At 34.8% G+C, this 57,671-nt stretch carries 48 protein-coding genes and 1 riboswitch (1 of these 49 running past the window's edge); of the genes, 39 read left to right on the forward strand and 9 right to left on the reverse strand.

Annotated features, from left to right (window positions below; genetic code table 11):
* Positions 1–1,630: 1,630 nt before the first annotated feature.
* Positions 1,631–1,927: a hypothetical protein gene (locus tag HHT355_RS04560; RefSeq protein WP_103202248.1), complete on the forward strand. Its 297-nt coding sequence runs from the start codon at positions 1,631–1,633 to the stop codon at positions 1,925–1,927.
* Positions 1,928–2,090: 163 nt separating this feature from the next.
* Positions 2,091–2,435, forward strand: coding sequence for a phenylpyruvate tautomerase MIF-related protein (locus tag HHT355_RS04565; RefSeq protein WP_103202249.1), 345 nt, complete (start codon positions 2,091–2,093; stop codon positions 2,433–2,435).
* A 276-nt stretch (positions 2,436–2,711) separates the two neighbouring features.
* Here the strand turns inward: HHT355_RS04565 and HHT355_RS04570 are convergent, their stop codons facing one another.
* Complete coding sequence (locus HHT355_RS04570; RefSeq protein ID WP_103202250.1) at positions 2,712–3,026, reverse strand: hypothetical protein; 315 nt, start codon at positions 3,024–3,026, stop codon at positions 2,712–2,714.
* A 179-nt stretch (positions 3,027–3,205) separates the two neighbouring features.
* On the opposite strand from HHT355_RS04570, the gene HHT355_RS04575 reads away from it, so the two are divergent.
* The 16 genes from HHT355_RS04575 to HHT355_RS04650 all read left to right on the forward strand — a co-directional run bounded on the left by HHT355_RS04575 (position 3,206) and on the right by HHT355_RS04650 (position 25,416).
* Entirely contained in the window at positions 3,206–5,383 is a 2,178-nt protein-coding gene (locus HHT355_RS04575; protein ID WP_103202251.1) for a sugar nucleotide-binding protein, read from the forward strand.
* A gap of 233 nt (positions 5,384–5,616) precedes the next feature.
* Positions 5,617–6,525: a hypothetical protein gene (locus tag HHT355_RS04580; RefSeq protein ID WP_103202252.1), complete on the forward strand. Its 909-nt coding sequence runs from the start codon at positions 5,617–5,619 to the stop codon at positions 6,523–6,525.
* 26 nt (positions 6,526–6,551) lie between these two features.
* Entirely contained in the window at positions 6,552–8,441 is a 1,890-nt protein-coding gene (locus HHT355_RS04585) for a DUF2194 domain-containing protein (protein ID WP_103202253.1), read from the forward strand.
* Positions 8,438–9,892, forward strand: coding sequence for a GT4 family glycosyltransferase PelF (gene pelF / locus HHT355_RS04590; RefSeq protein ID WP_103202254.1), 1,455 nt, complete (start codon positions 8,438–8,440; stop codon positions 9,890–9,892). The genes HHT355_RS04585 and pelF overlap by 4 nt, the downstream gene beginning before the upstream one ends.
* Before the next feature lie 25 nt (positions 9,893–9,917).
* Positions 9,918–11,384 carry an exopolysaccharide Pel transporter PelG gene (pelG, locus tag HHT355_RS04595; protein WP_103202255.1) on the forward strand — a complete coding sequence of 489 codons (1,467 nt, stop codon included), beginning with the start codon at positions 9,918–9,920 and terminating at the stop codon, positions 11,382–11,384.
* A gap of 33 nt (positions 11,385–11,417) precedes the next feature.
* The gene (locus HHT355_RS04600) at positions 11,418–11,822 is read left to right on the forward strand and encodes a DUF2304 domain-containing protein (RefSeq protein WP_103202256.1); all 405 of its coding nucleotides are present in this window, start codon (positions 11,418–11,420) and stop codon (positions 11,820–11,822) included.
* The gene (locus HHT355_RS04605; protein ID WP_103202257.1) at positions 11,819–13,030 is read left to right on the forward strand and encodes a glycosyltransferase; all 1,212 of its coding nucleotides are present in this window, start codon (positions 11,819–11,821) and stop codon (positions 13,028–13,030) included. Before HHT355_RS04600 ends, HHT355_RS04605 begins: the two co-directional genes overlap by 4 nt.
* A gap of 17 nt (positions 13,031–13,047) precedes the next feature.
* A complete protein-coding gene (locus tag HHT355_RS04610; protein WP_103202258.1) occupies positions 13,048–13,797 on the forward strand; it encodes a glycosyltransferase family 2 protein in 750 nt (249 codons plus the stop codon).
* Positions 13,798–13,814: 17 nt separating this feature from the next.
* Positions 13,815–15,176: a DUF4832 domain-containing protein gene (locus HHT355_RS04615; RefSeq protein ID WP_103202259.1), complete on the forward strand. Its 1,362-nt coding sequence runs from the start codon at positions 13,815–13,817 to the stop codon at positions 15,174–15,176.
* Between the two features lie 89 nt (positions 15,177–15,265).
* Positions 15,266–17,182: a leucine-rich repeat protein gene (locus HHT355_RS04620; protein ID WP_158245889.1), complete on the forward strand. Its 1,917-nt coding sequence runs from the start codon at positions 15,266–15,268 to the stop codon at positions 17,180–17,182.
* Between the two features lie 178 nt (positions 17,183–17,360).
* Positions 17,361–18,800, forward strand: coding sequence for a flippase (locus HHT355_RS04625; protein ID WP_103202261.1), 1,440 nt, complete (start codon positions 17,361–17,363; stop codon positions 18,798–18,800).
* A 121-nt stretch (positions 18,801–18,921) separates the two neighbouring features.
* Positions 18,922–21,273 carry a hypothetical protein gene (locus HHT355_RS04630; protein ID WP_103202262.1) on the forward strand — a complete coding sequence of 784 codons (2,352 nt, stop codon included), beginning with the start codon at positions 18,922–18,924 and terminating at the stop codon, positions 21,271–21,273.
* 35 nt (positions 21,274–21,308) lie between these two features.
* Positions 21,309–22,433 carry a glycosyltransferase family 8 protein gene (locus tag HHT355_RS04635; protein ID WP_103202263.1) on the forward strand — a complete coding sequence of 375 codons (1,125 nt, stop codon included), beginning with the start codon at positions 21,309–21,311 and terminating at the stop codon, positions 22,431–22,433.
* 61 nt (positions 22,434–22,494) lie between these two features.
* Positions 22,495–23,322 (forward strand): alpha/beta fold hydrolase, encoded by an 828-nt coding sequence (locus tag HHT355_RS04640; RefSeq protein ID WP_103202264.1) that lies wholly within the window; start codon positions 22,495–22,497, stop codon positions 23,320–23,322.
* A gap of 152 nt (positions 23,323–23,474) precedes the next feature.
* Positions 23,475–23,582, forward strand: a riboswitch (NiCo riboswitch).
* Positions 23,583–23,835: 253 nt separating this feature from the next.
* Complete coding sequence (locus HHT355_RS04645; RefSeq protein WP_242967546.1) at positions 23,836–24,684, forward strand: cation diffusion facilitator family transporter; 849 nt, start codon at positions 23,836–23,838, stop codon at positions 24,682–24,684.
* A gap of 207 nt (positions 24,685–24,891) precedes the next feature.
* The gene (locus tag HHT355_RS04650; protein WP_103202265.1) at positions 24,892–25,416 is read left to right on the forward strand and encodes a hypothetical protein; all 525 of its coding nucleotides are present in this window, start codon (positions 24,892–24,894) and stop codon (positions 25,414–25,416) included.
* A 154-nt stretch (positions 25,417–25,570) separates the two neighbouring features.
* On the opposite strand, the gene HHT355_RS04655 is transcribed toward HHT355_RS04650, so the two are convergent.
* Positions 25,571–26,761: an IS256 family transposase gene (locus HHT355_RS04655; RefSeq protein WP_103202154.1), complete on the reverse strand. Its 1,191-nt coding sequence runs from the start codon at positions 26,759–26,761 to the stop codon at positions 25,571–25,573.
* Between the two features lie 331 nt (positions 26,762–27,092).
* Between HHT355_RS04655 and HHT355_RS04660 the strand changes: the two genes are divergently transcribed.
* From HHT355_RS04660 to HHT355_RS04715, 12 genes are all read left to right on the forward strand, one after another.
* Positions 27,093–28,277 carry an MFS transporter gene (locus tag HHT355_RS04660; RefSeq protein WP_103202266.1) on the forward strand — a complete coding sequence of 395 codons (1,185 nt, stop codon included), beginning with the start codon at positions 27,093–27,095 and terminating at the stop codon, positions 28,275–28,277.
* A gap of 26 nt (positions 28,278–28,303) precedes the next feature.
* The gene (zupT, locus tag HHT355_RS04665; protein ID WP_103202267.1) at positions 28,304–29,110 is read left to right on the forward strand and encodes a zinc transporter ZupT; all 807 of its coding nucleotides are present in this window, start codon (positions 28,304–28,306) and stop codon (positions 29,108–29,110) included.
* 663 nt (positions 29,111–29,773) lie between these two features.
* A complete protein-coding gene (locus tag HHT355_RS04670; RefSeq protein WP_103202268.1) occupies positions 29,774–31,576 on the forward strand; it encodes a DUF2207 domain-containing protein in 1,803 nt (600 codons plus the stop codon).
* A gap of 144 nt (positions 31,577–31,720) precedes the next feature.
* Positions 31,721–33,013, forward strand: coding sequence for an endo-1,4-beta-xylanase (locus tag HHT355_RS04675; protein ID WP_103202269.1), 1,293 nt, complete (start codon positions 31,721–31,723; stop codon positions 33,011–33,013).
* 281 nt (positions 33,014–33,294) lie between these two features.
* Positions 33,295–34,023, forward strand: a complete 729-nt coding sequence (locus HHT355_RS04680) for a DUF421 domain-containing protein (protein ID WP_103202270.1) — start codon at positions 33,295–33,297, stop codon at positions 34,021–34,023.
* A 10-nt stretch (positions 34,024–34,033) separates the two neighbouring features.
* Positions 34,034–34,399 carry a DUF4363 family protein gene (locus HHT355_RS04685; RefSeq protein ID WP_103202271.1) on the forward strand — a complete coding sequence of 122 codons (366 nt, stop codon included), beginning with the start codon at positions 34,034–34,036 and terminating at the stop codon, positions 34,397–34,399.
* A gap of 153 nt (positions 34,400–34,552) precedes the next feature.
* Positions 34,553–37,291 (forward strand): translation factor GTPase family protein, encoded by a 2,739-nt coding sequence (locus HHT355_RS04690; RefSeq protein WP_103202272.1) that lies wholly within the window; start codon positions 34,553–34,555, stop codon positions 37,289–37,291.
* A gap of 240 nt (positions 37,292–37,531) precedes the next feature.
* Positions 37,532–39,823 carry an ABC transporter permease family protein gene (locus HHT355_RS04695; RefSeq protein ID WP_103202273.1) on the forward strand — a complete coding sequence of 764 codons (2,292 nt, stop codon included), beginning with the start codon at positions 37,532–37,534 and terminating at the stop codon, positions 39,821–39,823.
* A 7-nt stretch (positions 39,824–39,830) separates the two neighbouring features.
* Complete coding sequence (locus HHT355_RS04700; protein WP_103202274.1) at positions 39,831–40,400, forward strand: FtsX-like permease family protein; 570 nt, start codon at positions 39,831–39,833, stop codon at positions 40,398–40,400.
* A gap of 38 nt (positions 40,401–40,438) precedes the next feature.
* Positions 40,439–41,107 (forward strand): ABC transporter ATP-binding protein, encoded by a 669-nt coding sequence (locus tag HHT355_RS04705; protein ID WP_103202275.1) that lies wholly within the window; start codon positions 40,439–40,441, stop codon positions 41,105–41,107.
* Positions 41,108–41,179: 72 nt separating this feature from the next.
* Positions 41,180–41,383, forward strand: coding sequence for a 4Fe-4S binding protein (locus HHT355_RS04710; RefSeq protein ID WP_103202276.1), 204 nt, complete (start codon positions 41,180–41,182; stop codon positions 41,381–41,383).
* Positions 41,380–41,961: a 4Fe-4S binding protein gene (locus HHT355_RS04715; protein ID WP_103202277.1), complete on the forward strand. Its 582-nt coding sequence runs from the start codon at positions 41,380–41,382 to the stop codon at positions 41,959–41,961. The genes HHT355_RS04710 and HHT355_RS04715 overlap by 4 nt, the downstream gene beginning before the upstream one ends.
* 76 nt (positions 41,962–42,037) lie before the next feature.
* Here HHT355_RS04715 and HHT355_RS13600 read toward each other — a convergent pair whose 3' ends face one another.
* From HHT355_RS13600 to HHT355_RS04725, 3 genes are read right to left on the reverse strand one after another with little or no spacing between them, the layout of a single operon-like run.
* The gene (locus tag HHT355_RS13600; RefSeq protein WP_158245890.1) at positions 42,038–42,205 is read right to left on the reverse strand and encodes a hypothetical protein; all 168 of its coding nucleotides are present in this window, start codon (positions 42,203–42,205) and stop codon (positions 42,038–42,040) included.
* A gap of 18 nt (positions 42,206–42,223) precedes the next feature.
* The gene (locus tag HHT355_RS04720) at positions 42,224–43,435 is read right to left on the reverse strand and encodes a hypothetical protein (protein ID WP_103202278.1); all 1,212 of its coding nucleotides are present in this window, start codon (positions 43,433–43,435) and stop codon (positions 42,224–42,226) included.
* Complete coding sequence (locus HHT355_RS04725) at positions 43,410–43,907, reverse strand: RNA polymerase sigma factor (RefSeq protein ID WP_103202279.1); 498 nt, start codon at positions 43,905–43,907, stop codon at positions 43,410–43,412. The genes HHT355_RS04720 and HHT355_RS04725 overlap by 26 nt, the downstream gene beginning before the upstream one ends.
* A 170-nt stretch (positions 43,908–44,077) precedes the next feature.
* On the opposite strand from HHT355_RS04725, the gene HHT355_RS04730 reads away from it, so the two are divergent.
* Both HHT355_RS04730 and tsaA read left to right on the forward strand, forming a co-directional pair.
* Positions 44,078–44,815 carry an MBL fold metallo-hydrolase gene (locus tag HHT355_RS04730; RefSeq protein ID WP_103202280.1) on the forward strand — a complete coding sequence of 246 codons (738 nt, stop codon included), beginning with the start codon at positions 44,078–44,080 and terminating at the stop codon, positions 44,813–44,815.
* A gap of 24 nt (positions 44,816–44,839) precedes the next feature.
* Positions 44,840–45,565, forward strand: a complete 726-nt coding sequence (gene tsaA, locus HHT355_RS04735; RefSeq protein WP_103202281.1) for a tRNA (N6-threonylcarbamoyladenosine(37)-N6)-methyltransferase TrmO — start codon at positions 44,840–44,842, stop codon at positions 45,563–45,565.
* A gap of 306 nt (positions 45,566–45,871) precedes the next feature.
* Here the strand turns inward: tsaA and HHT355_RS04740 are convergent, their stop codons facing one another.
* The gene (locus HHT355_RS04740; RefSeq protein ID WP_103202282.1) at positions 45,872–46,738 is read right to left on the reverse strand and encodes a hypothetical protein; all 867 of its coding nucleotides are present in this window, start codon (positions 46,736–46,738) and stop codon (positions 45,872–45,874) included.
* Between the two features lie 180 nt (positions 46,739–46,918).
* Between HHT355_RS04740 and HHT355_RS04745 the strand changes: the two genes are divergently transcribed.
* The 3 genes from HHT355_RS04745 (at position 46,919) to mntR (ending at position 48,749) form a co-directional block, all read left to right on the forward strand.
* Positions 46,919–47,320: a bacteriohemerythrin gene (locus tag HHT355_RS04745; protein WP_330403365.1), complete on the forward strand. Its 402-nt coding sequence runs from the start codon at positions 46,919–46,921 to the stop codon at positions 47,318–47,320.
* A 162-nt stretch (positions 47,321–47,482) separates the two neighbouring features.
* Positions 47,483–47,881, forward strand: coding sequence for a bacteriohemerythrin (locus tag HHT355_RS04750; protein WP_330403366.1), 399 nt, complete (start codon positions 47,483–47,485; stop codon positions 47,879–47,881).
* 394 nt (positions 47,882–48,275) lie between these two features.
* Positions 48,276–48,749, forward strand: a complete 474-nt coding sequence (gene mntR / locus HHT355_RS04755; RefSeq protein WP_103202283.1) for a transcriptional regulator MntR — start codon at positions 48,276–48,278, stop codon at positions 48,747–48,749.
* Positions 48,750–48,918: 169 nt separating this feature from the next.
* On the opposite strand, the gene HHT355_RS04760 is transcribed toward mntR, so the two are convergent.
* Positions 48,919–49,980: a P-loop domain-containing protein gene (locus HHT355_RS04760; RefSeq protein ID WP_103202284.1), complete on the reverse strand. Its 1,062-nt coding sequence runs from the start codon at positions 49,978–49,980 to the stop codon at positions 48,919–48,921.
* Between the two features lie 254 nt (positions 49,981–50,234).
* Between HHT355_RS04760 and HHT355_RS04765 the strand changes: the two genes are divergently transcribed.
* The 4 genes from HHT355_RS04765 to HHT355_RS04780 all read left to right on the forward strand — a co-directional run bounded on the left by HHT355_RS04765 (position 50,235) and on the right by HHT355_RS04780 (position 55,708).
* The gene (locus tag HHT355_RS04765) at positions 50,235–51,059 is read left to right on the forward strand and encodes an undecaprenyl-diphosphate phosphatase (RefSeq protein WP_103202285.1); all 825 of its coding nucleotides are present in this window, start codon (positions 50,235–50,237) and stop codon (positions 51,057–51,059) included.
* Between the two features lie 155 nt (positions 51,060–51,214).
* Positions 51,215–52,903 carry a GH25 family lysozyme gene (locus HHT355_RS04770; protein WP_103202286.1) on the forward strand — a complete coding sequence of 563 codons (1,689 nt, stop codon included), beginning with the start codon at positions 51,215–51,217 and terminating at the stop codon, positions 52,901–52,903.
* Between the two features lie 84 nt (positions 52,904–52,987).
* Positions 52,988–54,709, forward strand: coding sequence for a dihydroxy-acid dehydratase (gene ilvD / locus HHT355_RS04775; RefSeq protein ID WP_103202287.1), 1,722 nt, complete (start codon positions 52,988–52,990; stop codon positions 54,707–54,709).
* Between the two features lie 105 nt (positions 54,710–54,814).
* Complete coding sequence (locus HHT355_RS04780) at positions 54,815–55,708, forward strand: dihydrodipicolinate synthase family protein (RefSeq protein WP_103202288.1); 894 nt, start codon at positions 54,815–54,817, stop codon at positions 55,706–55,708.
* Between the two features lie 129 nt (positions 55,709–55,837).
* Here the strand turns inward: HHT355_RS04780 and HHT355_RS04785 are convergent, their stop codons facing one another.
* On the reverse strand, positions 55,838–57,028 hold the full coding sequence (locus HHT355_RS04785) for a coenzyme F420-0:L-glutamate ligase (RefSeq protein ID WP_103202289.1): 1,191 nt from the start codon (positions 57,026–57,028) through the stop codon (positions 55,838–55,840).
* A gap of 385 nt (positions 57,029–57,413) precedes the next feature.
* A protein-coding gene (locus HHT355_RS04790; RefSeq protein ID WP_103202290.1) for a glycoside hydrolase family 43 protein crosses the window boundary here: on the reverse strand, positions 57,414–57,671 show its 3' portion. It continues 726 nt past the right edge of the window; 258 of the gene's 984 nt are visible here — the last part of the coding sequence; its start codon lies off the right edge, out of view — the gene reads right to left on this strand; the stop codon is at positions 57,414–57,416.

Here is a 57,671-nt window from a genome sequence, read left to right on the forward strand (position 1 = left end):
GCATTTTAACAGGTGAAAGGGTTAAGGTGTAAGGAATAAGGTTATTATGGTTAAGAAGTATTAGATAAGGTTAGAAGTATTGATTTTAAAGGGATTGAAGACTATATTGAAGATAATATTGATAAAGCAATGGAAAAGTGAAATGAACTCTTATCCCTTAACCCTTGAAACTTTACCCTGTTCATCTTGCACCTTACCCCATTTAGAACCGACTTTATTTTAAAAAATGTTACAAGAAATAAGGTAAAAGTGTTAATAAATGGAATGAAAATATGGAATTTTTGAACCGACTTTATTATATGGAAAGAATTAGGAAAATGGGCATAAGGCGAGAAGGAATAAGGGGTTGAGGGTGTGAGGGCTGGAGCGGAGTTTATTTTAAATATACAGTAGTTGTATAATTTAAATAAAGTTGACTCCATTAAAATAAAGTTCGCTCCATAAAAATAAAGTTCATTCCATAATCCCGTAGTAAATGCAGGATAACCCCTGTTTTGCTGCGGGGTTTGCTTTTTTTACAGGGGAAAGGGCTAAGGTATAAGGACTAAGTTATTAGATTTTTCATTAGAATTTTGATTAGAATTATTTGTTGGTTACAGCCTTAAAACTATTGATTTTAAAGGGATTGAGAGAAGTATTGACTACTGTATTGAAGATAATATTGATATAGCAACTGAAAGGGTGAAATAAAACCTTAACCCTTAACCCATGAAACTTATTCCTATTTTCCTTTCAACATATCCCTATTTGGAACCGACTTTATTTTAAAAATTACTACAAGAATTAAGGAATAAATGTTATTAAATGGAATGAAAATATGGAATTTTTGAACCGACTTTATTATATGGAAAGAATTAGGAAAATGGGCATAAGGCGAGAAGGGATAAGGGTTTGAGGGAAAGTCGTTTGGAGCGGAGTTTATTTTAAATATACAGTAGTGTATAATACAAATAAAGTTGACTCCATGATAATAAAGTTCGCTCTACAAAAATAAGTTCATTCCAAAATCCCGCAGCAGATGAAAGAGAAATCTTCATTTGCTGCGTGGTTTGTTTTTGCAAGGAAAAGGGACTGAAAGGGTTAAGGTATAAGGAATAAGACTGAAAGTATTGATTTTAAAGGGATTGAGAGTTAGTGCTGACAATAATTGTGTGTTAAGATTAGACATAAGGGGACCTTCTTTCTTATGTGGTATTTATTGTGGGCACTTTAAATTCTACGAGAAGTTGGTTCCCTTTTCTAGTATTAACTAAAAAATTATTTTGAAATGGATACAGAGAAAATTGATGTAAGCAAGGTTTCTGCTAAAGAAGCAGCAAAAATAATATTTGGGTACATTAAGAAATTTTAATATCATGCAACAGATATAAAATTTTTTCATTATCTGAGAGATTTTAAGCCTAGCTTTATATTATTAAACTATAATAAATAATTATTTATACGTTTTTTTAAATGTGATATAATTACTTGAGTTTAAATTTTATGGAATATATAATTATAGCTTATGCTGTATAAGGTATTGGCTTATGCATGCATATATTTTGACATGAAGGGTAATTGTTATTTGTTAAATGTAAAGGGGTGACCGGTTACGAAAAAAATATCATTATTATTGGGTGTCATTTTGTTAATGTCGCTATTTTCTTCATGTTCCAATAAAGAGTATGAAAATTTCCAGGAACTTAATAGCGGGTCAAAGTTGCAGAGGGGTAACATAATTTATACTTTTTACAGTGCGCTGCCTAAGGATTCTCTAAGAGGTAAACAAATAGGAATAATTGATGGCGATAAAAAACATAAAGTGTTTGAAGTAAAAGGCTTTTCGTCCGATGAATGGATTATAGAATATTATGATGTAATTATGTCAGTTTATAATTTATACAAAGCAGATACCGTAACCGAAATACCGGACGAATTGAAACAATGAATGTAAAGTTTCAATTATATTATTTACAATACTTATTATCAACCATTGGAATCAATACGGATTTATTATAAATATGATAGTGTATTATATTTAAACCGGCATAAAAATTAGCTATTAAATATCGTAAATCAATATTAGCCATTATATAGGAGGTAGATAAAATATGCCTTTTATCAGTACAAAAACAAATGTAAAATTAACAGATGAAAAATATGATTCTATTAAGAAAAAGCTCGGTAAGGCAATAGAGCTGATACCGGGTAAAAGCGAAAACTGGATTATGCTTTCATTTGAAGATGGCAGCAAAATGTATTTTAAGGGTAAAGATGATAGACCTTTAGCTTTTGTGGAAGTAAAGCTTTTTGGCAAAGCATCAAGAGATGCCTACAATAACCTGACAATAGAAATTACCAATATATTGAATGATGAACTTAACATACCGCCGGACTGCATCTATGTAAAATATGAAGAAGTTTCAAATTGGGGCTGGAACGGCAGCAATTTCTGATATAGTAAAAGCAAAACGAAAATTTATTTGGTCACTGGTGAGATTGTTTAAGATACTGCATAGAATGAAAAAGTCAAAGAAGTTTATGAAATGATATGTCAAATTTCATAAAAATTTTAAAAGAAAGATAACAGTCATTATAGTAAAACAGTGATTATAAATATGTCAGGAATACTCCTAAACCAGGAGTTTCCTGACATATGTTTATATCTTACAAGGGGGATCAATATTTTTTATTTATCATTACTGAAAATATTTATACACAGTTAAATAGTTTTACTCATTGGTTACGGCAGCTTCATTTATTATTGCCTGAAGCTCGGCAAGCTGTTGTTTAAGAACTAAATTTTCTTTTGTTAAATCTTCGTTTTGAATTTTCAGTTCATTGTTTTCTGTTTTAAGTTTTAAAAGTTCTTTTTCATAGGTCTTAAGATTTTCTTCCAGCAAAATAGATTTGGCACTGTCAATGTTATTTTTAATCTGTATTTTTAATCTTGCTATCTCTGCATGAAGGCTTTCATTCTCATCTTTCAGTGAGCCTATTATTTTATCAACTTCAGTTATTTTATAACCAAGCAAAACCCTTTTCATATTATCATTCCCCTATATGTAAATTTATACAATAATAATATGATATAACGATATGAGTGTCAATATTTAACAATTGCAAGATGATTTTACTGTATATTTTGTAACTGGGAAATTATTGAAATAAATAACATATTGTACTATAATATAAAAAAGAAACGGCGGACAGGAGGGATGGGTGTATGAACACCATCCTTATTATAGGAAATTATAATACTTTTACTAATTTATTGTATAAAAAATTCCATACGGAAAAATGGCGCATATATACACTGGTTAACAATAAGAAACTAATTAAGCCCATACAGGTATTTGAACAATATGTATTTGATTATAAAAGCGATACGGTTAAAGAGGTTATAGAAAGCTGTCGGCCTGATGTTATTCTTTTTACCGGTGCTTACGATTCATCTTACAATTGGAATTTAAAAAACGTAAACGACACGGCATTAAGTTTTATTGCAGATTTAAGCAATGTTCTTGTTTCTGCGGCTGCTTTAGGAATAAAGCATTTTGTTTACCTATCCTCTGAAGCGGTTTTTGAAGACGATTATTTAATTGACATTAAAGAAGATATGCCTGCAACTCCCAAAGGCTATAAAGGTATGGCAATCGCCCTGGGAGAAAACATTACTTTATACTTCGGACAAGCCTCTCAGACAGAGACAACTGTGGCACGGCTGGCATATATGTATAAAATTCCTTCCAACAGGGAAGAATGCAGCGACCCCATATCAAAAATGTGTCTGGAAGCTCTGATAAAAGGCCGTTTGCAGGTAAATGCCAAGAAGGAATTTTCATGCCTTTATGTAAAGGACGCTGTCGAAGCCTTATACTTGCTTATAAATGCTGAGGTAAGAAAACATAACCTATATCATATATCTTCACGGGAAGAAATAACGGAAGACAAAATAGCAGGTTTAATTAAGGAAAACTATCCTCATCCGGTTGATATTGTTGATAAAACAATTGGCTTAAAAAAACGGAATTATCTTTCGGATGAAAGGTTTCATACAGAATTTTCATTTGAGGCAAGAAACAGCTTTACCGAAACTGTACCAAAGATTATTACTTATATAGATAAACATAAGAAACACTTTTTATATAAAGATGAAATTTATCAGAAAGAACAGGACAAGAATAGTCTGACCCGGCTCTTTAGAAAGGCAGTTCCTTTTATTGAATGTTTCGTAATTTTTATTCCGGTATTTTTATTAAGCAATGTTATAATCGGAAACCGTAATTTTTCAAGCATTAACTTTTATTTGCTGTATGTACTGCTGTTTGCCGTTGTATACGGTTCGCAGCAGGCTATATTTGCATCTTTGCTAAGTGTTATCGGTCAGGTTTTAAATAGGTTTTTAAACCCGGAAAGTGCTTTTCTTTATACAGATACGGATTTATATATCCAGATTGTTCAGATTTTTATAGTAGGCTTGACGGTTGGCTATTTAAAAGACCGGTACGGTGATCTTAATAAAAAACTTAATGATGAAATAGATTTCCTTAAAGAAAAACTAAATGATATTAAAATTATCAATTCAAGCAATAAAAAAATAAAAGATTATTATACCGACAAGTTAATTGGCAGCAAAGAAAGTATCGGAAGAATATATGACATAACGTCAAAAATACATAAAGCTGAAAAAGGTGAGATTTTATTTGCTGCTCTTGATATTTTGAAAGAGATTATGGAAACAGAAGAAGTTTCTATTTACTTGGTAACAAATAAAGATTATTGCCGCCTGGCATCATCTTCAGGGGCAAAAGCATGCTCTCTTGGAAAATCAATACGTATAAAAGATTATCCCATGATTTTTGATATTTTGAAGATGAGGCAGGTATATATAAACAGGACCCTGGACAGTAACCTGCCAATGATGGCCAGTGCTTTGTTTGATGATAAGCAAAATATGAGAATAGTTATATTCTTATGGGATCTGCCTTATGAGAGGATGACCTTATACAATGCAAATTTGCTGACAGTAGTCGGTGCTTTGGTTTATTCAGCTTTCGTCCAGGGAGCCAATTATATGGATGCTTTGGCATACAAAAGGTTTATGCCCGGCACTACTATTTTACGTGAAGATGCTTTCAATGAAATGGTTGACGTATATAAGAGGGCTAAAGAAAAGGGCTATACGGAATCATGCATATTATATATTCAAAAAGAAGATTTGACTTTAAAAGAAGTTAATGAAAAAATTCGGCCGATGCTTCGTGAAACAGACTATATAGGCTTAAGGGCGGACGGAAATTTGGCAGTGCTTCTTACCAATACCGGTGAAAATGAGTCGGTATATGTAAGAGAGCGTTTACATAAAGCCAATATAAAGACTTACTTAAGTTACAATATCTGACTTAAGTTATAATATCTGACTTAGTTACAATATCTGACTTGAGTAAAAATTATAAAATTTAAGTCATTATCCTTATGTAAATTTACAATTTATAAAAAATGTTTATAAATGTAAATTATTTATATGAAATAAAGAAAAAAATTTTTATTCTAAATCTATTTAGGGGAATTTTGAAGTGATAATTTAGATTTTTTATAAAAACTTAAAAAGTACTTAAATTAGAGGGAAATAAAATGGATACACAAGGGTTTTGGCCTATTTTAATAATATTGATTTTAAATACTTTACTTGCATTTACTTTATTGGTGCTGTCAAATTTCTATGACAGAAAACGCAAGGAAATGATGATGCTGTCCTGGTTTATTATTATCGTTCCTTTGGCGGGAATTATATATTTAACTACCGGAGTTCTTATAAACTATCTTCTTCGCAAAAGAAATGTAGATATGAGTGATGTCAGTTTCAGCCAGGAAAGGGAAAAGCTGATACTGCCTCCGAATCATGAAGCTGAAATGAATTATGTTCCGATACATGATGCTATTGCCGTTTCAGATCCGGCAAGCTTAAGGAAGCTCCTTTTGGATACCATGCTAAGCAATGCCAAAAGAAAGCTGTCAAGTGTGGCGATAGCAATGAACAGCACAGATACAGAATCTTCCCATTACGCAGCAACCATGATTATGGATGCTTTGGCCGAACTTCGCCCCGCAGCCCAGGATATGGTTGAAAGAATGAGAAGGTTTCCGGAAGATGTGGAATTAAATCTTCTTACTTTTGACTTTATATACGAATTTATAGGCTTAAATATTATGTCAGCTATTGAACAGGAAGCATACATATACACCTTGGATGAGGTGGCTGAAAATCTTTTTAATTATAATCTTTGGTATATGACAGCAACTCATTATTTAAAGATGACAGACTTATTTATATCATTAAAGGACTTCAAAATGGCGGATAAATGGTGCAAAAGGGCAGAAAAATACCGGCCTGATATGTTGGACACATATAAGGCTAAGCTCCATCTTTTATTTAGCCGGCAAAATTATAAGGAGTTTCTTAACTGTTTAAATTTATTAAAACAATCAGATATTTTAGTTGATGATGAGATTATGGACTTGTTCAGAGTATATACATGCTGATTTTTTAATAAAGGACGAGATTTAAAATGATATCACGAAGAAATTATTTGGCAATTGTTATGTTAATTATAACAATTTTTATAATGTGTATGATTGTTGGAAGGTCAAATGATTTTATCATAAATAATTTTATAAAGATTAAGGCTTCGGATAAGTTTAACCTCGACAACAGTGCATTATTGACAGCTAAAAAGCTGAATATTGAAAATATTATAAATGATAATGTTAACATTCTAATGAAAAATAAAAAACGAGCAGCCATAATATCCGAAAACGAAAGAGATACTCTGACAGGTTTAATTACAGAATGGTGTGTTTATAACAAATATTTATATAAAATATATACAAATCTGCCTGCAAAAGATGAAATTGACGATTATAGCCTGATTATCTTCGGGGATTTTGATTTTACCAAAAGCGACAAAAAAATTTTATATGAGTTTGCCGATTTGGGAAAGTCCATGATAGTTACCAAGCTTCCGGATTATCAAGCTATAAGACTTGACAAAGATCTTGCAGGCTTTTTTGGTATTGATAAGGTTCTTGCAAATGAGGTAAAGGCAGACGGGATTAAGATATTTTCTCAATTTATGATAAACGGAGAAAGAATATATGAAAAAGGAGACTATTTTGGAAGCGAAGACGATACAAGGATTTATGTGCCTCATTTTAAATTGTCTCCGGGTTATGAAGTATATGCGGTAGGCCTTATTGATGATTATGATGAACTGGGAATGGACCATATTGATTTGCCACCGCTTTTATGGAGAACTAAAACAAGAAATTCATTTGTGTTTGTGGTAGGAAGCGATGTTTTCAGAAGAACGCCGCTAATTGGGATACTGACGGGGTTTATGGCTAATGAAAGCGATGTTTACTTATACCCGGTTATTAATGCACAGACCATATCCCTGGTAGATTTTCCGTATCTTTCCGATGAAAACAATAAGACTTTAATGTCACTTTATACAAGAAGTTCAAAAGATTTGGCCAGGGATATTTTATGGCCAAACATAGTACAGATATTGAAAAATTACGGAGGTTCATATAATTTTTTCGCCGCATCCCAGCTTGATTATTTGGACATTGTGGAACCTAAAACCGAAAACTTAAAATTTTACATAAAAGAAATTCAGAAGCTTGCGGGAAATTTAGGATTATCCTTAAGCCAGGTATCAGATTTGGATATAAAAGATGTCTTGGATATAAATCTTTCATATTACAGTCAAAATCTGACTGACAAAAAGTTTACTTCATTATATTTGGGCTCTTTTAATGAAAATGATTTTTTGAGCAATTCTGATCATGAATTGCTTAAAGATATCACTTTGGTTATGTCCGATTACAATGAAGGTGACAGGCTTTTGGATTTAATTAATGAAGATGTACTGTCAGTAAAATTTAATTTATACGGTTATCGGCATGAAACTATGGATGATATTTTGATGATTTTCATAGAAAATGCTTTGGGCTTATGCAATATGAAAGTGGATATAGGCCGAGTTATTTTCCCTAATGATAAGTTTGACGAATGGAATAATTTAAGCCTTATATGGTCCAAAGGGGATACTTACTTTAATGAATTTTCCGTATTTGACATGGTATCCGTGTCCGAAATGGAAAAGAGGATAAGACGTTTTCTGGCTTTGGATTATACCTATGAATACGATAACAATAAAATTGATGTAAATATCAGTAATTTTGATAAAGAAGCATACTTTATACTTTCTGTGTATGATAAGAATATTGATTCGGTAGAAAACGGCACCTTTAAAAAAATCAGAGAAAATAAATATTTAATAAAGGCTACGGATGATAATTTGCATATAAAGCTTAAAGAAGAAAAAATTCTTGGTAAGCCGAAGAATAACAGAAGTATACATCATGATCCGTACGCCGGGGAGGAGCAACCGTGAAGATTTGTATAATTGCAGAAGGCTGCTACCCTTATGTAATAGGCGGGGTATCCGGCTGGGTACATAACATGATTAACCTGTTTCCCGACATTGAATTTTACCTGGTAACAATCGTTGCCGACAGAAGTTTCAGAGGGAAGTTCACATATAAGCTACCTAAAAATCTTACAAAAGTTTTTGAGATTTATCTTCAGGATGTGGAATGGACCGGAAATTCAAAGGCAAAAAAGAACAGGGTAAATTTAAGTAAAAGGGAAACTTTGGCTTTAAGAAGCTTAATAATCGGTGAAGACGTAGACTGGGTAACGGTCTTTCGTATGTTTAACCGGCAGGACATATCCGTCAATAATTTGCTTATGAGCCCTCAGTTTTTGGAAATTACAAAGGAATTTTATAATATGAAATATGTGGATATTACTTTTTCGGATTTTTTGTGGACCTTAAGATCTATTTATCTTCCTTTATTTTTGGTGTTAAAAGCGGTCCCCCCTAAAGCAGACATATACCACAGCGTATCAACCGGTTATGCAGGAATAGTAGGATGTAAAGCTTTATCGCTTTATCCGGATGCCAGGCTTTTAATCAGCGAACACGGTATATACACAAGAGAACGGGAGGAAGAAATCATAAAGGCCAAATGGGTCCAAAATATTTATAAAAATATATGGATAGAACAGTTTAGAAAGCTGTCTAAGGGTGCTTATTATTTTGCTGATCTGGTAACATCCCTTTTTGAGGAAGCAAGATCCCTGCAAATTGATTTGGGCTGCCCCATAAGTAAAACAGTTATCACTCCCAACGGTATAGATGCCGAGGCATTTAAGAATATTCCCGTAAAAGATCCCGATGATCCTTATATAAATATTGGGGCTATAATACGGGTAACACCTATAAAAGACGTAAAGACCATGATAAATGCATTTTATTTTGCCTATAAGAAGCAGCCAAGACTTAAGCTGTGGATTATGGGGCCATTGGATGAAAATCCGGAATATGTAGAAGAATGTTTTGAACTGGTAAGGATGTTGAAGGCTGACAATATTGTTTTTACCGGAAAAATCCACACTCAGGATTATATAGGGAAAATGGATTTTATGATTCTTACCAGTATAAGTGAAGGCCAGCCTTTATCGATCCTTGAAGGTTTTGCAGCCAAAAAACCGTGTATAACAACTAATGTAGGAAACTGCTACGGCCTTATCTACGGTGAAAATGACAATTTTGGCGATGCGGGAATTGTTGTACCCGTAATGAATATATCGGAAATATCGGAAGCAATTCTAAAACTTGCAAATAACCCCGATCTGGTTAAAAAAATGGGAGAAAACGGTTATAAGAGGCTTATGTATCGTTACAGAAATGAACATATGGAAGAAACTTACCGAAGAATTTACAAGACTTTGGCGAATATGAGCAATGTAGAGTTTCCGGAGGAAAAATCCGTATCATAACTATTATACCTAAAAGGTGATAAATATGGCCGGTATAGGCGTACAGCTAAACAGAATATTCAATAAAAATACCGTTACAACATCAATATACGGAATAGGGTTTAGTTTTACTTACACAATCGCACCCATGCTTTCTATAATCGGCTGCTTGCTTGCCATGTACAAGGTATTGGGATTTGACTCAGTCGGTTTTGCAGAAAGAGAGTTGTTTTCCTGCAGTGTGCTTTATATATTTATTTTTTCTATGCTGACTTCGTCACCATTTAACTCGGTATTATCAAAATATCAGACAGATAAAATTTATGAGCAGAAATATGAGGATATCAGGCCCTGTATTATTGTGGGAACAATTACAAACCTGACTTTTTCATCATTGATTGCAATTCCATTTTGTATTAGGGCCGTTCTTAAAGGAATACCGATTTACTATATGTTTACGGTCTATATGGGATATTTGGGTTTTTGCCTGACCCTTTCAACTATGGTTTATAATTCAATACTTAAACAGTATAAAAAAATGTGCGCATATTTTGTTATATCTATGGGATTGACATTTGTACTGTCTTTAATATTCAAACATATTTTCAACTTCAGTATTACCTACAGTATGCTGCTTGCTTTAACCGTCGGATTTTTGCTGATAGCTTCCCTGGAACTAGCCAATGTACTTAGGTTTTTTACTACAAACAGTAATAATTACAGGGATATTTTGCATTATTACCGCATATACTGGAAACTTATTGCGGCAAATTTCTTATATACTTTAGGTTTGTTTTCCCATAACTTTGTATTTTGGATGCAGCCGTGGAGGCTTGTGGTTTTTGATACATATGTGTGCAATCAACCTTATGATATGGCTTCTTTCCTGGCCATGTTTACGAATATATCGGCAGGAGTTTTCTTTATATCAAGAGTGGAAATGCATTTTCATGAAAAATACAAAAATTATATGGAGGCTATCATCGGAGGAAAACTGGACACCATTGAAAAGACTAAAAAGAGAATGTTTCAGGTACTTTCCTCGCAGTTGATAACCCTGGCTCATTTTCAGTTTATTATAACAGTTATAATTTATTTAATTGCCGTTACTGTGCTTCCGACAATAGGCTTTTCAGGTCTGGTTATGGAGATTTATCCGCTTCTTACGGTGGGCTATTATATAACATTTATTATGTATTCCGAGCTTTTGTTCCTGTATTATTTTAACGACCTTACAGGCGGAATGATAAACGGCCTGTTATTTACCGTATTTTCCGTAATAGGGTCCTTATTTTCCGCCAATTTTAACCCTTTGTGGTATGGAGCAGGTTTTACGGTGGCGGGATTTATATCTTTTACATATTCCTATTTCAGGCTCAGGTGGATTGAAAAAAATATCGATATCCATGTCTTTTGCAGGGGTACGATTGTAGAAAGAGTAAATCAAAAGATGCCAAGACAGGATGTTTACAATATATATGACACCGGTAAAATCGACACTAGGGCAGGGTGACAATTATTAATTTTAATTTTAAAGGAGGAGAATATGTCTATATCATTAAGATTACTTGTTTGTCTGGCCGGAATAATATTTATTTATATGGCCAGGAAGGCAAATATAGCCAGAAAAATGACAGAAAAGCAAAGTCTGTTCTGGATTATCGGCGGAATGATTATCTTCACTTTCGGGTTAATACCAAAATTGGTATATTTTGTTTCAGACATTTTTTCCGTAGAATATCCGCCGTCAATAATATTTGCCATATCAATTATACTTGTTTTCTTTGGGATATTTAACTGCTACAAAACCAATGCCGAGCTAACCGTCCGGGTACAGGAACTTGCCATGCAAATTTCTTTGCTGAATGATGAAAACCAGCAGCTTAAAGGGATTTTAAATGACATGAAACAAAATGAAACAGCCAAAAATTCGGAGAATTTAATTGCATGAAAAAACTGCTGTTTGTCATAAATACTATGGGCCGGGCCGGGGCTGAAAAAGCATTGGTTGAATTGCTAAGAAAGTTAAGTTCCATGGAAAAATACGAGTTATTTCTATATTCTATAATTCCATGCGGTGAGTTATTTAAGTCAGTTCCGGAAAAGGTACAAATACTAAATAAACGTACATATGAATGTTCTGTAACTTCAGTCCGGGGTCGCCTGATTATAATTTGCAAAATTGTACAGGCCTTTTTCTATAAGCTGACAGGTTTCAGGCAGATAAGATATTTGCTTGGAAACATTAAAGAACAAAAAGCTTCGGGAAGAAAACTTCAGTATGATAAGCTTTTTTGGAGATTGTTAGCCGAAGGAAGGGCAGGACTTTCAGATACTTATGATCTGGCGGTGGCTTATATTGAAGGGGCTTCCACCTATTTTCTGGCTGACAAGGTTAAGGCAGGCAAGAAAGCTGCATTTGTACATATAGATTATGAACGGGCTGGATATACACCTTTTATGGACCGGGACTGTTACGGGAAAATGGACAGGATTTATGTGGTATCCAAAGGAGTAGAAGAGAAGTTTTGTAATACATATCCCGAATACAGAAAGAAAGTAAGGCTGTTCAGAAATCTGCTTAATAAGGATGAAATAATAGAAATGGCCAATATCGGAACAGGCTTTACCGATGATTTTGACGGGATACGGCTGGTGACGGTAGGACGATTACATTATCAGAAAGGTTATGATGTTGCCGTTGAGGCTCTGGCAAAAATTACAAAAGACGGTTACAATGTCCGCTGGTATGTTATCGGAGAAGGGCCGGAAAGGGCAAGACTCGAAAAACTTATAAAAAAGTATGGCTTAGAAAGCTCATTTATCCTTATGGGCAGAAAGGACAATCCATACCCCTATGTCAAACAGGCTGACATATATGTCCATGCTAGCAGATACGAAGGGAAAAGCATAGCAATTGAAGAAGCACAAATTTTGGGAAAAGCCATAGTGGCCTCCGACTGTACCGGAAACAGCGAGCAAATCGTTTCAGGCCATGATGGCGTTTTATTCCCTCTTAATGCGGAAAACATTGCAAATGAAATAAAATGGCTTATAGATAATCCGGCAATTCGGGCCAAATACGAAAAAAATACCAAGGGGAAAAAACTTGAATATCCTGAAGATATCGATGACATGCTGGCACTGATAAATACTTGATACGGAGTTGATGTTATATGAATGAAGTATTAATCATTATCCCGGCATTTAATGAAGAAAAGAACATAGTTAAGTTGTTTGAAAAATTGTGTGTACCTAAAATCAGAAGCTTTGCGGATATATTGGTTATAAACGACGGGTCAAGCGACAGTACGGAAAACATAGCAAGATCTTATGATGTTTCGATTATAACTCATGTTTTTAATCTTGGTTACGGATCTGCCCTGCAGGTCGGCTATAAGTATGCAGTAAGGAACAATTACAATTATGTAATACAACTGGATGCCGACGGACAGCACAGTGTCGATAATATAGCTCATATATACAAATGCCTTACTAGCAAGGATGAAAACGGAAATACACCGGATATAGTTATCGGATCAAGATTTTTAAAAGGAAGCAAAGCCTATAAAATATCTCCGATAAAAAGGGTTTCCATAGCATATTTTTCCTGGCTTATAAAACTGATAACAGGCGAGGTTATTACCGATCCTACTTCGGGACTGCAGGGCTTAAGCCGAAGAGCTTTTAAATATTATTCTGAATTTGGTAATTTTGATTACTTTTATCCTGATGCCAATATGATTATCCAGATGATTCTTTTAGGTTTCCGCGTAAAAGAAACTACTTCAATAATGTATGAAAGAAAAAACGGTGTAAGTATGCATAAGGGAATCTTAAAGCAGCTTTCATATATGATGATTATGCCCCTTAGTATATGGACTATTGTTGTTAGGGTTAAAAAGAAAATGCAAAAATCAATTTAACGGAAGGTACATACGATATGTTTCTAAAAGGTCGGGATAAGATAATCAAATGGGATTCTTTTTCGTCAACTGAAATAGACAAAGCAATATCAAATCCGTATTGCGGATTTTACTTAATATATAGGTTTTATGCGAATCCGCATAAAAACATTGAAGAAAACATAATATTGGAAGATACGGTTATTATTTCAAATCATCAGATTTGCCTTATAGAAATTAATCTGATTGATTATAATGACAGGTCTTTATCTGTTGACGCCCTAAAAAATATAGAAAACATATTTCAATATTTTATAATTCATAAAAAGCAGCTGATAGTAAGGTTTGTATATGACTGGGAAGGAAAAGGTGTATTAAGTGAACCGAAAGATATCGGCATTATATTAAATCATATGGAACAGCTTTCAGGAATCTTAAAAGACCTGGAAAGGCATATTTATATTATTCAGGGCTTGTTTATCGGCAGCTGGGGAGAAATGCACAATTCAAGATACTTAAGCGAGCGCCATATAATTACATTGGCAAAAAAATTATATGACTGCTCGGGCAAAAGCACCCAGATTGCTTTAAGATGCCCCAGTTTCTGGAGAATGATTGCCCGGTCATATCAGCCTCTTGATGAGAAAGCGGCTTATTCGGAAACTTTTAAAGCCAGATTTTCATTGTTTAATGACGGTATGCTGGCTTCCGATACCGATTACGGAACATACGGCAATATATATTCAAAAGAAGCAAAAAATTACAGTGATAAGTGGATCAGGAAGGATGAAATCGATTTTCAGAATAAATTATGCAGGTTTGTTTCAAACGGCGGTGAGGTAATCAATAACTGCAGTTATAATGATGCGGAAAATGCGATTGAAGATTTAAGAAAAATGAAAGTATCCTACCTGCATTGCGCCTATGATATGCAGGTACTTAATAAGTGGAAGCAAACCAAATCGGGATTAAAAGCCCCTCTGTGGAAGAATAAATCCGCCTATGACTACATATGGGCTCATCTCGGTTACCGTTTTTTAATAAAAGATATAAAAGTTTCTGCAGGTCATGACAGAAATATTAAAGTAGCAATAAAAATATGCAATACCGGTTTTGCACCCTGTTATCATAAATTTGACGTTAAGATTTCTTTAGCCGGTGTAGGAAGCAACGAAATTTATGAATGTAAACCGGATACGGATACCCGTTTTTGGTTTCCCGATGAAATTGTCACATTGGAATCGATCATACCCGGAGAAAAATTAAAAGGAGACAAATATATACTGTGTTTTTCCATATATGATAGTCGTACAGGGCAATATATAAAAATTGCCAACAAATATAAAACAGAAGACCATAAAGGTTATTACCGGCTGGGTTACATAAAAATCAAAGCATAAATAATCGCATAATATATCGGTAGAAATGGCTTTAATGCTATAGTTGAATCAATTGATATGTAAATTTTATGATAAGCAAGGGAAGGCATATGTCAGAACCGTTATTGAATGTTGTGATAATAGCAAAAAAGAATACATCTCTTAGATTTAAAAATACGTTGGAGAGTATCATAAATCAGGAATATAAACCGGTTAATGTTATTGTTGTAGATACAAATGAACAGGACAGTGATTACAGTCTGGGGCTGCAGGAAGATTTGTCCGCATATAAAAATATAGAATATTTAAAAGTGGATTCTTCGGTATCAACTGCCAAAATCCGAAATATTATGCTTAAGCGCCTGGAAGGGGATTATATTGCCTTTTTAACCGGCAACGACACCTGGGATATACGGACAGCCCAGGCTGTTATTAAAGAATTTGAAGAAAATCCTGATATAAATGCAGTATGTATAAACGGCAAATTAACAGATGAAAGACAGGCAGATATCAGTGAAGAACCTCTGATAGAATCTTTAGTATATGACCGTACAAAATGGGTATTTTATAATCCGGCTAAAATATCTTCCCAGGTAATTTACAGAACAGCAGGAATTCTGGAAGCCGGTGGTTTTGATGAAGGATTTGACTTACTGTGCGATGCAGATATGCTGCTTCGATTAAGCAAAAATAACACAGTACTTATAAAAGCCGATTTTATGTGTGAGTGCCGTATTGGCGACAGTTATGCGGATTATGACCTGAAACTTTTTTATGAGTTAAAGAAAATCAGAATTAAATATATAGATTTGTATGTGCATGATAGGATACTGACTCAGAAGTTTTATGAGAAAATGACAGAACTGGCAGGGAAAAACTATTTGTGGCTTGATTTTGCTTTATTTAATGCTCTGTGCTTTGTTAATGCGCCTTATAAAACATTTTGCAAGACTCTTTCTAAGATCGGCAGATTTTTACGTTTTGTGGTTTTGTGGATACGCAGGGAAATTTCAATAGTAAAAGAAAGAATAAGCATTAGATACAGAATAATAAATCATAAAACATTGAATAAAAAGATACATACTTCAGATATATCCGGAATGATAGGCGATAAAAATGATATATCTTTTATATCGGCAAGAGATTACAACGAACGAAGCTCATTTGATTATGCTTTCAATAAGAAAATAAGAAAGGTTATAATTCCTGAGCATGTAAAAACTATCAAAAAAGGCATGTTCTATGGATGCGAAAATTTGGTTTCGGTAGAAATACCTGCGTCAGTTACCAGGATTGAAGATCATGCCTTTCATAACTGCATTAATCTTCGCTATGTTAAATTCGGAGATAACAGCAGGTTAAGCAAAATCGGAAATTACGCATTTGCAGGATGTAGCTCTCTGGAAGAAATCAATATTGCTCCGGTTACAGAGATTGGCTCCTTTGCTTTTGCCAGATGCTGTTCATTAAAAACATTAAGCTTTGCAAAAAGCCGTTACTTTTCGTCAGGTATTGAAAAACTGTCCCGGTACGTCTTTGCCGGATGCACTAATTTATCTTCCGTGGAGTTTGAAAATAACAGTTTACTTGAAGTTATTGAGGATAAAGCATTTTTTGGATGCAGTAGCCTTAAGAAAATTCTTATAACCGGCAGAGTAAAAAAAATAGGAAATTATGCTTTTGCATATTGCTCTGAGCTTGAATCGGTTGCAATTCTTAATATAGATACAATAGAAACCATCGGAAAAGGGGCTTTTATGCACTGTAAAAAACTGCCTTACTTTCAGTTTCCCAGCGGCATAAAAAGAATACGACACAGGACTTTTTATGGGTGTTTGAGATTAAAATCAGTAAAAATACCAAAGAAAATACTTTCAATAAATTATCAGGCTTTCGGCAAATGTCCCATGCTGAAAAGTGCGGTTATTCTATCCGGAGATGTTATGATATCGGCTAAAGCATTTGAAAAGCATACAAAGATTCAAATAAAAGATAGTCTTAATACGAATCAGATATATAGAGCTTGAAATCAGGGTGATTAAAATTAGTAGATGATAATTAAGAAATCATTAAGTAAAACATAATGAAAATTAATTTATAGTAATCAAATATGATAAGTAAAACTTAAGGGAAATAATTATTGGCATAAAATAAAATAATGGGCAGATTTCAAATAAAATGCAAAAAAGAACAGGATAGATAAAAATGAACAAAGATGAAAGAATGAATTATTTATACAGTGTAATTTACAGGATGTCAATCTGTGTACTTCCGCTTGTTGTGACGTCTTATATTGCCAGGGTACTTGGAGCGGAAAACACAGGATTATATGCATTTTCCAGTACAGTTGCCTGTTATTTTATAATGTTCGGTAAGTTGGGTCTTGATAACTATGGCAGCAGAACCATAGCTTCCTGCAAAGATGATGCCCAAAATTTGAGTCTTGCCTTTTTTGGCATCTTCGTAATGCAGATGATTACTTCAATATTATCGATTTCAGTATATATTTTGCTTACGGTAACGGTATTTAAGAACAATCAGATTATTTATTGGCTGCAATTAATATATGTCGGTGCAATCCTGTTTGACTACAGTTGGTTTTTTTACGGTCTGGAGAAGTTTAAGATTACGACAATACGAAGCCTTATTTCAAGACTGCTGATAATAATCGGTGTGTTTGCTTTTGTAAAGTCAAAAGACGACCTGCCTGTATATACAGGCATAATGGCTGCTTGTTTTTTGCTGGAGCAGTTGTTTCTTCTGCCTTTTTTAATTGGTAAGGTTGACAGGGTAAGATTAAGAAAAGAAGATATTATATGCCATATAGCTCCAAATTTGAAACTGTTTGTCCCTTTGCTTGCATTAAGCATATATAATTGGATGGATAAAATTATGCTTGGAGCCATGCTAAAAAGCACGGCAGTTGTTGCCTTTTATACATATGCGGAAAATATAATCAATCTTCCGAAAGGGATACTTACGGCGTTGGATACAGTTATGCTTCCCAGAATATCCAGTCTGGCTGCTAAAAGTCATAAGGAAGAAGGTATACGGAAAATGTTAAACTCAGTCAGGGTAAACAGTTTTATAGCCTGTGCCCTTGCTTTTGGAATAGCAGGCCTTGCACCGAATTTTATACCCTGGTTTTTGGGACAAGAATATAGGCCTTCAATAATTTTAACCATGCAGCTATCGGCAGCCATAATACCGATGAGTATAACAAACGTAATACAGACTCAATACCTGATACCATTTAAAAAAGAAAAGACATATATAAAATCGGTATCCCTGGGAGCCTTAATTAATTTTATCCTTAATGCGGTATTAATTCCCCTGTATGGGGCTGCCGGTGCGGTTATAGGAACCTTGGCGGCAGAAACTGCCGTATGCATATATCTGTTTACACGCATAAAAAATATTATGGGATTTAAAGAGCTTTTTTCTGCTCTTTGCCCATATTTACTGTGTGGAGTGCTGGAATTTATTGTGGTATATATACTCCTAAACTTAAAAATCCCTGCTTTTTTGCTTCTTATTATTCAGGTTATCGCAGGAGGCTGCATATATGTTTCAAGTAACTTAATTTTCGCCATATATATAAAAAAAGAATACCGTAATCTGAAAGAAATTATTGATAGAATATAAATATAATTTTTTGTTAGCTTCATGAAAAATAAATGTTTAAATTAATGTATTAATTTTTGAAATACCGGATAATACAAAAACATGCCATATTCACAGGAACAATTAAAGAGGAGAGAAAAAAATGATTGTAGATACCGGAGCATATGTATTATCGATGATATCGGTATTAATAGGCTGCCTTTTCCGTGATTTTTTTATTCCGCTTTTTGTGTGGAGAAAACATTTAAAAGGCAAAAGCTTAACTTACCGGTTCTGGTTTTGTATTTTAACCCAGGCATTTATACAGATTAATTTGGTTTTAACACTTGGTATATTAAATATTCTTAACAGATATACATTTATAGGTTTTAATATTGCAATATATTCTTTGATTTTGTGGAATTTTTCGGACAAGAAGTTTTTTGAAAAATGCAGGAATGGCTTTTATGCCCTGTGGAATTCCTATAAGGAAGAATGGTTTACAAGATATATCATCAGTTTGGTTGGTAAACGAGGCAAAATAATTTTCAGGAATTTAAAAAGCCAAAAATTAAGAGATAAGGTTAAAAAACACTGGCTGGAAGGCCTGCTTTTATCCGGTATCATAGCTTATAATTTATGGTTTTTAACATATAATGTTTTTAATTATCATTGTTACCAATTTTCCGATATACCCGTCCATCAGTCCTGGATTTATGAGTTGGAACAGGGAAACTTGTTTTCTGACGGTATATATCCTTTCGGAATGCATATAATGATATATTTTGTCCGTATGGTCTTTGGCTTAAACTTACGGGAAATTTTACTTTATGCCGGGGCATATCAGTTTGTTATTCTGATTATAAGCGTTTATCTGTTGGCTAAGGAAATATTCGTCGGCAAATATATTCCGACAGCAGCCATATTAATAGTAAGCCTGATGGTAAATCAGGGCCGTTACGGTGCATCGCTTCCTCAGGAAGCCGGCATGTATGCGGTAGTAGCCATAGCATATTTTATGGTCAGATATCTTCACAAAGAAAGGGAAAAATTGCTTATCCCCGGAGATTCAAGGCTAAAAAGATTATTACGCATAAACTTATACATAAACAAAAAATATATCAATTCTGAATTACTTCTGTTAATGATAAGTGTTTACCTGGTTATATCTTATCATTATTATACGGCCATAGCGGCTGTATTTGTAATATGTTCTTTGGGAATAGCCTATTTTCCTAGAATTTTAAAAAAGCATAATTTCGTTCCGATCTTTTTTTCCGGACTTATGGGAGCTTTAATTGCTGTTGTACCGATAGGAATTTGCCTGCTTAAAGGAATTCCTTTTGAGGCATCCATTGATTGGGCAAAGACCGTTATGGCAGGAGATGTATGGTTAGGCTCAACTCCTGAGTATAAAAGTACTCTGGCAAAAGCTTTGGGAAATGAAAATACATTTGATGATGGTGCCAAGGATAATTTAGATGCTGAAAATGATGAACTTGATATAACTGTGAGTACTAATTCAAAAATATCCCCTGTTCGGATGATAAATTATTACAAAAATTCATTATATGACTTTGGCTCCACAGTAATGTTCGGACCAACGGCAACCAAGCTGCTGTTTGCGTGTATGATGTCAGGAGTTGGGTGTGCGCTTATAATGCTTTTGTGGGGTAAATACAGGTATTTTGGTTGTGATTATCTGGCTTTGAATATTGTGATGCTTATATTTTTTACTGTCGGTGCATCACAGGCCCTCGGGATTCCTGAAGTTATCGCAGCAGCCAGGGCTTCAACTTTTGCTCAGCCATTTATAGGTATGATTTACTTAATGCCGGTTGATTTTATATTTAGAATCTTAAGTATATGGGAAAACAGATATTTTCAGACTTTATTAAAAGGAATTTCCCTTGCTGTGTGTGTCATGGCAGCATTCGTAATTATAAAGGCCGGCTGGTATCATAACTATTTTGACGTTAATCAGGCATATTATAACGAAGCGGAATATGTCCTTCGAAATATTAAAAAATCTTTTAAAAAATTTTCGTATACCATAGTTTCCCCGACGGAAGAGTACTACGATGTAATTGACCACGGCAGACATACGGAGTTGTCCCAGTTTGTAAATATGATCAGTAAAAATGAGGACAAGTTTATGTTTACTACGGATTATGTATTTTTCTTTATAGAAAAGCTGGTATTACAGGATTACAATTACGGAAGAGTTGAGGTGTCCCCTGAATTTGCTTTGAAAGATTTTGTATTTATGGAAGATGTTCAGGACTACTATTATCAGCGGGCGGTTATAGAATCCAAGGCATACTATTGGGCAAAAAAATTTAAGGAGATGTATCCGAAGAATTTTAAAGTTTATTTTGAAAATGACATTTTTGTAGTATATCTCCTGGAGCAAAACACCTATTATCCATATGATTTGCAGATCGATTATCTGGAAGACTTAAGAAAAATGACATACACCGATAATTTAAATCTGCATGATAGCAAAGGAATGTAAGAAAAGAAATCTTAAATTAAAAAGGGCATGATATTATGAAGGATATAAAAAAAATTGAAAATATAAAAAATAAAGAAAATGAAAAAGATGTGACTGACTATAAAAATGAATCTAAAAAGAATAAAGGTGAAAAAGTATTAATTAACAGTGTAATCAATAAAAAAATTAAAAACGATAAGAAAGAAATACTGTGTGTATCATTCAATGCCGACAATAATTATGCCAAATACCTTGGTATATCAATGCTGTCTTTATTTGAAGCAAATAAAAGCTTTAAAGGAATAGACGTTTACATAATGGATTGCGGCATATCTGATGAAAATAAAAAGAAGCTATCAAAAATTTGTGAAGAATATAAGAGGAATATTTTCTTTATATCCATGAAAGAATTAATCTCCGGCCTAAAACTTAATATGGGTCATAAAAAAATTGCCATAGCAGCCTATGCCAGACTGTTTCTTTCGTCGGTTATTCCGGATACATACGATAAAGTTCTTTATCTGGACTGCGATACAATTATTACGGACAATTTGCACAAACTATGGGAGACAAATCTGACCGGCTTTTTGGCAGCCGGAGTTCAGGATACGGTGGAAAGGTCTGCCGTAGTAAAAATCGGATTATCACAATCAGATTTATATGTCAATGCGGGAGTATTGCTTGCTAATCTGGCATATTGGAGAAAAGAAAATATAGAAGAACAATTTATTGATTTTATAGATAAGTTTAAGGGAAATGTACCTTTCCATGATCAGGGAATAATTAACGGAGTGTGCAATAAAAGGCTGCTAATCTTGCCTCCCAGATATAACGTAACTTCCAATATGTATTCATTTACGGCTAATACTATAAAACGGATATATTCCATAAAGAATTATTATCTGCAAAAAGATCTTGATGATGCCAGAGAAAATCCTGCCATACTTCATTTTACCACAGGACTTGTGGGAAGGCCCTGGGAAGAAAACTGTACCCATCCTATGAAGGCAGCATTTTTAAATGCTTTAGATAAATCGCCCTGGAAAGATGAGCCGCTTTTACCCGACAGCAGAAGATTAAGCTTAAAGGCATATACGTTTTTATACAGGCACTCGCCCTTGTTTATATCTGAAAATATATACCGGATAGGAAACCGTTTTAAAGAATTGGTATATTATTAAGTACACATATGGGCATTCTGGTGAATATTATAATCTATAGTAATTCCATTGGGAGTGCATTATGGGTTATTTCATCAGAATGAAAGACGGTGTAAATATATTTGTCCAGGTCTTAAACCCTCAGGGAAAAAAAACCATAGTATTTTTACACGGATGGCCTGGAAATCACAACCTGTTTGAATACCAGTTAGATAAGCTTCCTAAATTAGGTTACAGATGTATCGGTATTGACCAAAGAGGTTTCGGACAATCGGATAAGCCATTCCATGGTTATGATTACAATACCTTGGCGGATGATGTAAGAGGAGTTGTAGAAGCTCTGGACTTGCATGACTTTATTCTGGCGGGCCATTCTACCGGCGGTGCCATAGCAGTCAGGTATATGGGACGGCATAACGGTTATGGGGTATCCAAGCTGGTCTTGATAGCAGCGGCAGCACCCAGTTTAATAAAACGGCCTAATTTTCCTTACGGTGTAAGCAAAGAAAGTATATTGCAAACCATAGAGGATACCTATAATGACCGCCCTCAGATGCTGAGGAATTTCGGAGATAAGTTTTTCTTTAAGCATACATCGAAAGCCTTTTCAGATTGGTTCTTTCAGCTGGGCTTGCAGGCTGCGGGATGGGCTACGGCTGCCGTAGCGGAGACATGGATAAAAGAAGTCTTGTTTATGGACCTGGAATCAATTAGGGTACCTACCCTGATAATTCACGGTATTCATGATAAAATAGTTCCGTTTGAGCTAGGAGAGATCCAAAAAAGAATGATAAAAAATTCCGTATTGATACCGTTTGAATTCTCAGGCCACGGATCTTTCTATGACCAGAAGGATGAATTTAACGATATAATGGTAAAGTTTATTGAGAACAGATTAAATATAAGCTAAAAAAGGTCGGTTATATCCGGCCTTATTTTTTAGAAACTGAATTTATAAAAATAATCTAAGGCATTTTTCCAATTAATATTGTTTCATGGACTTGCAGTTATGCATATGATAAAAATACAAAGTAGAAGCAAGATTATATTTTATAATTTAATATTGAAAAATCTGAACAGGCCATAAACTTTTAAAGTTTAGGGAGCCGGGCCGTTATTCGGCAGCAGAAAGTGTGTGCATAAGCAAGCCGACACATCTGTGGGACAGTGATTTGTTCCATGGGTGTGTTTTTTTCTAAAGAAAAGTTTGGTGATTTATATAAAAACTGCCTATTAATTTATACTTTATGTTTATGTATTCCAAGCACTTTAATTTTGTGATAAAAGGTAATTTTTTTCAAGCCGGACCAATTAAAAATCACAAATGACCTGTATTAAACAAAAAGTATATACTGAAATTTTGATTTATAGAAGCTTTGGGGGGTGGGTATATATTAGAAAAATATCGTATGACAAAATTGCCATGAAGGTTTCATGGATCAGCATAGCCATAAATGTTTTATTAAGTATTTTTAAACTTACAGCAGGCCTTATGGCAAACTCGGCAGCTATGATTTCCGATGCTGTTCATACAATATCGGATGTAATAAGTACATTTGTTGTTATAATAGGAGTTAAAATGTCATGTAAGGAAGCAGACAGTAAACATCCGTATGGCCACGAACGATTTGAATGTGTCGCAGCATTAATATTGTCAATTTTCCTTTTTTTAATAGGAGGCGCTATAGGCTATAGCGGAATAAAAAAAGCATATAAAGGCCTTTTTACAAAGCCTGAAATGCCGGGCTATCTTGCTTTAATTGCTTCGGTAATTTCAATAATTGTTAAGGAAGGTTTGTATCGGTATGCAAAAATTGCGGCTAAAAAGATTAACAGCGGGGCCTTACTTGCCGATGCCTGGCATCATCGATCCGATGCATTATCGTCTTTCGGAAGTTTAGTTGGTATAATAGGAGCAAGGTTTGGATTATATTTTATGGACCCTTTGGCCGGAGTAGTTATTTGCATTATGATAATTATATCTTCTGTTTCTATATTTCTTGATGCTATTGGCAAGATGACCGATAAATCCTGTGATAAAAAAATTTTAGAAGAAATGGTAGATATAATATTGCAACAGGAAGGGGTTATCGGTGTTGATAAAATAACTACCAGGCTTTTTGGCAATAAAATATATGTTGATGTTGAAATAAGGGCTGACGGTAGTGAAAGTCTTGCAACGACCCATGAGATAGCCCACAGAGTACATGATATAATAGAAGCAAAATTTGAAAATGTAAAACACTGTATGGTTCATGTAAATCCGGACTGAAAAATAATAAACATTTTAAGATCGAATGTTTACAGGCAATCCTGTATTATTTCAAAATGGAAATAGCAGGATTGCCCCTTTTTTATGAAAAATATTAATCAGCATTAAACAGGTGTGTCACAGTTGAGTATTATGTCATATTATAAACACATATGGGGAATTTTGTCATATTATATTACTAGAAATAAAGTAAAGGAGGGTATGGATATGTGTATTAAGAGGTGTTCGTGCAGTGGGATCGTGAAAAATTACAAAGGGAATACCTATGCGGATATATGCCCTAAAGGCAAGTTAAAACACAGCTTTGTGACATTTCATGAGATTTTCAGATCTCTTACGGTAGAAAAGCCGAATTGTTATAGCATAGGAAATGTCGACTACCTGACTACCGGAGGAACCGGGCTTTTAAATTTTCACGGCAAAGAAATTGAAGGGCTATATACTCTGATTTTGGCAGATACAGGATCCCAAACCGACAGATTTGCATTTGAGTTCTTAGCGACTCTTCCTTCGGGAAGTTCTGTGGCTGTTTTTATATCTTTTGCGGCAAATGTTACGGTATGTAAATGTAAACGCTGCAAGAAGATGAAAAAGCAGGCAGACAAGACCGATAAAGAGATGAAAGTACCGATTGATTTGTCTCATTTCGGAAACTATGCCAGAATGTTGGTTTTTCACCCCAACGGAAGAGTAGATGAAGAAGACTTAATAGGCTGTTCATATTACAAATAGTACATTAAATAAAAAGAGGCTGTTTTATAATATAATCAGGATACGTTTATGGTCCTGTAATATTATGAAACAGCCTCTTAAACTAATACTATATAAAATTAATTTATTTTATTAACCTTCTTATGATAGTGTCAAGAATTTTGTGTAAATAAATTTATGAATACTTTAGACTAAACATTTCCTGAAGGTCATCATAAGCCATAGCAAAACCCCTTAGCTTCTTGGTAGACCATATTTCATTGTATTGAATGACTTTAAAGTACACCAGTTTGCTGCATGCATCTTCGTTAGGTAGGCTGTCTTTCGTCTTGGTTAGACGACGAACTTCCTTATTAAAGCGCTCTATCCAATTGGTTGTATAAATGCATTTACGAATAGATTCTGGAAATAGAAAATAAGTAAATAGTTGATCATCGTAACACCAGGAATCAACTACTTTGCGATAGGATTTTCCCCATTTCTGGTTAAGTTCGTCCAAAGCATTTTTTGCTAATTCCATGTTAGGTGATTCATATACGGCCTTTAAATCGGTAGTAAATGCACTTATATCTTTCTTACGGATATTTTTTATGGAAGAGCGGATTTTATGAACTATGCAGCGCTGAATTTCAGCTTTTGGGTATACCCTGTGGACTGCCTCATCTAAGCCAGCCAGACCATCCATGACAAAAAGAAGTACCTGCTCTACACCACGACTTTTGATTGCATGTAGGTTTTCTTCCCAAACATAGGCACTTTCATTAGTACCTATAAAGAAGTCAATTACTTCTCGGTAGCCATCTTCATCAATGCCAAGTATGAAGTAAACAGCATCAGAATCAACTGTAGTGCGTCTAAGTTTTACATGTAGAGCATCTATATAAATAATACTATAACGCTTCTTTAAATCGCGTTTATGCCACTTTTCTACCTCATCAATCGCAACATCGGTAATGTTGCTAATAGTTGTAGCACTATATGAATTACCGTATAGTTTTTCTATAATGTTAGCGATTTCTCTGGTGGAAACACCATTGGCATACATGCGTATAATGAGACTTTCTAGCCAATCATCTCGTCTGGCATAAGGAGGTATAAGCTGTTGGTTGAATTCATTGTTACGATCGCGTGGGATTTTTAAATCATGGATTGTTCCATACCTGGTTTCATAATCTCTATAATAGAAACCGTTTCTGGAATTACCTGTTCCACGACCGTCATAACTATATTTTTCATACTGAAGAACATTTGTGAGTTCTTCTTGCATGAGGCGTTCCATAGTCTGTTTTAAAAGACCAATCAGAAAATCATTTAATGTTTGATTAAGGTCTAGATTCTTTGTGGTATTTGTGTTATCATTCGTCATAGAGAAACTCCTTCGTTAAATGGTGTTTGTTTGATTTGGTCGTTAAACATTTTACCATAAGCCTCGGAGTTTCTCTATTTTTATTTACACAACTTATTTTACACTATCCTTCTTATGTCGTTATTTTTTATTAAATAATTATGTTAAATATTATATTTTTATATTATATATATATTATATTTTATTGCTTACAATTTTACTGATCTAAATAAAAATTATTATCTAGTATGCTTGAATTTATCAGACCGTATTTATATAATGTACATGTGAGAAGAACAGTTTTATCTGGATTACTTATCAAAAGACTTACAAATGTGAAGGCGGGAATGTAGTGTACTCTCTATTATTGGCTCTTATTTATATTGCTTTTATCAGTCTGGGACTTCCGGACTCCTTGCTTGGCTCGGCATGGCCGGTCATGTATGAGCAGCTGGAAGTGCCGATTTCTTATGCGGGAATTGTGACAATGATTATTGCCGGAGGCTCTGTTATCTCTGGAATTTTATCCAACAGATTAACGAAAAAATTCGGTGCTGGAGTAGTCACTGTCACCAGCGTTATGATGACTGCAGTCGCTCTTATGGGATTTTCGTTTTCTGATTCTTATATTTTATTATGCCTATGGGCTTTACCCTATGGCTTTGGTGCCGGTGGGGTCGATGCGGCATTAAACAATTATGTGGCTTTACACTATGCAGCAAGGCATATGAGCTGGCTGCATTGTTTTTGGGGTGTAGGGGCAACTATAAGTCCCTATATTATGGGGTATAGCCTTACAAAAGGTTACGGTTGGAACAACGGCTATCGTTTTGTAGGAATCTTGCAGCTGATACTGACTGCCATACTATTTACAAGCCTTCCTCTCTGGAAAAGAAATAATAACGGTGATAAAGAAGATGAATCAAATTCAAAATCCTTAAGTTTAATAGAGATTCTCAATATCAGAGGGGTCAAATTAATATTGGCTGCATTTTTCGCTTACTGTTCCCTTGAATCTACAGCAGGATTGTGGGCGAGCAGTTATTTGGCGAATTATCGGGGAGTAGACCCTGAAATTGCCGCCACTTTTGCTTCTTTATTTTATATCGGAATAACTGTCGGCCGTTTTCTTACCGGTTTTATTTACGAAAAATTAGGAGACAAGCTGCTGATAAGATATGGAATTGGGATTATAACAGCAGGGTTAATTATGGTACTTTTACCCTTAAATGGCAATATGGTGGCTTTAGGCGGAATTGTAATCACTGGGCTTGGTTGTGCCCCCATATTTCCTGCTGTTATTCATGCCACACCTTCAAACTTTGGAAAAGAACACTCTCAGTCAATAATAGGTGTTCAGATGGCGGGGGCATATATAGGAACTACTTTTATGCCTATGCTGTTCGGATTTATAGCAGATAATATAAGTATCGGATTATATCCTATATATTTGCTTGTCTTTACCCTCCTTATGGCACTTATGACAGAAATGCTGAATAACAAATTAGAAAAAGAGATAGTAAAAAAGACCTTATAAATATGAATACGGAAGGAGGAGTTTTTATGGAAACTTCTAGTGTACTTTTGGCTTTTGCCCTTACTTTAATAGCCGGCCTTTCAACCGGAATAGGCAGTGCTTTATCCCTGCTTACCAAACGGACAAACACAAAATTTTTGTCCATATCCTTGGGATTTTCTGCCGGTGTTATGATTTATGTTTCTTTTGTTGAAATATTTGTACAGGCAAAAGATTCTTTGGTTTCGGAATTGGGAGAAACCGTCGGGTCTTGGGTTACTGTGGGAGGATTTTTCTTTGGGATGCTTCTAATCGGATTAATTGATAAGTTTGTTCCCTCAGCGGAGAATCCTCATGAGATACATACGGTAGAGGAAATGGACGGAACCAGCGAACATCATAAAAAAAATCTTATGAGAATGGGTATTTTAACGGCTCTGGCTCTGGGTATTCATAACTTTCCGGAAGGCCTTGCTACATTTACGTCTGCTTTAAAAGATCCCAGTTTGGGTATACCGATAACTGTAGCCATAGCCTTACACAATATTCCTGAAGGTATAGCAGTTGCAGTTCCTATATTTTATGCTACCGGAGACAGAAAAAAGGCTTTCAGGCTATCTTTTCTATCCGGTTTGTCAGAACCTATAGGTGCTTTGATAGGATATATATTCCTGTTCCGCTTTTTCAATGATATAATGTTTGGATTGATATTTGCGGCGGTAGCGGGAATTATGGTCTATATAAGCCTGGACGAACTGCTTCCTTCAGCAAGAGAATTTGGGGAACATCATCAGTCTATGCTAGGTCTTGTAGCAGGAATGGTATTAATGGCATTAAGTCTTTTGCTGTTGTAATAATTTCTAATATGTAATAATTTCTAATATTTAAATAGTTTATATGGAAAATAGTACTCGTACGGTTAAAATGAACCGGTCTCCAAGAGTAATAATTTAGGTATAACTTTTGGAGACGGTTTGTTTTTTTTAGTACTATTTTTTTACAGATTTTATTTCGAAGGCTTAGTGCTGACTGTATCATAATTAGTTTTAAAAATAAAAGCACAATATTATAACCTAGCTATTTTAAAAACCCATTTTTTCAGGAAACGGAACGGTATTTAAATTCTTATCTTTATACAAGTTTATATACAGTATTTGGTTATCGTTATCAAGGACTGTAAGAGCAATTTTATTTTGATATTGTTTCTTAATTTACTTTCTGTATGTAATAACCTGCTTGTTTTAGCTTATATGCTATTTTACCGGTAATACAGTTGTGTTTTAAAATACAGATAAAAACACATTAATAATACTCTAAGCAATGATTGTTATTGGTTGTTGTCGGTTAATTTATATTATCGTCTTATAAAAAATTAATTAAAATGTGTATGTATAGTGTTAAAATCTAATTAAATTTTAAATTTATAATAGTGGTATATTTTAATGAATAAAGATAAAATATAAAGGAAAAAAGTGGCATAAATTAATAAATCCCTTATTCATTTTACAGGAGGCATTATGAGAAAATATATTAGAATTCTGATAATTTCTGTGGCATTGTTATTTTCAGTGTTTGTATCTGTGAATTTTAATCCCAAGAAAGCTTTTGCCAAAGAGGATTTGTATGTCAGGGACTGGACAATTTATGCTGCCCTGAAAGAAAACGGGGATCTTAAAATTACCGAGGATATTTCCTATGAATTTAATGAAAAATTTAACGGAATATATCGGTATATAGACCTTAACGAAACTTACTCTATAACCGATATCGTAGTCAAGGAAATTGAAAGCGGAAAATTAAAAAATTTTGCTTTAAAAGAAAAAGCAAAAAACGGAGATGAAGGAGTATATACGGTTGAAAAGAAAAAGGATAAAACTATTATTAAAATTTTTTCTCCCTCAAACGACGAAGTAAAAACATTCAGAATCAGTTATATCATAAATAATGCTGCAACAAAATATAACGATACCGGTGAACTTTACTATAAATTTCTTGATAAAGACAACGAAACATTTATCGAAAACTTTACAGTTTATATTGATTTGCCTTTTGATGACGGCAGTGACCGGGTAAAAATATTTGCCCACGGACCGTCTAACGGAACAATAAATAAGATTGACGGCACTTATAATACCTTGCGTTATCAACTTAAGACTACAAATGTAGAATCTAATACCCACATTGAAACAAGACTTCTGTTTCCTCCCGAATATATTAGAGAATCCACAAATATTGTAAACAAGGACCGTTATCAGGAAATATTGGCTGAAGAAACGGCATTGCAAAAAATATCAGAACAGCAAAGAATAAAAAAAGAATTTAAAAAAGTGCTGTTAGGCAGGATTTCTTTAATTATAAGTAGCATCAGTATTTTTGTTTTCATTGTTATATGGGTCATTTGCAGAAGAAAAGTCGAGCAAGATACTGTAAACAGAGTATATAAAGATATTCCCGAAGATTGTACGCCCGCATTGGCCGCTTATATAACAGGTTTATCAATTAATGCTAATATATTCTTCGCAACAGTCCTTGACTTGTTCTGCAAAGGATATTTAAAAATAAAACGCAGTAAAGATAATAAAGAAGCATCAATAAATGATAACTTTATCATTTATAAAACAAAGGATGCGGACAATACTTTGCTGCATCATGAAAGATATTTTATGACCTGGCTGTTTAACGATTTAGGAGACGGAAATTCCGTATGCTTAAAGGATATAGAAAACTACAGCAGGCAAAGTCCTCAAAAATTCAATAAAGCTATGATGACCTGGAAGAATAAAATAAAAGAAGAAGCTTTTAGGAGAGGATATTTTGACAACAGCAAGAGTGTTCATGGTTTAGTTTTAATTACACTTTCAGTTGCTTGTATAATTTTAGGATTTATTACAGTAATAAATAAAAACATAATAGGACTTTTCGATTTGGCTGCAGGTATAGTTTTGCTGATATATGGCTTATGCCTTTTTTACAGATTATCCTATAAAGGATATATACTATGCAGAAAATGGAAAGGCTTTACTAGATACATGAAACAGCTTAAACCTAACTTATCGGCAGAAGATGTAGCAGATCCATTAGATAAATCTTTGATATATGCTCTTGGGTTTGGAATATTAAAGAAGGATATTCTTTCTTTAGGCCATGATTTCTATACAGAAGACGGATGGTTGTTTTGGTATGTCCTTTTTGCGGATACATCGAGCAATACATTTAGTGAGAGTATAAATAATTCATTTGCAGACAACTCTTCTTATGTCGGAAGCTTCTCAGACGGAGGCGGAGGCGGTATAGGCGGAGGAGGAACCGGTGGTTTTTAGTTTCTATATAAGAAAAACGTATAAATTATAGAATTTATAGGTATAATTATAGGATATTTTTATGAAAGTTGACCAAGGAATCGTTTCATGATAGAATTTTTAGATAAAGGAGGATATATTTTCTAAATGTAGGAGGAAAATGTGATGGTGAAATTAGGGAAAATGTTATTTCTTTTTACAATCCTTACGGCTTTTATAATAGTCGGAGGATGCTCCCAAAAAGGAAAAAATATTTCAGACTTAAACACCGGCATAAATGATTCAAATGAAGCTTCGGAAGAAGATAAGCTGACAGACAACAATGAAACTGAAAAAGACGATAATAGTGATACAAGTGAGCAAAATAAAGATAATGAAAATGCAGAAGGCGAAAAAGAAGAGGGGACTGTAAGTGACTTACCGTTAGTTGAAGGCGGAATAAAGGGAGTATTTGGACTTCATGATTTGTATGCCGGCACATGTATCAATACATTAGCTATTACAGTTTATTCCGATCATATTCTGGAAAATTACAACAGCATCACGCTGGAGAATGACATGAAACCGGAAGCTATATTAAACCATCAAAAAAGTATAGAAGCCGGAGATATTGTAGTAGAGTATTCCCAAAGTACAATCAAGCAATTGGATTGGGCTAAAAATAATAATATGAAAGCAAGAGGCCATGTACTGGTTTGGTACAGCCAGACTCCCAACTGGATTTTTTACGAAGATTTTAATACAAGTAAGGAACTTGTTGACAGAGAAACCATGCTTGCCAGAATGGAAAGCTATATAAAGCAGAATTTTGAGCTGCTGGAAGAACTGGGTTACTCAGATATGTTTTATGCTTATGATATTGTAAATGAAGCAGTACTAGATGACGGTTCTTTAAGAGACTGCCTTTGGAAACAGGTTATTGGCGATGATTATATCTGGTATGCATTTTACTATGCCGATAAATACGCTCCGGAACATATAAAACTTTATTACAATGACTACAATGAGCAGTTTAAGACTTCTTATATAATTGATCTGGTAAATACTTTAGTTGATGAGAACGGCAGGTATTTAATTGATGGTATCGGTTGTCAGGCACATTTATATACAAAGGATTCAATTGATGATTACATAAAAACACTGGAGGCATTCAGTGCCACAGGATTGGATGTTCAGATTACAGAAATTGATGTAAGCCTTGGAACATGGCAAGAAATTTTACAGCCTACCGAGGAAAATCTGAAAGAACAGGGACGATATTATTATGACCTTATTAAAAGGATAATCGACGGCAAAGCTCTGGGAACAATCAATGTAAGCGGTATTACTTTCTGGGGTATTTCAGACGGAGTGTCCTGGAGAAAAGACCGCAGTCCTCTGCTTTTTGATTTGGAATTCAAACCGAAATATGCTTACTTCGGAGTTGTACAGGATTATGATCATGCAGGATTTAATTAAACATTAAGTGGTCTATGAAATTTAACTTGTTAATTATCTGTTCTCTTTTATAATAAGCTATTACAAAAATAAATCTGCTGTGATACTGATGCATATGCGGTCTAATAGATTTGCTTATGCTTATAATCACAGCAGATTTTTTTTGGAATTTTTTAAAAGGTATTATATTGGGGCGGCTTACTGTCAATAAACGAGTAAGCCGAACTTTTGAATAAATTCCATTATAAACAGATAATATATTCCTATGGAAAATGCAGAAAGTATATTTGGAGGAATTTGCCGTGAATGAGGGACTTGTAGTTGTTGTAAGGGCAATAATAAGTTTTTTTACTTTGCTTATACTTACAAAGTTTTTAGGAAAGGAGCAAATAAGTCAATTAACATTTTTTGATTATATTCTTGGTATTACGATAGGATCGATTGCTTCGGAAGCAACTGTAGATTTATCAAGCAGGGCATGGCCTCATTTTATAGGCCTGGTTTCATGGGCCGGCCTGGCTTTTTTAATGCAATTTATTACATTAAAATGGAGATATGCGGCAAAAGTAATAGAAGGGGAACCGACTATAGTTATAATGAACGGAAAGATTATGGAAAATGTTCTAAGAAAAATGAAATTTAGAATTTCTGATATATTAACCCTTCTTCGCAACCAGGGCATATTTGATTTGAATGAAGTTGATTATGCGATACTGGAACCTAACGGCAGTTTATCTGTTCTAAAAAAAGCGGAATATCTTCCCTTAACCCCTAAAGATATGAATATACCGGTTAAACCTACCGGTATCAGTACGGAACTGGTTTATGACGGAGTACTTATTGAAGAAAACTTAAGACAAATGAATAAGGATAAGAAATGGCTTTTGAGCCAGCTTAAGAAATATGGAATAAATGATATTTCAGAAGCATTTTTGGTTACATTAAATGATGCAGGAAGCCTATATGTAGATAAATATAAGGATAATATTAAAAAGGTAAAAGATATAGGTGACTATAAAGGTCCGCACTAGGAGGTCGTTTATGAGAAAATTCCTGATTTACGCAATCCCTATAACATCATTAATTATATTTATTTTGATAATGCAAAGCGGAAATATTCTAAAAAAACCTTTTGGAGATAATGACAACTTTCCTCAGGCAATAAACGATTTAATAGAAGCTGTAGGTAAAGAGTATTGGGATGTGGCAGACCAAAAAGTTGAAAGTTTGACAAAAGCCTGGAAAAAGGTTTTAAATCGGGTACAATTTAGTTCCGAAAGAGATGAAATTAATAAAATAAATATTTGCATAGCAAGAATTAAAGGAGCTATTATGGCAAAAGATAAAACAAATGCTCTAATGGAACTTTACGAAGCTTTTTATCATTGGGAAGACTTGGGCAGTTAAAAGTTATGTATAAATACCTGTTTTAACATACTTGCATTCCGTGATTTTCTATTTTATTATCTAAATAGTATTTATTTTTTCGATATTATCAAAAAAATACAGAATATGTAAAAAATAATTTATAAAATTTTGTCAATTAGACTGGAGATTTTTATGAAGAAACTTGTAATTGGCATATTAGCGCATGTGGATGCAGGTAAAACTACTCTTGCGGAAAGTATCTTATATCTTTCGGGCAGCATACGAAAATTGGGCAGAGTTGATCATAAAAATGCGTTTTTGGATAATTACGAACTTGAACGGGCCAGAGGAATTACAATTTTTTCAAAACAGGCGAGGTTTACCTATAATGATATGGAAGTAAATTTGCTTGATACCCCCGGCCACGTGGATTTTTCGGCAGAAATGGAGAGAACTCTTCAGGTTTTGGATTATGCCATCTTAGTTATAAGCGGCAGTGACGGTGTGCAGGGGCATACGGAAACATTATGGAAACTGCTTGACCGCTATAAAATCCCGACTTTTTTATTTATAAACAAAATGGATCTGGAAGTAGCAGACCGCCATACACTGATGAATGAGATAAAAAAGAAGCTAAACGAAGCTTGTTTAGATTTTTCGGACGATAATGATGAAATATTTTTGGAAAATGTGGCCATGTGTGACGAAAAGCTTCTTAATAAATATATTGAATCCGGAAGAATAGAATACAGTGATATTATTGAACTGATCTGTCAAAGAAAAGTATTTCCGTGTTATTTCGGCTCAGCATTAAAAATAGAGGGGGTAGAAGAATTCCTTAATGGACTAAACCGTTATACCAGTTCCAAGAAATATCCTCAAGCATTTGGAGCTAAGGTGTATAAAATAACCAGAGACGAACAGGGAACCAGACTTACCCATATAAAAGTTACAGGGGGCAGTTTGAAGGTTAAAATGCCTTTAACTAACCGTAAAGAAAATGGTATTGACAAAGTTAATATAAGCGCTTCTTATAAGCCTGAGGATATATGGGAAGAAAAAATAGACCAAATACGTATATATTCCGGAGCCAAATATGAAACGGTAGAAGAAATACAAGCCGGTGAGGTTTGTGCGGTTACCGGTTTAGGCAAAACCTATCCAGGAGAAGGACTTGGTATTGAAAAAGATTTGGATATGCCGTATTTAAAACCTGTTCTTACTTATCAGCTGATTCTTCCGCCTGCCTGTAACGCATTTAATATGCTATCAAAGCTAAAGCAGCTGGAAGAAGAAGACCCGACCTTACATATTGTTTGGCATGAAAAACTGCAGGAGATTCATATTCAGTTAATGGGCGAAGTACAGACAGAGATTCTAAAAACGCTTATACAGGAACGTTTTAACGTCGAAGTGGAATTTGGACCTGGAAATATTTTGTATAAAGAAACCATACTCGAGCCGGTAGTCGGAGTAGGTCATTTTGAACCTCTCAGACATTATGCGGAAGTACATCTTCTTTTAGAGCCTCTTAAGCCGGGTTCGGGGCTGGTTTTTGACAGTATCTGCAGTGAAGATAATCTGGAACGCAGCTGGCAAAGGCTTATACTTACCCATTTACAGGAAAAGGAACATTTAGGGGTATTAACAGGATCACCTATAACCGATATGAAAATAACCCTGGTTGCCGGCCGGGCTCATTTAAAACATACCGAGGGCGGTGATTTCAGACAGGCTACCTATCGGGCGGTCCGCCAAGGGTTAAAAAAAGCTAAAAGCGTCCTTCTTGAACCATATTATTCGTTTCGGATGGAAATTCCTGCCGAATGTGTAGGAAGGGCTATGACGGATATTCAAAGAATGAACGGAAGTTTTGATCCGCCGCAAGTAAGCGGCGATATGGCTGTCCTTTGCGGCTTTGCCCCTGTTGCTACCATGAACGGATATCAGGTGGAAGTCAACGCCTATACCCACGGGAAAGGCAATCTGTTTTGTACTCCGGACGGATACAGGCCTTGTCATAATCAGGAAGAAATAATAGCTAAAATCGGATATGACAGTGAGCTTGATCCCGACAATCCAACCGGATCGGTTTTCTGTTCCCACGGTGAAAGCTTTATAGTAAGCTGGGATCAGGTCGAAAAATTTATGCATATTGAAAATAATATGAAAGAGCTATTTGTTCAAAGCAGTAATGATGTTTTGCAAGATTCAGAAATAGATATAAAACCAGATAAGGCTTCCGACAATAAAAAAGATTTTTGGGAAGAAGAAAAAGAACTTGAGGAAATATTTACACGGACTTACGGCCCAATAAAGCAAAGCGCCGTATATACCCAAAGCAAACTTGGGTATGAGAAAAATCCGTACAAAAAAAGTAATTTGGATTATAAAAAAGATTACGGTAATAATTCCGGAAACAAGAATTTTAATAAACCGGTCAATGAATATATTCTGGTTGACGGCTATAACATAATATATTCATGGGACGAACTTAGCGAACTGGCCAAAGATAATATGGATGCTGCAAGATACAGGCTGATGGATATTTTGTGTAATTATCAGGGATTTAAAAAATGCACCGTAATTCTGGTTTTTGATGCCTATAAAGTAAAAGGCGGACTGGGATCCGTGCAGGAGTATCATAATATCCACGTCGTGTATACAAAAGAGGCCGAAACGGCAGACCAATATATCGAAAAAGTAACCCATGAAGTGGCTAAGGAAAATCGTGTGGTAGTTGCCACTTCAGATGCGATAGAACAATTAATAATATTGGGTAAAGGAGCTACAAGGCTTTCGGCAAAAGAATTTAAAGAAGAAATAATGAGGGTAGAAAATATTATCCGGCAGGATTATCTTGGTAAGTATTCAAAAGGAAAAGCTTATCTTGGAGAAAAAATGCCTGAAAATATTAATGGGGATGATTGATTTAGTAAGCATGTCATATAAGGTATTGTTTTAGTAATAATTGATATAATTTTGATTGACAGTTTGTAAAAAAATAATAGTATATATATAATATTTCACATTAGCACATTAAAGTTATAAATCGGTAAGGTATTTTGGTACCTGACACTGTAAATAAACTATGAACAAAAATTTAACGATGTTCATTTTTTATTTACACTTTATTTACTGTACCTGACACCATATAAAAGGAGCATATCTATGGTAAAACACAGTTTAAAAAGCATTATTAGGACTCCCAAAAAATCTATCCTGTTTTTTATTCTGATTGGCCTTTTGGCCATGTTCTTAAGTATCGGTGCGGGAATGTACTATGCTGCTTATAATATGCTTCGGGATGCGGACGAAACATTTACTACAGTAGTAGAAATAAATTTTCTTGGCGAAAATAATTCAGAGGCATTTTACGAGCAGATGAATGAAAAACTGGCCGATTTTGATTTTCAAAGACTGTCTACTCATCCTGATATTCTTTCAATAAATGTTCAAAATACAGCTTATGCATATATAGAAGATAAGCAAATCAATCAAAATGTTACGCCGCTTGATAATTATGTAATTATAGAAGTATCGAGTATAAGGCGGTTTGATGAGAAGTTTTATCAGGGAGTCATAAGCAAAGCTCATTTTGGGCGGACAATGAGAGAAAATACATATGTGTATTTAAATGATATTGATTTGTTCGGAAACAATATAGGATATGACTTTTTAGGCGGTCATACTTATCTTATAATAGGCAGTCTTTCAAACGGTAAAAATCCTACACCTATTGTTTCACCCGGTTTGCCGAGTGGATTAGAAGGATTCAGGTATGTGGTTGATTTGACTACGGAGCCGGAATTTTTTACAAATGAAGAAGGAATCAAGATGCTTAAATTAATTGAAGCATTTAATGTGGTTGACCGTTCGCTTCCGGTTACAATGGTTTCAAGTCTTAAGGCCAGTGAAACTTATTTTAACCGTCAAATGATTATAAGAGAAGGACGGGAATTTCTTCCCGAAGAATATGAGGAAGGCAATAATAATGTTATTATAGTTAGCAAAACAATTGCAGATTTTTACGAACTGGGTATAGGAGATAATATAAATTTAAAACTTCATTATGCCAAAAAAGGTACAGGCTTGTCGGATTTTATAAGGGAGTATACTTTTGCTAATGAGGCCGAATATAAAATTGTCGGCATATTTGAGAACAATGAAGCGGAAAGATATAAAATTTATATGCCAAAGGCAAGCTGGATCGAACAGGATTTTAGTTCCCCGGTTCTGGCGAGATATCATATAAAAAACGGAAAAAGCGATAAGTATATGGAAGCAGTAAGAAAATATCTGCTTCCGGAAATGGAATTTATAGTATATGACCAAGGGTATCAAGCAGCTACAAAACCGATTGTGGAATTAAAAAATATTTCAGTATTGATTCTTGTATTAAGCGGCCTTTCAGGAATTGCTATAATTCTTTTATTCTCATATTTGTATGTGATTAAGCAGAAAGATACTATTATTAATATGCTTTCCTTAGGAGCAGGAAAAAAGAGGACTATTGCTTACATATTATGGGGCTCCATAACACTCGTACTTCTTGCATCAGCAATAGGTGCCATGGTAACATCAGGATTCTTATATGACTTGACCCAAAAAATATACAGCAGGATGAGCTCATTATACAGCACGGATATGCGTTACAGTGAAAGAGCAATAGGACTACGGCTTGAATTTGATGCAACAGTCAGAACAAATAGCTGGCTTCCGCTTATTATAATTCTTGCAGTAATTTTAATCAGCTTAACTGTATTGTTGTCATTTACGTTCAGCATAATCAATCAGGACCTCTATAAAGCTCGCGGTGTGACAAAAAAAGTCAGAAAAAAGAAAGTAAAGACTGTACAAACCGCAACTGTTTTCAAGGTAAAAAAAGAGCAAAATGTTTTGCTTGGCTTTATACGACCTGTTCCTTTGAAGTTTGCCCTGGTATCCCTTATAAGAAATTCCGGCAGAAGTTTTATCGTACCGGTTATTTCCCTTGTTCTGTCAGTTTTTCTTGTATTGCTCGGGTTTATATCAAATATGCAGAAAGTTAAAAGGGCGAACGTGTACGATACTATACCTGTAAATGCTTATATGACAACATATAAAAATGAAACCAGAGATATCGGCGGATTGGACCTCCAATATGACATATACCGTCTTATAGATCCTGAGTATTCATACAGAATGTCATGGGATAAGATATATGAAGAACTGATTAACGAAGGTGAATATACTTCCTTAAAGGCGACGCAAGAGAGAAAAAAACTGCTGGATGAATCCGAGTTTTTCAAGGAAATGTATCTGTATACGGCAGCACATTATGAATATATGGGAATTACAAGAACAAATAATGGTGTTGAAAACAAGGAAATTCCTTCAATTCCCAATATTCGAATGCATAAAGATGCCTTCGGTTTTGACTGGTTCCTTAACGCAATAAGCAGAATGTGCTTATCCGCTTGATCCTGATATGGAAGTAGACTATACCTGGGATACGGTCTGGAACGAAATAATTCCAAGAAGCGTAAGATCAGCCACATTTACTCTGAAAAATACCGAAAAATTGGATTATTTCAGAGAATATCTTGCAAATCAAGGGTATAGTGAAGCAGGGATAATTAAATTCATCCGTACAGCCGTAGTTATACAGGATAAAAATTTGGAGGAAACCAAAAAAACTCTGGACAATTATATAAAGTTGATGGATACCTTAATTCCGGTTATGTATATATTGTTCGGAATAATCGGATTTATTGTATCATACCTTCTTATCCGCAACAGGGTAAGTGAACTTGCTATCATGAGAAGTATGGGAGCAAAAAAGGTATATGTATTCCTTTCGTTCTTTATGGAACAGCTTATCCTGTTTTTAATCGGTCTTATACCGGTTATTATATTCGGCCTGATAATTCCGCAGTATTTTGAGTATTACAGAGTGTCTTTAGGCTTCTTTATCGTAAGTTATCTTTTGGGAACAGGGCTTGCTTTAACTATACTTGGTAAGGCTGATTTACTTGATATTCTGTTTACCAAAGATTAATTATCCGTCGTATAAAACAGTAGTAAATGGAGGATAAAATGGGTATTTTGAAATTAATCGATGTTTCGTACAGTTATCAAAACCAGTATCAGACGGTACATGCTGTTAAAAATGTAAACTTAGAAATAGAACAGGGAAAAGTGCATGCCATAATCGGAAAATCAGGTTCCGGCAAATCCACTTTGCTGTCTTTAATGGCAGGACTGACACTGCCCAAGTCAGGCGATATTTTATATGAAGGGGAGTCCATTAAAAAAATACGCCTTGAGGAATACAGAAGAGATAAGGCTTCCGTCATTTATCAGACCTTTAACTTATTCCCTTTAATGACAGTGCTTGAAAATGTTATTTTTCCTTTGGAGTTAAAGGGTATGAAACATTCCGAAGCAAAGGAGATAGCCATAAAGCATATTGAAAGTGTTGGTTTAAGCAAAGACCACTGCAAAAGATTTCCCAATATGCTATCCGGCGGTGAAAGGCAAAGAGTAGCTATAGCAAGAGCCCTGGCAACCGGTTCCAAACTTTTGCTTGGCGATGAGCCAACCGGAAGTCTGGATGTGGCAAACGGAGATATTGTAGTAAAACTTCTTACCAATTTGGCACACAAAGATAATTTAGCCGTTGTTATAGTAACTCACGATTTATCCATAGCTCAAAAAGCAGATGTAGTCTTTCAGATGCAGGACGGAAGATTATCATTAATGTAACTTAATCACTGAAAAACTTAATTCAAAATGATATCTTTGCTATATCACAACTAAAAAGGTGGTTAAGGTGATATGGCAAAGAAATTAGCACAGATTGATAAGGCTGTATGTGTGGCTTGCGGCTCTTGCGTTAAAGTATGCCCAAGAAAAGCAATAAGCATTTGGCAAGGATTATATGCCATTGTAGATGAAAACAGATGTATCGGCTGCGGTATATGTGCCAAAGAATGTCCCGCTTCCATTATATCAATTGAAAGATTGGAGGTGGGGGCATGAAAAAGCCATGGTATGAGTATATGTGGACAGTGTCGGCTTTGTATCTAATACTGGGATTTTTTAATATACTGTTTGCATGGCTTGGCTTGTTATGTTTTTTTATTCCTCTTATAATATCGGCAGCAAAAGGAACGAAAGCATATTGCAATAAGTATTGCGGAAGAGGGCAGCTATTTTCCCTGCTTGGGAAAAAGTTTCGTTTATCCCGCAACAAACCTATGCCTAGATGGATGACTACAAAATGGTTCAGATACGGTTTTTTAACATTTTTTATGATAATGTTTATCCAGATGATTATAGTTACCGTTTTGGTTTTTAAAGGTGCAAGAGGGCTGTCGGAAACCGTAAAGTTATTATGGGTTTTTAGAGTACCCTGGAGTTGGGCATACAGGATAACATGGGTCCCTGCCTGGGTATCCCAGTTTGCCTTTGGATTTTACAGTGTGATGCTTACTTCAACGATACTCGGATTAATAACTATGATATTATTTAAACCCAGATCGTGGTGTGTTTATTGCCCGATGGGATCAATGACTCAACTTTTGTGTCAGGTACGGTTAAGAAAATATGAACAATAATAGGGTTTATTTACAAAAAATTCATAATTTGTTAACGGAATATTTACGGTGCCTGACACCATAAAAAGCCGCAGGCCTAAACTTTTAGGCCTACGGCTTTTAACTTATGCTTTCTTTTTGCATGAATAAGTTTATAGGACTTTTGATGTAATTTACGGTTACAGTATGTGTCTGTCAGAAACAGGGTTTCTTTATCAGATACGAAACGATTAATTTGGTAGGACCACCTATCAATATACGACATATATGTTTCTCCCGATTATTACATTTTATAATAGGTAGAATTGATGACCTGAGTATTTTCATCATATAAATAAGAATCTTCGGATTCAAAATCAGTATATTTAGTAGCGTCCGTTATGTTTCCTTTTACCATACCGACATCTTCACTGACAAGCTCAACGGCTAATTTTTGCTCTGGAGTGCAGCTAATCATTCCGCAGCCTATAAATTGCAATTTTTCTTCAATTTCCTGATCGCTTATATCAGGATCAAGCTTAACCATTCCGCAATCTATAACCGTAACTCCGTCTTTATATCTGGAAAGGCTTTTACTGCTTAACTGAAGCATACCGCTGTCCTTAATTATATTGCCTTTTATAATTTTTAATTCTTCATATTCTATGTCTAAGTCCATAAGCCTGTCTGCCAGTTTTTCAAGAACCATTACGGTACCGTTCACTATTATGCCGGTCAGCTTGTTTAAAGCATTTTCTCCTTCGGAAGTGATTATAAGATCCCCGTCAACATATAATTTGTTACCGTATTTTTTTACCATCATATCATTCAAATTTTCTTCCGCTACATACTTGTAACCGGCAGGAATCAAAATTATTTCCGTATCATCTTCAAAAAGCTTGACAGCACTTTCAATTAAATTTTCTGCTATGAAAGCTTTTTTGGTGATAAAAGAAGTACCTTTATTAATAAGTACAGGTATATCAAGGTTTTCGTCGGCTATTACAACTTTGCTTTTAACATAATATTTTGCGTCTTTAGCCCTTATTATAAATGCTTTATCAACTATCAGCTTATTTTTTAGCCGAATGGCATCTGAAGGGTATGCATCAATGGTGCCGTTTATATTCATGAGAGGTAAGCTGTTACTTAGGTCTGAAGGATAAGATATTAATCCGTTTACTATAAATCCGGAAAATGTCTTAAGTGCTTCCTGGGCATTATTTCCGATATTAAGATGACCGTTTACCAGTAAAAATGTTGGTTTTGCCATTTTAGTTCCTTCGGTAATCTCGAAAGTTCCGTTTTGAATCATAATTTCGGAATCTTCCGGAATATCAATTACGTGAGATACATTAATTTTTGCATTACAGCGGGAGAGCAGTTCCTTAGATCTTTTGGATACCAACAAAGCTGTAGCATTTATTGCAATACTTTCATAAGAATTAAGATATTCCTGTGTGACCGCACTGGCATCAACTACTGCCGCATCAATTACCAATTTCTTTTTTTCCATAATATTCACCTTTTCCTTTCTGTTCCAAATATAATTTTCTTATTTTTTTTCTGGCAGATGAAAGTCTTGACCGTACAGTGGAAGGAGATAGAGAAAATAGTTCGCCAAGTTCCGTAGAGTTATAGCCCTCCATAAATCTTAACCAAAACAGATCTCTTTCCTCATCGGGAAGCTGGGCGCACAGTTGCCTTACCATAATCTCACTTAAATCATCCTCTGTAACAGCATCAATTTCCGGCTGGGGTTCTTTATTTATTCGCCTGATTTTGTCTATAAATATATTTTTTGCCGTTTTATAAAGCCATGCCCGGCACTGGGCCTGTGTCATTTCGTTTAATATATGGGCGTTTTCCAATCCCCTCATAAAGGTGTCCTGCACTATATCTTCTGCAAAGGCACGATTATTGCCGGAGAGATTGATGCAATACCATAAAATTTCTTTATGGTATTTTGAATACAGTTTGTCAATCATTTGTACTCTCCTTCCTTAGTCCCGTTTCTACATATATAACGAATAAGAATGACTAAGTGTTGAAAAAATTTATGGCGAATTCAATTTATTGACACAAAAAATATATTCTGTTATATTTACAATATCTTTGGCACTAAAAAATAAATATATTTATAGAAAGCTGGGATTTTATGAACATAAATATAACATATATTGGTCACAGCGGTTTTTTAGCGGAACTTAACACTTGTTATTTCTTATTCGACTATTATAAGGGTACCATACCTAACCTGGACCCGGACAAAATGCTTATAGTTTTTGTAAGCCACGGTCATCCTGATCATTTTAATCCTGAGATTTTCGGGCTCTATGAAAAACATCCCAGAATCATGTATTTGATATCTTCGGATATTAAAATTGATGACAGGAATATGGATAAATACGGTATTACTGATTTATATAATAAGATTACTATTGTTAATGCTGACAGTAAATACGAAATATCAGACGGTAAATGCAGTATGACAGTCAGTACGTTAAAATCGACGGACGAAGGTGTGGCTTTTCTTATTGAATATATGGATAAAATTATTTATCATGCGGGAGATTTAAATCTCTGGGTTTGGAAAGAAGAAGACAAGCAATATAACAATAACATGAAAGCCAGATTTGAAAAGGAATTGCTAAAAATAAAAGGCCTAAATATAGACGTAGCTTTTGCTCCGTTGGACCCCAGACAGGAAGAGTGGTACGGTTTGGGACTGGATGCCCTGCTTGACAATGTAAATATAAAATATGTCTTTCCCATGCATTTCTGGAGTAAACCTGAAGTGGTTACAATGTATAAAAAGGAAAGAGAAAGTAAACCTACCACAGCTGTCATAATGGATGTCAAAAAGCAGGGGCAAAGCTGGAGTATCAGCATATAAATAAGAGAGCAACAGGAGATTTTAATGCAAACAGAAAATAAAAACAAGGAAGTAAATCAAAACGGATTAACTCTTGAATGTTTAGCAAAAATTTATACGGATTTTCCTGAAAAGTTCGGCTTGCCAAGACAGAGCGGATTGATTGACGAACTTAAAGGAGTAATAGTATTTGAATCCAAATACCGCAATCCGGATGCTTTAAGGGGACTGGAAGGTTTTTCTCATATTTGGCTTATCTGGGGCTTTCATAAAAGCAGGCGGGATGTCTGGTCACCAATGGTAAAACCGCCAAGACTAGGCGGGAATATGAAGATGGGAGTATTTGCAACCCGCTCCCCCAACAGGCCTAACAGTCTGGGGTTGTCTTGTGTAAAACTTGATAAAATTGAAAATCATAAGGATTATGGAGTTATTTTACATGTTTCGGGAATAGATCTTATGGATCAAACTCCTATATATGATATAAAACCCTATCTGCCTTATTGTGACAGCCGGCCTTTTGCTACATCGGGATTTATAGAAAATATCGAAGAAAATAAACTTTTAGTTAATATCAGCGATGAACTGCTGGCCCAGATCCCCGAAAAACATCATAAGGCCTTAATCGGTGTATTAGAGCAGGACCCGAGGCCGTCATATCACAATGACCCCGAAAGAATCTACGGTTTTTACTTTGCAGGTTATAATATAAGATTTAAAGTACGGGAAAATATTCTTACCGTATGTGAAATTGATAGGATACAGCAGTAAAGAAGATATATCCGAAAATTTTTGATATAACCGTAATACAAAATAAAACCTGCCGTGATCTAAATGGCTTATAAATCACAGCAGGTTTTTTATTATAAAACAGTTTTAAATTACCACACTTATATCAAAAATGATATACGTACTGGCTTATAAAATAATATTTAAAGATAATGAAAAATTTTATATAATATTACTTAGAATTACAGAATATAAAAATGGCAGTAAAATCAATTATTATTTTCTTCGATAAAATGTTTATTAAAAAAATTAATAAGTTAAAATAAACATCTATAAAACTTGCATATATTATTGCTTTGTCAATGTGTATAGGGTGTATGTGCCTATATTAACCATGGGATAGCTGTCGTTTTCGTCCTTTTCAAATGAAATAAAGTAATCGTTTTTATATTGCAAAGAAGCACTTTCTTCCCCGTCAACAATCAAAGCTTCAGGGAAAAGAACAAGGTAAATGCCGTCGCCTTCATACATGTTCATATCTACATTTTCGACGTCACATCCATATGTTCCGTAATGCATATTGTTTTTGTCTTTACTGTTGTCGCTGTACCACTCATAAGTTCCGTCATCGTTTAATATCAAATATCCTTTTCCGTTAAGGTCCCATTCTCCGACAAGAAATTTTTTCGCTTTATCTTCATTTTCCTTATTATCGATTTCCTCAACTTTAATACCGGAAAACAATTTCAAGGCTTCTTCAAAACCGGCATCAAATTTTTCTATAGTTGACGTAAATGACACGGAAGCAGCATTATAATATTTCCCGTAATATCTTTGATAGATTTTATAGGTGGTTGAATCGACTTTGAACAGATATCCATATTCATACCATTGGGTATTGTTTACCGTTATTTCAGAAGGTTCTTTATAAACTTCAAAACCATCATTTTCAGACAGCAGGTTGTCTATAAAAGATATCATAGTCATAGGATGCTGGTATGTACTTTCTTTGGTAACATTTATGCTTATTATATTATTATCCTTATCTTTTAATTCTAAGGGGCCGCTGTTATCAGTTTTTTCTACAAGTTCCCATACATTTGGATCATAATCAAAAGATAAGTTTCCTATATTTACATGACGGTTTTTCTTATTACAGGAAACAATAAACAACACCACGAAAAAAAATAAAAGTCCAAAATACAATCTTTTCATAATTTGTACCTTCTCTTTCTTTATAAGTTGTCAATTATAAAAATCTTACAACGGATTTGAAAAATATGCAATAGTATTACTATATAAAGTATTTTATGTAAATAATATAATTATCATCATTGCGCGGTATGACGCATTATGATAAAATATTACACAAAATGCAAATTAAGGAGGGACGCTATGGCAATGTATGAAATGAAACCGGAATATTATACCGGAATTGAGTTTATTGACAACGAGCATAAGAAATTGTTCGAAATTGCCAACAATGTATATGAGCTTCTGATGAATGAGTTTATTCCCGACAAATACGATTACATCTTGGACGTTGTAAATGAACTTAAAGATTATGCTAAAACACATTTTCAACACGAAGAAGACTATATGAGCAGTATAAAGTATAGAAAATTTTTGTCTCATAAAGTCGAACATGACGGTTTTATAGAAAAAATCAATGAATATGATCCTGATGTTATCGATGAAAACCAAAAGGAAATTTTGCTTGAATTGCTGGATTTTCTTACGTCATGGCTGGTAGACCATATTTTAATGCAGGATAAATTAATTGCTGAGCAAAAGTAGTTTTAAATATTTGGCATAAGAAAAATAAATGAGAAAAATTAAATTCTGAATACTTATACGAATATTATTGCAGAAAATAAAAATAATTGATAATATGATTTAAATATCATAAGCGGTTTTAATTTAAATTAATATATATTATAAACAAAAGGAGAATATATTATGGCCATGTACGAAATGAAACCGGAATATTACACCGGTATAGAATTCATTGATCAGGAGCATAAAAAGTTATTTGACATTGCCAACAAAGCGTACGAGTTGCTGACAAACGAGTTTATACCTGACAAGTATGATTATATAATGGAACTTATTAATGAGCTGAAAAGTTATGCTAAATATCATTTTGAGCACGAGGAAACCTATATGAGCAGCATAAAATATAAGAGGTTTTTGTCTCAGAAAGTTGCTCACGATGATTTTATTGAGAAGATTAATCAATACGATTCTGAAATTGTGGACGAAAGGCAAAGGGAATCACTTCTCGAACTTTGCGAATTTTTGACAACATGGCTGGTTGAACATATATATAAACAGGATAAACTGATTGCTGAAGGTTAAACTGTATCTTGCCATATAAATATTATAAAACAGCGCCGGATTATATTAACTTAACAATAATAGATAGGCTGCATGATCAATGTATGTCCTATCTATTATTTTTTTGCTTAAATATTTTATATAAATATTTGTTTTATATTAGTAAAAGTATAATACCTAAATAAATTATATGGCATTTAGAAATTATCTTTAGGTTTAAAAGAATAGTTGGATCAAGTTAAGCCTAGATATGGTAAAGATTACAACAAAGTTTTTTAATACTTTTTAGGTTTGATGGAGCAATTAGGGAAAAATAAAGAAGAGGGAAATTTCCTTGATAAATAATTTATTAAGCCATAATTTTTTGGTCTGGCATACTCATATAATTAATTAAGAAAATTTTAGGAAGAGCATTATGCCAGACAGTGATTTTTTCACTTTTAGCGAATATTTGCGAAAGGATCAGGAGCAACTGTCACCTTCCGCGCAGGATTATATGGAGATGATATATAGACTTTCGCAAAATTTGGGCTTTACAAGGGTGAATGATCTTGCTCAGGCTTTGAACGTGCAGCCTTCTTCGGTCACAAAAATGATTCAAAAGTTGTCTGAAATGAACCTTATTAAATATGAAAGATATGGGGTAATTATGCTGAAAGAAGACGGGATTAAGCTTGGCAAGGCCCTTCTTTACAGGCATAATCTGATCGAAGAATTTTTGAGGCTTTTAAGCATTACGGATGGAATATTATCGGAGACTGAAAAGATGGAACACACAATAAGTAACGATATACTTTCGGGTTTAAATGATTTGGTAGATTTTTTTTACGAAAATCCGGACGTTCTCAGGCAGTGGCAACTATACAGAAAGAAAAAAAAGAAGTCATAAGAACCCAACAATAAAAATTCATGCCGCAAAACAGTCATCATTATTTTAAGACTTATGACGGCTGCGGCATGATTAACTAAATGTAATTTTGATCAATAAGGTAAATTTATTTTTACAATATTTATTATAAAGTAATTAATGCAAATCCGAAGAACGACAGAAAGTTAATTTAAAAGATTTCATTTTTAATTGTCTCATATATTTTATCAGATTTTGAAAAGTCCATAGCCCCTATATAAAAACTTTCCAGTTCATCATGCAGTATTTTGGCTCGTTTTATATGTTCACAAGCCAGGTCTGTAAGTTCTGCAGCTTTTTTGTGATGAAGAGTCATTTGCTCCTGAACGGATTTTGGAATTTCAAGCATTAGACTTGATACATTCTGCGTGCCCTGGTCCTTTGATTCATGAAAAGCATTTGAAGTAGTTACAGCTATACCTATTGACGGAAAGATAATATGGTCTATTTTATCCGGAGTTCTGATTGAACAATAGCAGGTTATCCTTTCAAGTTTCATATAAGTTGCGGCCTGATTAATTTTAGACATTATCAAATCAGAAGCTGCTCCCCATTCGTCTGTTAATACATATACGGTTGAGGCTAGTTTAGTTATAGTATCTTTAAAAAATACAACTTTACCTACTGATGCGGCACTAAGCAGCCTCTTTTTTTCTTTACCTTTTTTACATCCGTCCAATAATTTTATAAAATTGTCAGTAAAGCTGTCTATAGCATCATTATTTACATAGGCTTTGGCCGTCTGAATATTACTGTCAAGGAGCGCGCTTGCGGCTGAGATACATGCAGTTGCCATACGGTGACATGAGGAAATGGATTTGCTTAAATTTATGATTTCAGACTTGTTTTGGGTTAACTTACCGGTGTCCCAACATTCGGCCATATTTATTATATTATCATATGCACCGGGATAATCCGGGTCCATTACATGGGGAGCAGTTCCGTCCACCATGGCAATATTTAAGTCATGGTCTATAAAGGCATCCAAAGAATTGGGGTCACTGGCACAGTGAAAGTATTCTATATTGTGATTTTTACTTTCAAGAATATGGATTATTTTTTTCATAAGGGAACTTTTACCGCTGCCGGGCCCACCTTTAATTATATACAATTTATTGCCTTCTAAAGGATTTTTCAGTTCATCAAATAAAGAAACAAAACCCCGTTTTGTATTGCTTCCAAGAAAGAAGCGGATATTAGTTTTATCCGGCATAAATCTCACCTCATAGCTATTATTTATTCACACAGGCTATAATAAAAAATATAGGCTGTCAATACAAAATATGAAATGAGAGGAAAAAAGTAATACTATTATAATTTGTGAATGTTAAATTTTTTATTCTTTATCGGATTTTAAGTTGTTTTTATATCATGTGCAAATAATTGATTATGCGGTTGTTGCAAACCAATATAAAAAATGATATGCTCATACAAGATTTATTATTTTTTATTAATTGGAGGACTGTTATGCTGGAAATATTAAAAGCCATTCTGCTTGGTATTGTAGAAGGAATAACCGAGTGGCTGCCTATAAGCAGTACCGGACATATGATTTTGGTCGAGGAATTTATACATCTGAATTTGTCGGATGAATTCATGGAAATGTTTCGCGTAGTTATTCAACTGGGAGCGATTCTGGCGGTGGTAATTTTGTACTTTAATAAACTAAATCCTTTATCGCCTAGGAAAAGCATTAATGAGAAAAAAGAAATCATGAATATATGGTTTAATGTAATTATAGGAGTCCTGCCTGCCGGTATTGCGGGAGTTCTTTTTGACGACTGGTTTGATGAACATTTCTATAATTACCTTATGGTAGCCGTAATGCTGATTGTATACGGTGTATTGTTTATATTGGTTGAAAACAACAATAAAGATAAAGAACCGAAAATAGTAAGCTTTAATGAACTGTCCTATAAGACTGCTTTTCTGATCGGTTTGTTTCAGGTATTGTCCTTGATTCCCGGAACATCCCGGTCAGGTGTAACTATTCTTGGTGCCATTTTGCTAGGGACTTCCAGGTATATTGCAGCGGAATATTCATTCTTTTTATCTATTCCCGTAATGTTTGGTGCCAGTGCCTTAAAACTGCTTAAGTTCGGCTTTAATTTTACGGGGATGGAAGTTGCAATATTATTTACCGGTATGGCAGTAGCCTTTATCGTTTCAATTTTAGCCATTAGGTTCCTATTAACTTATATTAAAAGAAACAATTTTAAAGCTTTCGGATGGTACAGGATTGGCCTTGGTTTAATTGTCCTTGGATATTTTGCTGTAAAATCCTTATTGTAATTGGATCTTAATAAAATGTAATAAGTCTATAGTAAAAATACATAAATATTGTCATTACATACCGGCACTTGTTTTGTCTTAATATTATTTGACAAAATAAATATTTTTTTAAGAAAATTTCAGGACAAAACTTGCCTAAGATTATAGGTGGTATAATGTTCAGAAAAAATAATGTTCTAAATAATAAAAATTCAAAAAAACCGATTTTGTACGGTGTGGTAACTTTTTTAGCCGTTGTCATACTTGTTATTTTGTCGGTATTTACGGTTAAGCTTATTAGATACGGAAAAGAATTTTTAAAATCGTCAGAAACGAATCTTTTAAATGATACTGATGAAGCCTTGGCAGATTTGCAGGATGATAATGCATTTATTATCAAAGACGAAAATTATAAAATAGACAAACCGAATACCGATTTATACAGCGATAACATAAACACTGACGATACTCAAAATACAGTTAATGACACCAATTCTGATAATAATATTGATACTGAAATAAATAACGGTTTAAATAATGATGCAAATGAAGATAAAAGTATTAAAGATATTGATAGAATGACCCAAAATGAGGACAAAGATGATCCGCAGCATGAAAGTTTCGAAGGAATTGATTTAGATGTCAGGGATATTGAAAAATCAAAGAACGAAACGGATGAGATCACTTTCGGTATTGATGTGTCAAAATGGCAGGGTATTATTGACTGGAAAAAGGTAAAGGATGCAGGAGTGGAGTTTGCTATAATCCGTATTGGTTACAGGACCCAGGTTGACGGCAAAATAATCGAAGACCCTTATGCCGAATATAATCTTCAACAGGCGCAAAAATATGGTATAAAGCTTGGGGCTTATTTCTTTTCTACTGCCATAAACGAAAAAGAAGCCTTAGAAGAAGCAAAATGGGTGGTCGATTTCCTTGCCCCATATAAAATTACTTATCCCGTAGTATATAATTGTGAAGGATTTACAGACCCTGAAAACAGGCAATACAAAATGACTAAAGAAGAAAGAACAAAACTTGTAACCGTATTTCTTGACTATATTAAAGAAAACGGATATACACCCATGTTTTACGCCGCTAAAGGGGAATTGGAAAACAGTAAGGATTGGGATACGACACTTTTAACAAAAAAATATAAAATTTGGGTGGCCCAGTACACCGATTATATTGATATTTCAAATCCAAAATCTACTTACTCCGGCTCATATGATATGTGGCAATATACAAGCAACGGAAGTGTTCCCGGAATAAAAGGGCATGTAGATTTGAATGTGGCTTACTTCGGTTATAAAAAAGAAGCAAAGGCAAAAGAAGAAAAGCCTCTTGAAGAAGTTAAGCCTGATCCGGCAGCTTTAATTAATTTTACCGAAGTAAATGAGCTTGTAACTGCCAAAGAAGTTACAAACCTGCGTAATATACCAAGCCTTCAAGACAGCGAGGTAATTGAGATTCTTTATTATGGAGATAAAGCAACAAGAACCGGTATCGCCGATAACGGCTGGTCCAGAGTGGAATACAAGGGAAAAATTCTTTATGCCATATCCAGTTATCTTACCACTGATTTTAATTACAGGGAAAATTCCAAGCCTACAGTTAAAAATCCTGAAGCGGGAATTACGTTTACTGAAGTTAATGATAAAGTTACTGCTAAGATTAGAACAAATTTAAGATTGGTTCCCAGTACTGAAAGTGACGATACGATAGTAGCGGTATTAGAACATGGAGTAATTGTGACAAGAACAGGCATAGGAAGCAACGGCTGGTCAAGAGTAGAATATGAAGGCCAGACTTTATATGCGGTAACATCATATCTTGAAATTGTAGATGACGAAAATCAAAATTAAATTTAAAGCCATATGATTCATATTGATTGATTTGTATATGAATTATCAAATATTATGCAATTATACAAAAGTCTGGAGGATACTATGAAAATTCAAAGAAGTATTGCCGAACGGAAACTTTGGGCGCAGTTTGATGCCCTTCAGTTAGGGTCCGGCTGGGACGAAAAGGATATATCAAAACCGCAGATTTTAATCGAAGACGTATACGGGGACAGCCACCCCGGAAGCGTCCATTTGAACAAACTTACCGAACAGGCAAAATATGGGGTTTTTGAGTGTGGCGGATATCCTGCCCATTTTCATGCCACAGACATATGTGACGGCTGCGCCCAGGGACATGACGGTATGAATTATATTCTTGCATCCAGAGAAGCAATCTGTGATTTGGTTGAAATTCACGGCTCTGTAACTCCCTGGGACGGGTTGATTCTTACTTCATCCTGCGACAAATCTGTGCCTGCCCACCTGAAAGCTGCGGCAAGGCTTGATATTCCGGCTATATTTATTCCAGGAGGAAGCATGAGGCCCGGCCCTTATATGACCACTTCTATGCTGGCAGGAGATATATCATTAAGGGAAAAGAGGGAAGGCCAGATATCCGATACGGAAGTCAGAGACTATAAATTGACCGGATGTCCTTCCTGCGGAGCCTGCGCTTTTTTGGGTACGGCCAGCACCATGCAGTGCATGGCTGAAGCTTTAGGCATGGCCCTTCCCGGCAGTGCTTTGGCTCCCGCTACAATGAGGGATATTCTGCAATATGCCCGAAATGCGGGAAGAAAAATCATGGAACTGGTTGATAGGAACATAACGCCAAGTATGATTATGACCAAGGAAGCTTTTTATAATGCTTTCGTTGTTCACAGTGCCATAGGCGGATCTACCAATGCCATGCTTCATCTTCCTTCGATTGCCAGAGAACTTGGCATAATTATAGATCCGGAAGAAGTGGACGAAATAAATCATAAAATTCCCCATATTGCAAACGTTACGCCAAGCGGCCTGCATATAACCGAAGCTTTCTGGTTTGCCGGAGGCATTCCTCTTGTTCAGTTGTACCTGAAAGACTACCTGTACTTGGATGTACTTACGGTTACAGGTAAAACTTTGGGTGAAAACCTGGAAGATCTTAAAAAAGATCATTTCTTTGAGAGAAATCTCGGTTATCTTTCCAATTACGGCCTTACCAGGGATCAGGTTATTTTTACACCTGACAAGGCTGACGAAATCGGATCAATTGCGGTATTGAAAGGGAATATAGCACCGGAAGGATCTGTAGTAAAATATTCCGCATGCAATAAAGAGCTTTATGTTCACAGGGGCCCGGCAAGGGTTTTTGATTCGGAAGAAGAAGCTCACAGGGCGGTGGTAGAAGGAAGAATTAATCCCGGTGATATCATAGTAATCCGTTATGAGGGACCGAGAGGGTCCGGAATGCCGGAAATGTTTATGACCACCGAAGCAATTGTATGCGACCCTAACTTAAACGGGAAGGTATCCTTAATAACCGACGGCAGATTTTCGGGAGCAACAAGGGGTGCAGCAATAGGCCATGTATCACCGGAAGCTGCGGTAGGCGGGCCTTTGGCATTTATAAGAGAAGGCGATATAATAGAATACGATATCCCGGCAAGAAAAATAAATTGTATAGGCATAGAAGGAAAGCTTATGAAGCCGGAAGAAATAGAAAAGGTATTTAAAGAACGGGAAAAAGAAGGAATTAAAAAAAGGCCCGAAAGAAAAGGAATACTGAAACGCTATACATCGATGGCCTTATCTGCCATGCAGGGGGCAGGCTTTGAGTAAAGTATGGAATTTAATGCTATTTATTAATATCAGCATTTAAATAAAACATTGGCCGGATTCCATTGAAAATAATTCCGGCCGGATTACCGAAAGGAGATACATATTTTGAAAGCGAAATTTATTACTCCGGTAGTTACGGCGTTTAATAAAAACTATAATCCGGATTTTAAGGCCAATCAAAAAATTTGGGACTATGTAATTGAAGGCGGTATTGACGGTATTATTCTTTTTGGCAGTACCGGAGAGTTTTTTGCTTTGTCAGTTGATCAGAAGAAGGAACTTATCCAGGCTGCCGCAGAGCATATAAGAAATAGGGTTTCTTTAATTGTGGGGACCGGTTCAATGCAACTTAATGAAACTATTGAACTCTCTCAATATGCAGCTAAATGTAAGGCCGATGGTGTTATTATAGTTCCGCCGTACTATTTTTCACTGTCCAGTGACAGCATAGAAACTTATTTTGATAAGATTGCAGAGGCGGTAGATACTAAAATATATATATATAACTATCCGGAAAGGACAGGCTATGACATAACTCCGGACCTGATGTTAAGGCTTCGCAGAAAGCATAAGAATATAGCAGGTTGCAAAGATACTGTCGTAAACTTTGCTCATACCCGCAAACTAATAGATGCCATACTTCCTGAGTTTCCGGATTTTGAAATTTATTCGGGTTATGACGATTATTTTGCCCGAAATGTTCTTAGCGGCGGATGCGGGGCAATAGGAGGATTAACCAATATAGCACCTGAGATAGGGTCAGGCTGGGTAAAGGCATTTAAGGAAAATGATATTGAAAAAATATCTTTTTATCAGAAGCAAATGGATATCCTGGCCCGTTTGTTTGATTTCGGCGTTCCTTTTGTTCCTCTTGTTAAAAAAGCCATGGTATTAAGGGGACTACCTATGGAAGATATCTGTATGCCTCCGTTAAAAAAGCCTACAAAAGAACAGACAGAACAGATCAAAGAGATTTTAAATAAACTCTCAAAAATTTAATATAAGCATAATGTAGCGGGACTTATAAACCTGATTTTATTTAAAACAGGTACTTTAAGTCCCGCCATTTGCATTATTTGTTATATTCTTAAGTTTAAAAGTAGCTTTTATATTTAAAGTATTAACTGCTTAATCTGTATAATTATCAAAATAGCCCTGAATCAGTATTATCGGAGTGCCCTTATCGCCGCTGCCTGAAGTCAGATCACATAATGAGCCAATCAGGTCTGTCAGCCTTCTTGGAGTAGTGCCTTGAGAAATTTCTTTGCCTAACAGATCATCACTTTTATTTTTTATATATTCTGATATGGCGTCTTCCAGTTCTTTTCCTTTAAGATGAGGGAAGTAATTGTCTGCTATATATTTAAGTTTGATTTCTTTAGGACGGCCTTCCAAACCGGCGGTGTAAGCAGGGGATACGACAGGGTCGGCCAGTTCCCAAATCTTTCCCATAGGATCTTTAAATGCCCCGTCGCCGTAAATCATAACCTCAACATTTTTTCCCGTAAGTTCTTTAATTCTTTTGTTTATTTTATCCACTACAGGTTGACAGTCACGGGGGAAAAGCTTAACAGTGTCTTCGGTTGCTTTGTTACTTCCCAATAATCCGTAAGTTTCGTTGTAGCCGCTGCCGTCAACACTGGTTGAAAGTATATCATCCAGGCCGTATACTGTTTCGGCCCCTGCATTTCTCAACAGCCTTTTTGTACGGGCTCTGGAATGTATATCACAGCAGAGGATATGTTTGGTATAGTTTAGGATAGTACGGCAGTCGTTAGCCAGAATAATTTCAACCTCACAGCCTTCAGCCTGAATTACGTTTTTATAATACTCTATATAATCTATTCCTGTAAACGGATGTCTGACATATCCGAATAAGTCCCGATATTTATCCTCAGTCAGTACGTCTGACCAGGGATTTATACCTTTTTCATCCAATGAATCTATGTCTATCAGATGGTTTCCTACTTCATCCGAAGGATAGCTGAGCATAAGTACTATTTTTTTTGCGCCTCTTGCAATTCCTTTAAGACATATTGAAAATCTGTTTCTGCTTAAGATAGGGAAAATTAGACCAATAGTTTTGTCTGCAAATTTTGCTTTAATGTCAGCCGCAATTTGATCCACAGTAGCATAATTTCCCTGAGCACGGGCTACTACGGCTTCAGTTATACCGATTACATCTTTGTCGTTTAATTGAAAATTCTCTTGTTTTACGGCATCAAGGACGCATTTAACCACAATTTCAACAATATCGTCTCCCTCACGGATGATAGGAGCACGAATTCCTCTGGATACGGTTCCGACTAATCTGTCCATAAACTTCACTCCCTAATATAATTTTGCCCTGAAAAGAGCAATCCTTAATCCACAATAAGTATATCACTAATTATAATGTTAGTAAAACTAATAGTTTTTATATCTGGCATAAGATACACTTATACCATAATGATGATATTCTTAATAATTGATTTAATAATTTATATTTTATGATACGCCGTATTTGCTTGTAATTTAGAATATATTTGACAAATGAGAATTCAGGCGGTTTAAATAAGAGAATATATGTAAAATGAAATAAAAATAAATTATGAATACCGAAATGGTGTAAAAAAAGGTTGTATTAAAATGATTTTCTAAAATTTCATTTTAATACAACCTCATCATAACATACTTCAAATAAAGGAATTACTGCATCCTGATATTAATTTTTATACGGATGAATTGTTTGAATAGTACCGTCCTCATTATATTTCAATTCGGTAAATTTAATGCAGCGTCTGTGGTCGATGCCGCCTGACAATGAAGCGTCATGATAGAACAGATACCATTTACCTTTGAATTCAACTATTGAATGATGAGTAGTCCAACCGATAACAGGTTCCAAAATCCTGCCTCTGTAAACAAACGGGCCTTTTGGATTGTCACTGGTAGCATAAACTATATAATGAGTAGTTCCGGT

The organism is Herbinix hemicellulosilytica (genome assembly GCF_002904165.1).
In the GTDB taxonomy this organism is placed as follows: domain Bacteria; phylum Bacillota; class Clostridia; order Lachnospirales; family Lachnospiraceae; genus Mobilitalea; species Mobilitalea hemicellulosilytica.

What these genes read in the sequence shown, in the direction of transcription:
- HHT355_RS04560 (WP_103202248.1), top strand. Translation starts at nt 1,631, where the DNA reads ATGTCGCTATTTTCTTCATGTTCCAATAAAGAGTATGAAAATTTCCAG.
- HHT355_RS04565 (WP_103202249.1), top strand. Translation starts at nt 2,091, where the DNA reads ATGCCTTTTATCAGTACAAAAACAAATGTAAAATTAACAGATGAAAAA.
- HHT355_RS04570 (WP_103202250.1), bottom strand. Translation starts at nt 3,026, where the DNA reads ATGAAAAGGGTTTTGCTTGGTTATAAAATAACTGAAGTTGATAAAATA.
- HHT355_RS04575 (WP_103202251.1), top strand. Translation starts at nt 3,206, where the DNA reads ATGAACACCATCCTTATTATAGGAAATTATAATACTTTTACTAATTTA.
- HHT355_RS04580 (WP_103202252.1), top strand. Translation starts at nt 5,617, where the DNA reads ATGGATACACAAGGGTTTTGGCCTATTTTAATAATATTGATTTTAAAT.
- HHT355_RS04585 (WP_103202253.1), top strand. Translation starts at nt 6,552, where the DNA reads ATGATATCACGAAGAAATTATTTGGCAATTGTTATGTTAATTATAACA.
- pelG (WP_103202255.1), top strand. Translation starts at nt 9,918, where the DNA reads ATGGCCGGTATAGGCGTACAGCTAAACAGAATATTCAATAAAAATACC.
- HHT355_RS04600 (WP_103202256.1), top strand. Translation starts at nt 11,418, where the DNA reads ATGTCTATATCATTAAGATTACTTGTTTGTCTGGCCGGAATAATATTT.
- HHT355_RS04605 (WP_103202257.1), top strand. Translation starts at nt 11,819, where the DNA reads ATGAAAAAACTGCTGTTTGTCATAAATACTATGGGCCGGGCCGGGGCT.
- HHT355_RS04610 (WP_103202258.1), top strand. Translation starts at nt 13,048, where the DNA reads ATGAATGAAGTATTAATCATTATCCCGGCATTTAATGAAGAAAAGAAC.
- HHT355_RS04615 (WP_103202259.1), top strand. Translation starts at nt 13,815, where the DNA reads ATGTTTCTAAAAGGTCGGGATAAGATAATCAAATGGGATTCTTTTTCG.
- HHT355_RS04620 (WP_158245889.1), top strand. Translation starts at nt 15,266, where the DNA reads ATGTCAGAACCGTTATTGAATGTTGTGATAATAGCAAAAAAGAATACA.
- HHT355_RS04625 (WP_103202261.1), top strand. Translation starts at nt 17,361, where the DNA reads ATGAACAAAGATGAAAGAATGAATTATTTATACAGTGTAATTTACAGG.
- HHT355_RS04630 (WP_103202262.1), top strand. Translation starts at nt 18,922, where the DNA reads ATGATTGTAGATACCGGAGCATATGTATTATCGATGATATCGGTATTA.
- HHT355_RS04635 (WP_103202263.1), top strand. Translation starts at nt 21,309, where the DNA reads ATGAAGGATATAAAAAAAATTGAAAATATAAAAAATAAAGAAAATGAA.
- HHT355_RS04640 (WP_103202264.1), top strand. Translation starts at nt 22,495, where the DNA reads ATGGGTTATTTCATCAGAATGAAAGACGGTGTAAATATATTTGTCCAG.
- HHT355_RS04645 (WP_242967546.1), top strand. Translation starts at nt 23,836, where the DNA reads ATGAAGGTTTCATGGATCAGCATAGCCATAAATGTTTTATTAAGTATT.
- HHT355_RS04650 (WP_103202265.1), top strand. Translation starts at nt 24,892, where the DNA reads ATGTGTATTAAGAGGTGTTCGTGCAGTGGGATCGTGAAAAATTACAAA.
- HHT355_RS04655 (WP_103202154.1), bottom strand. Translation starts at nt 26,761, where the DNA reads ATGACGAATGATAACACAAATACCACAAAGAATCTAGACCTTAATCAA.
- zupT (WP_103202267.1), top strand. Translation starts at nt 28,304, where the DNA reads ATGGAAACTTCTAGTGTACTTTTGGCTTTTGCCCTTACTTTAATAGCC.
- HHT355_RS04670 (WP_103202268.1), top strand. Translation starts at nt 29,774, where the DNA reads ATGAGAAAATATATTAGAATTCTGATAATTTCTGTGGCATTGTTATTT.
- HHT355_RS04675 (WP_103202269.1), top strand. Translation starts at nt 31,721, where the DNA reads ATGGTGAAATTAGGGAAAATGTTATTTCTTTTTACAATCCTTACGGCT.
- HHT355_RS04685 (WP_103202271.1), top strand. Translation starts at nt 34,034, where the DNA reads ATGAGAAAATTCCTGATTTACGCAATCCCTATAACATCATTAATTATA.
- HHT355_RS04690 (WP_103202272.1), top strand. Translation starts at nt 34,553, where the DNA reads ATGAAGAAACTTGTAATTGGCATATTAGCGCATGTGGATGCAGGTAAA.
- HHT355_RS04695 (WP_103202273.1), top strand. Translation starts at nt 37,532, where the DNA reads ATGGTAAAACACAGTTTAAAAAGCATTATTAGGACTCCCAAAAAATCT.
- HHT355_RS04700 (WP_103202274.1), top strand. Translation starts at nt 39,831, where the DNA reads ATGGAAGTAGACTATACCTGGGATACGGTCTGGAACGAAATAATTCCA.
- HHT355_RS04705 (WP_103202275.1), top strand. Translation starts at nt 40,439, where the DNA reads ATGGGTATTTTGAAATTAATCGATGTTTCGTACAGTTATCAAAACCAG.
- HHT355_RS04710 (WP_103202276.1), top strand. Translation starts at nt 41,180, where the DNA reads ATGGCAAAGAAATTAGCACAGATTGATAAGGCTGTATGTGTGGCTTGC.
- HHT355_RS04715 (WP_103202277.1), top strand. Translation starts at nt 41,380, where the DNA reads ATGAAAAAGCCATGGTATGAGTATATGTGGACAGTGTCGGCTTTGTAT.
- HHT355_RS13600 (WP_158245890.1), bottom strand. Translation starts at nt 42,205, where the DNA reads ATGTCGTATATTGATAGGTGGTCCTACCAAATTAATCGTTTCGTATCT.
- HHT355_RS04720 (WP_103202278.1), bottom strand. Translation starts at nt 43,435, where the DNA reads ATGGAAAAAAAGAAATTGGTAATTGATGCGGCAGTAGTTGATGCCAGT.
- HHT355_RS04725 (WP_103202279.1), bottom strand. Translation starts at nt 43,907, where the DNA reads ATGATTGACAAACTGTATTCAAAATACCATAAAGAAATTTTATGGTAT.
- HHT355_RS04730 (WP_103202280.1), top strand. Translation starts at nt 44,078, where the DNA reads ATGAACATAAATATAACATATATTGGTCACAGCGGTTTTTTAGCGGAA.
- tsaA (WP_103202281.1), top strand. Translation starts at nt 44,840, where the DNA reads ATGCAAACAGAAAATAAAAACAAGGAAGTAAATCAAAACGGATTAACT.
- HHT355_RS04740 (WP_103202282.1), bottom strand. Translation starts at nt 46,738, where the DNA reads ATGAAAAGATTGTATTTTGGACTTTTATTTTTTTTCGTGGTGTTGTTT.
- HHT355_RS04745 (WP_330403365.1), top strand. Translation starts at nt 46,919, where the DNA reads ATGGCAATGTATGAAATGAAACCGGAATATTATACCGGAATTGAGTTT.
- HHT355_RS04750 (WP_330403366.1), top strand. Translation starts at nt 47,483, where the DNA reads ATGGCCATGTACGAAATGAAACCGGAATATTACACCGGTATAGAATTC.
- mntR (WP_103202283.1), top strand. Translation starts at nt 48,276, where the DNA reads ATGCCAGACAGTGATTTTTTCACTTTTAGCGAATATTTGCGAAAGGAT.
- HHT355_RS04760 (WP_103202284.1), bottom strand. Translation starts at nt 49,980, where the DNA reads ATGCCGGATAAAACTAATATCCGCTTCTTTCTTGGAAGCAATACAAAA.
- HHT355_RS04765 (WP_103202285.1), top strand. Translation starts at nt 50,235, where the DNA reads ATGCTGGAAATATTAAAAGCCATTCTGCTTGGTATTGTAGAAGGAATA.
- HHT355_RS04770 (WP_103202286.1), top strand. Translation starts at nt 51,215, where the DNA reads ATGTTCAGAAAAAATAATGTTCTAAATAATAAAAATTCAAAAAAACCG.
- ilvD (WP_103202287.1), top strand. Translation starts at nt 52,988, where the DNA reads ATGAAAATTCAAAGAAGTATTGCCGAACGGAAACTTTGGGCGCAGTTT.
- HHT355_RS04785 (WP_103202289.1), bottom strand. Translation starts at nt 57,028, where the DNA reads ATGGACAGATTAGTCGGAACCGTATCCAGAGGAATTCGTGCTCCTATC.